Raw genomic sequence first — 55,693 nt, 5'->3', positions numbered from 1 at the left:
AAGGCCATGCCGACGAACGCGGTACGCGTGAATATAACCTTGCTCTCGGCCAGCGCCGTGCAGCTGCCACCCGCGACTTCCTCGCTTCGCGTGGCGTCCCGACCAACCGTATGCGCACCATCTCCTACGGTAACGAACGTCCGGTCGCAGTTTGCGATGCCGACTCGTGCTGGTCGCAGAACCGTCGCGCCGTCACCGTTCTCAACGGTGCAGGCAGCTAATCTGCGGGCACCTGACAGTGTTACGGAAAAGCGGCTTTCGAGCCGCTTTTTTCGTTTTTGACCGCCTGTTTGGTCGTTTCGACAAACTTTGGCCGAAGTCGCACTTGTCATAGTGAGCGTCAAAAGGCCTTCGCTTTTCGCATTATCCGACGCAAAACCGCTTCGCACTTTTGCGGGAAATGCTCTAAAAGCGGAGCTGATCGTGCGGCAATCATGTTCAGCGTCTGTTCAGGCGCGACACTCGATCATCGTGTTCGCCCCGAATTGGATGGGTGAATCGGATGGATGAATTAGCAGGGGCAAAAGGGAATGAGGAAACCAATGAGGAAAGTGACGCTGGCAATTGCCATGCTGCCGCTTTTGGTGAGTGCTCCGGTTCTGGCGGCATCTGTTTCTTCGCAAGGGGGGATTCAGCTCGCGCAGGCAGGTGCTCCCGGCGGCGATCAGTTTTCGCAGCAGGTCTGCAATCTGGCACATCAAAACGCCCAGTCCTATGCGCGCATCTTGCAGCTTCGCGACAAGATGCTGAAAATCCAGCGCGACAACGAAGCGCGTTTTCAGGCCTTGGAGAAGGGCCGTGGCGGCGCCCAGAATCATGTCAGCATCGGTTCGACAGCAATTCTCGATGACGCCATGCGTGATAATGGCAGCGGCGGCGGTCAGGGCGGCGGCTATCAAAGTCCCGGCCTGCAGCAGGAACTGGTGCGCAACCTGACCGGAAAGGTCGAGGACGTGGACGCCCAGATTTCTTTCACCGACAATCAGCTGCAAAAGACGCAGGAAGACAATGAATTCCGGTTTGAAGAACTGGAAAAGAAGAACGGCGTAACCTCGCCTGCTTCCAGTGGTGCAGCTCAAGCGGCTCCCGCGGCAGCATCGCCGGGCGCCGATCTCTGCGTGCAGGGCATGGGCAACCCCGCTGCGATAGCAGATGCGCTGGGTGCGCGTGCGGAAGCCATGAACTTCCAGATCCTCGAAATGCAGGATCAGATGCAGAAGATGCAGGAAGCAAACGAAGGCCGTTTCCAGTTTCTGGAAACCGGCAAACGCGCCGATGCGGAAGTGCAGCAGGCTGGCGGCGACACGTCGCTCGCCGATGCTGGTTCCAGCCAAGGGACCAGTCAGGGCAATAACGGAAACCTCGTTGGCGGGGTTTCCGGAAGCGCCCCGCAGAACGGTGGATACCACGCTTCTTCGCAGACTGCGGCCAACCAGTCTTCTGGCGCCGATTCCATGGCTATTGGTTCGAACGCACCCGCACAGGGTGGACCGGAACGTGGCGAGCCGCCGCAGTCGCTGGGTTCCATCCGGTTCGACGCCAATGGCAATGTAATCGGCGAAACGCTTGATGCCACACCGCGCACGGCACAGCCGGGTGCGGCACCCGGCGCCACCTCGGGAGGAAATGCTGCAGGCGATACGGTTGCATCCCTTCCGACGGACGATAATCCCAGTTCGCTCTATCAGGCTTCCTATCAGTATCTGATGTCGGGCGATTACAAGGCAGCCGAAACCGGCTTCCGCGAGCATGTGAAGCGTTATCCGGCTGATCCCAATACGGCGGAAGCACGCTTCTGGCTCGGAGAATCGCTTTACGGTCAGGGCCGTTATCCGGAAGCGGCGACGGTATTCATTGATACGCAGCGCGATTATCCCGATTCGAAACGCGCGCCGGAAAACATGTTCAAGCTCGGCATGACGCTTGAAAAGATGGACAATCGCGATGTCGCCTGCGCCACCTTCGCGCAGATTCCAGAACGTTACCCCAAGGCAGCGCCCGCGATATTGAAGCGCGTTGCCGATGAGCGCAGCCGCGCAAAGTGCTGATTGCGGAGTTATTTCGTGGGGCTTAGCCCAAGCAATATTTCCAAATTATTCGAGCCATTCGGATTTGAGCAGGCCAAGGCCGTCATAGCCGCCGTTTCGGGCGGCAGCGATTCTCTCGGCCTGCTTTTCCTCCTCCGGGATTATATGGCCATGCTCCAGAACCCACCCCGGCTGATCGCTGTGACGGTGGATCATCAACTGCGCGCCGAATCGAAGGCCGAAGCCGAAGATGTCGGGCTGCTTTGCCGGCAATACGGGATTGAACACCGCATTCTCGTCTGGGACGAGGCCAAGCCTACAAGCGGGCTTGCCGCTGCTGCGCGGACGGCGCGCTATCGGCTGCTGGTGCAGGCCGCGCGGGATGTTGGCGGAGCCTTCATTGTCACCGGCCATACGCAGGACGACCAGATCGAGACCTTTCTGATGCGCAAGGAGCGTAGCGCCCACGCCGAGGCGCGCGGGCTTGCGGCCATGTCGTTGCGCTCGTTGCTGGACGGTCTTGGGCTCGAAGGCTCGGTTGAACTTGATCGTCCTCTGCTTTCCGTTTCCCGGCAGACACTGCGCGATGAATTGCGGGGCAGGGGTATCAATTGGGTGGATGATCCCAGCAATGCCAACACCGAATATGAACGACCGAGAATTCGTCATGGCATTGCCGCCGAGGCTGACAGGCAGACGGTTCTCGACCAGATCGCCGAGGCTGGTGCTGCGCGCGAGCGGGACAATGCCGCCTTGATTGCTGAGCTGGGCAACCCGGCGAGCCTGCGCGCTGATGCGAACGGTGCCTTGCTCGTCGATCCGCAGCTTTACGCCGCGCTTCCCGGCAATGCGAGGCGGTTGTTCTCAGGATTGCTTGCGGCCATCGCTGGCGGACGCCGTTTCCTGCCGGGCGATAGCGAGCGGTCGCGTATTGAACGGGTTCTGTCTGGAGATGATGACACTCATCGCCTGACCGTATTCGGCGCCCTCATCGAGCGCGGCGACAGTGGCTCACCGCATCGGTTTCTTCGTGAAAAACGCAATCTGCCAAAGCTCCATCTGGAGCCGGGCAAGCCAATTGTCTGGGACGGGCGATTCCGTTTCTTGAACGAAGGCATGATGGATTTTGAGCTCGCTGCACCGGGACGGCAGGAACTTGCCGACTTCCTGAAGTCGCAGAATATCGAAATCGAATCTCGAAAACGTGAGGCCTTGCTGGTTTCACCTGCTCTTTATAGGGAAGGCAGGCTGTTCGCCTTGCTGTTTCTGCAGGATGGAGAATTTCAGCAAGACATTCATATCGAACGGCATTTTGCGATCTTCGATCACGTGTTGCCGGGGCATGATTTCGATCTTGCAAGGGCTGTGGAAGCCCGCATCGGACGTATCTGCGCGGAAATGTCCTAATTTTTGTAAACCAGAGTGAGAAGAATCGAGGATGCGGGGTCGAACGCGCCTTGGCAAGGCCATCCTTCGATCCTATGTTAGACCGAAACATCGTTCCGTGCCCGCGGAATGGCCGTGGTATCGATTGGACCCGATATGAATCCGAACTATCGCAACTTCGCCCTTTGGGCGATCATTGCTCTTCTTTTGATCGCGCTGTTCAACCTGTTCCAAAGCCCAGGTCAGCGCTCCAATTCCCGTGAAGTTTCCTATTCGCAGTTTATTGACGACGTTTCCAACGGTCGCGTGAAATCGGTCACGATTACCGGCCAGCGGATCAGCGGTACGTTTGCTGATAATGGCTCGACCTTCCAGACCTATTCGCCGGGCGATACAGGTCTTGTTTCGCGCCTTGAAAGCAAGGATGTCGCGATTACTGCGCGCCCTGAAACCGACGGTTCCAGCTCGCTGATCGGCATTCTCCTGTCGTGGCTTCCGATGATCCTGATCCTCGGCGTATGGATTTTCTTCATGCGCCAGATGCAGGGTGGCTCGCGCGGTGCGATGGGCTTCGGCAAGTCCAAGGCCAAGCTTCTGACGGAAGCGCATGGCCGCGTGACTTTCCAGGATGTGGCTGGCGTTGACGAAGCCAAGCAGGATCTTGAAGAAATCGTCGAATTCCTGCGCGATCCGCAGAAGTTCCAGCGTCTCGGCGGCAAGATTCCGCGTGGCGTGCTGCTCGTGGGCCCTCCCGGCACCGGTAAGACGCTTCTGGCGCGCTCCGTAGCAGGCGAAGCCAATGTGCCGTTCTTCACCATTTCCGGTTCGGACTTCGTTGAAATGTTCGTCGGCGTCGGCGCAAGCCGTGTCCGCGACATGTTCGAACAGGCCAAGAAGAATGCGCCTTGCATCATCTTCATCGACGAAATCGATGCCGTCGGTCGTCATCGCGGCGCGGGTCTTGGCGGCGGCAATGATGAACGCGAACAGACCCTCAACCAGCTTCTGGTGGAGATGGACGGTTTTGAAGCCAACGAATCGATCATCCTGATCGCGGCGACCAACCGTCCCGACGTTCTCGATCCCGCGCTCTTGCGTCCGGGTCGTTTCGACCGTCAGGTTGTGGTTCCGAACCCGGATATCGTCGGTCGCGAACAGATTCTCAAAGTGCATGTGCGCAATGTACCGCTTGCACCCAATGTCGATCTCAGGGTTGTCGCACGTGGCACGCCGGGCTTCTCCGGCGCCGATCTCGCCAACCTCGTCAACGAAGCTGCCCTCATGGCTGCGCGCCGCAACAAGCGTCTTGTGACCATGCAGGAATTCGAAGACGCCAAGGACAAGATCATGATGGGTGCGGAACGCCGCTCCGCCATGACGCAGGAAGAAAAGGCCAATACGGCCTATCATGAAGCCGGTCATGCCATCGTTGCGATCAACGTGCCGAAGGCTGATCCGGTCCACAAGGCAACGATCATTCCGCGCGGTCGTGCGCTCGGCATGGTGATGCAGCTTCCGGAAGGCGACCGTTATTCGGCCACCTATACCTGGATGGTATCGCGTCTTGCCATCATGATGGGCGGTCGTGTGGCCGAAGAGCTGAAGTTCGGCAAGGAAAACATCACTTCCGGTGCTTCCTCCGATATTCAGCAGGCCACCAAGCTTGCCCGCTCGATGGTGACCCAGTGGGGCTATTCCGACAAGCTTGGCCGTGTGGCCTATGGCGACAATCAGGAAGAAGTCTTCCTTGGCCATTCGGTGTCCCGCACGCAGAATATTTCGGAAGAAACCGCGCAGATCATCGATGCCGAAGTGCGTCGCCTGATCGACGAGGCGTATGCCGAGGCGACCCGCATCCTGACCAAGAAGAAGAAGGACTGGATCGCGCTTGCCGAGGGTCTGCTCGAATATGAAACGCTGTCCGGCGACGAGATCAAGGAACTGATTGCGGGCAATAAGCCGTCGCGCGATCAGGGCAACGATACGCCGTCGCGTGGTTCGGGTGTGCCGAAGGCTGGAAGCCCGCGCAAGCGCAAGGGCAGCGAGCCTGGCAACGAACCGGGTATGGAGCCGCAGCCGCAATAAGCTGTCTGAAAGCGAAATCAAGAAAGCCGGGCTTGTCCCGGCTTTCTTGTTATCTGGCTTTGTTTGGGCTTACCGCAAAGGCTCATTAAGGATTTCGGCGCATCATATTGCGTCAGATTACGACTTAGGACGTGGGAACGTTAAACCTGCCGCAAAAGGCGAAATTGCATTTGTGGGTGTTTTCGCGTTAAGAACAGCGAAAATCTGCTGTCCGGCAACCGGCAGCCATTGCTCGCCGATCAATTCAGGCGGCATATATTTGAAGACATAGAGAGCGGTTCATGGCTCAGCGCAAGGCGAAACAGATGACACGGAAATATTTTGGAACCGATGGCATTCGCGGACAGGCAAACAGCTTCCCGATGACACCGGAAGTTGCCATGAAAGTCGGTATGGCTGTCGGTCACATCTTCCGCCGCAAGGGCCAGACTTCGCGCGTTGTGATCGGCAAGGATACGCGCCGTTCGGGCTATATGCTCGAAAACGCGCTGGTGGCCGGTTTTACCGCTGCCGGTATGGATGTTTTCCTGCTTGGCCCGATCCCGACGCCTGCCGTTGCAATGCTCTGCCGCTCGCTGCGTGCCGATATTGGCGTCATGATTTCCGCATCACACAATCCATTCTATGACAATGGCATCAAGCTTTTTGGTCCGGATGGATTCAAGCTTTCTGACGAGATCGAGCTGAAGATCGAGGCGATGATCGATGGTGATCTGACCCCTTATCTGGCCAGCCACGGTGATGTTGGCCGCGCCAAGCGCGTCGATGGGGACATCTATCGCTATATCGAATTCGCGAAGCGTACACTGCCGCGCAATATCGACCTGAACGGCCTGCGCATTGTTGTCGATTGTGCGAATGGCGCTGGTTACAAGGTTGCCCCTGCTGCCCTGTGGGAGCTGGGTGCGGAAGTCATCACCATCAACAACGAGCCAAACGGCATCAACATCAACGAGGATTGCGGTTCGACGCATCCGATCGGCCTGATGAAGAAGGTTCATGAAGTGCGCGCCGATGTCGGCATCGCGCTGGACGGCGATGCGGACCGTGTGCTGTTGGTCGATGAAAACGGTACCGTCATCGATGGCGACCAGCTGATGGCCGTGATCGCTGAAAGCTGGGCTGCAAGCGATCGTCTCGAAGGCGGCGGCATCGTGGCAACCGTCATGTCCAACCTTGGACTGGAGCGCTTCCTTGCCGACCGTCATCTGACGCTGGCCCGCACCAAGGTGGGCGACCGCTATGTGGTCGAACATATGCGCGAACATGGCTTCAATGTCGGTGGCGAGCAGTCCGGCCATATTGTTCTGTCCGATTATGCGACGACGGGCGATGGTCTCATCTCGGCATTGCAGATCCTTGCCGTCGCGCAGGAGCAGGGCAAGCCGATCAGCGAAATCTGCCGCAAGTTTGATCCTGTGCCGCAGCTTTTGAAGAACGTTCGTACCTCGGGCGGCAAGCCGCTGGAGAACAAGCGCGTGAAGAGCGCAATTGACGAAGCTACCGAGCGTCTTGGCGTTCAGGGCCGTCTGGTTATCCGCCCATCCGGCACGGAGCCACTTATCCGCGTCATGGCAGAAGGTGATGATCGTGGTCTGGTGGAAAAGGTCGTCAACGATATCATCGACGTGATCTCGTCCGAGGGCAGCGCTGCGGCCTGACGACTTTAAAGATAATGCGAGCAAAGGCGCGGGTTTTGTCCCGCGCCTTTTGCGTTTGGAATGCATTTTGTACATTAGTGAGTGTTAATGAACTTGGTAAAAAAACAAGGTTAAGTTGTATTTAACTTTTGCCGAATAGTCTCCCCTCAAACATCCGTACCCGTCGCTTTCAGCGGCGCGATTCTCCGATGGGGCAGACATATGAAAAGTTTTACGAAAGCTCTTTTTGCCGGTGTGGCGGCATCGGTTGCCCTGATGGCTGCGGCGCCTGTCGCACTTGCTGCGGACATTCTGGAACCAGTTCCAGAAGTTCCGGAAGTCGTTGTCGCTCCGCCCGCCGTTGGTGGCTGGTATTTGCGCGGCGATATCGGTTACTCCAAGGCCAAGTTCAAGGACGCTGATTACGCGACCATCGATAATTGCGCGACCTGCGGCGGCGGCTCGCCGACCTTCGGCAGCAACACGCTTTATGGCGATCTCAAGGGGTCGTTCCTCGTGGGCGGCGGTGTCGGTTATCAGGTGACGGATTATTTCCGTACCGATCTGACGGTCGACTACATGACCCGCGCCAAGTTTGATGGCCACACTTATGGTTCGGCCTGTAACGGTGACATCAACTGCGCTTCCGACGAACGCGGTCGCTTCTCGGCTCTCTCCATTCTGGCCAATGCCTATGTCGATCTCGGCAATTTTGCCGGCTTCACGCCTTATGTCGGCGCTGGCATTGGTGGCACGCGGGTGAAGTGGGGCGATCTCGACGATGTTCGCTATGGTGGTACGCAGGAAGGCGCTGCCAACTGGCGCTTTACCTACGCGCTCATGGCCGGTGCGTCGGTCGATCTCACACAGAACCTCAAGCTCGATGCGGGCTATCGCTATCGCCATATCAATGGCGGCAAGATGTTTGAAGGCAATCAGTGGATCGGTGACGGTTACGACAACGGCATGAATGTGCATGATGTGCGCGTTGGCTTGCGCTATATGTTCGGCGGTGCAGGCCCGGCCTATGCTCCGCAGCAGGTTTCGACCATCGTAGACGGTCCCGTTTACAAGTAATTGCAAATCGTGCGATGAAAATAAGGCCCGGTCATCCGGGCCTTATTTGTTTAGAAGTACAGTAAACATATCCCTATATTTATGTGATCTTAACCATGTTCATTCATACATGATGATACATTCATAAGCGGGGATATCATCATGTCTATGCAATGGCGTGCTTTCTGTTCGTCGGCTGCTTTGCTGGCCGGATTATGCGTCGCATCGCAGTCTTTTGCCGCCGATCTCGATATGATCAGCTACGAACCGGGCGCTCCGGTGCAGCAGCCGGTCGAGGTCGGGTCCGGTTGGTATCTGCGCGGCGATATCGGCTACAATCTCTCCTCCAAGGTCAAGGTTCAGACAGAGACATCTTTCTGGAGCGCATCGCAAAGCTATGATCTGGACAAGAATGTCGTGCCGTCCGTCGGTGTCGGTTATCAGTTCACGGATAATCTGCGCGGCGACGTGACGCTTGGCTATTCCAAGCAGAGCTTCGACGACCTGGACGTCGATGTTCGTAGCTGGGACATGATGGCCAACGCCTATGTCGATCTCGGCAATTATTACGGCTTCACACCTTATCTCGGTGCAGGCCTTGGCTTCGCCAATGTGCGCTATTCCATTGATACGGCCTATGGTAACTACAAGACCGACGATGATTATCGTCTCGCCTGGGCGCTGATGGCGGGTGTGGGCATCGACGTGGCATCCAACATCAAGCTTGATATCGGCTATCGTTATGGGGTCATCGAGGGTGCTGATATTGCAAGTGCTGCAGGCCTCACGCTCAGCGATAAGGATATTCAGTCCCATCAGCTGCGCGCCGGTGTGCGCTTCACGACCTGGTAGTTGCAGCGGGCCTTTCGGCCCGCTTTGCAGTTCATTGTTTTAGCTGTATCGAATTTTTCGTTTTCATATGCGGCCCGAATCCTTACAGGTGAAAGAATACGCCGAGCGCGTTTCCTGAAAAGGGGAGGGTTATGAAAGCAATTGCAGCATTTTCAGATTTCGTAGGCCGGACATTCGCTGTCTGGGTCATTGTCTTTGCCATTCTGGGCTTTGTTCTGCCGTCTACGTTTAGCGTATTTGCGCCATGGATTGTGGTTCTGCTCGGCATCATCATGTTCGGGATGGGCCTGACCATTTCCGGCAAGGATTTTGCCGAAGTCGCCAAACGACCTTTCGAGGTCGCCATCGGTGTGCTGGCCCAGTTCATCATCATGCCGCTTCTCGCCGTGTTGCTGACGCGCATCATCCCGATGTCACCGGAAGTGGCTGCAGGCGTTATTCTGGTCGGTTGCTGCCCCGGTGGAACGGCCAGCAACGTCATGACCTATCTGTCGAAGGGCGACGTGGCATTAAGTGTTGCCTGCACGAGCGTCACGACCTTGCTGGCGCCTCTCGTGACGCCTTTCCTGGTCTGGTTCTTCGCCAGCCAATATCTGCCGGTCGATGCGATGAGCATGTTCATCAGCATCGTGAAGGTGATTCTCCTGCCTCTGGCGCTGGGTTTCATCCTGCAAAAGCTGGTGCCGGGTTTGGTCAAGGCGGCTGTGCCCATGTTGCCGCTCGTGTCAGTCATCGGCATTGTGCTCATCGTTTCCGCCGTCGTGGCTGTCAACAAGGCCGCTATCGCCCAGTCCGGCCTGCTGATCTTCGCGGTTGTCGTTCTGCATAACAGCTTCGGTCTGGTTCTCGGCTATTTCGCAGCGCGCTTCGCGGGTCTGTCGCTTGCCAAGCGCAAGGCGATCAGCATCGAGGTCGGGATGCAGAACAGCGGCCTTGGCGCGGCGCTCGCCAATGCGCATTTCTCGCCGCTGGCGGCTGTGCCGAGCGCCGTTTTCAGTGTCTGGCACAATATCTCCGGTGCGCTGATTGCGAGCTATTATGCGCGCATGGAAGACGAGCCGTCTGAAACGAAGACAGCGACACGATAACGAAATTCTACTCGCCCGAAGCAATTCGGGCGGGTTGGGTAAAAATATTCCCAGAAAGGCGTATTGATGAAAAATGCGCTTTCAGCTATCCCAGTAAGTGGGCCACGTCTCCCCAACGAGACGCGTGCTATCTGAGAGGATAGAAACAACATGACGACGATTGCGAAGCCGGCAGTTCGCCCGGCTAATCCTAATTTTTCATCCGGTCCCTGTGCAAAACGTCCCGGCTGGTCGCTGAATGCGCTGGTCGATGCGGCGCTTGGCCGTTCGCACCGTGCGAAAATCGGCAAGACAAAGCTCAAAGAGGCCATCGATCTTACCCGCGAAGTGCTGCAGGTGCCTGCCGATTACCGTATCGGGATCGTGCCGGCTTCCGACACCGGCGCTGTCGAGATGGCGCTGTGGTCCATGCTTGGCGCACGCGGCGTCGATATGGTCGCGTGGGAAAGCTTCGGTTCGGGCTGGGTCACGGATGTGACCAAACAGCTCAAGCTCGAAGATGTTCGCACCTTCGAAGCGCCTTATGGTGAGATTGTCGATTTTTCGCAGGTCGATTTCGACCGCGATGTGGTCTTCACCTGGAACGGCACCACGTCCGGTGCGCGCGTCCCGAATGGCGATTTCATTCCGGCAGACCGCAAGGGCCTGACCTTCTGCGATGCAACATCTGCCGCTTTCGCGCAACGCCTCGATTTTCCGAAACTCGACGTCGTGACCTTCTCCTGGCAGAAGGTTCTGGGTGGCGAGGGTGCACATGGCATCCTGATCCTCAGCCCGCGTGCTGTCGAACGTCTGGAAAGCTACAAGCCTGCTTGGCCATTGCCGAAGATTTTCCGCATGACCAAGGGCGGCAAGCTGATCGAAGGCATCTTCGTCGGCGAAACCATCAACACGCCGTCCATGCTCTGCGTGGAAGACTACCTCGATGCGCTGAAATGGGCGAAATCGCTCGGTGGTCTCGATGCGCTGGTTGCGCGCGCCGATGCGAATTTTGCAGTTCTCGACGGCTTTGTCGCAAAGACGCCGTGGATTGCCAATCTGGCCGTGAAGCCGGAAACGCGTTCGAACACTTCCGTCTGCCTTACGATTGTCGATCCGGAAGTAACGGCCTTGTCTGCCGACGAGCAGGCCGCTTTTGCCAAGGGCATCGTCACTGCGCTCGACAAGGAGGGCGTTGCCTATGACATTGGCGCTTATCGCGATGCACCTTCGGGTCTGCGCATCTGGGCCGGTGCCACGGTGGAAACTTCCGATCTGGAAGCGCTGACGCATTGGCTGGATTGGGCTTTTGCAACGCAGAAGGCTGCGCTGAAAGCTGCTGCCTGAGCATTTCGTGCATGACGCCGTGGTCCGCGTTGGGGCGGCCACGGTCCGCATCCCCCATTATTCATAGCATTTCCTGAAGCAGATCGGTCTGTGTTTACAGGAAATGTTTGGTCTGAAAATGTTTGAAGGAGGCCTCCATGGCACCTCGCGTTCTCGTATCCGATAAGCTTTCGCCCACTGCCGTCCAGATTTTCAAGGATCGCGGCGTGGAAGTCGATTACCTGCCTGATCTCGGCAAGGACAAGGAAAAGCTTCTCGAAGTCATCGGCGATTATGATGGTCTGGCGATCCGTTCGGCCACCAAGGTCACGGAAAAGCTGATTGCAGCTGCCAAGAAGCTCAAGGTCGTTGGTCGCGCCGGTATCGGCGTGGACAATGTCGATATTCCGGCGGCTTCGCGCCGCGGTATCATTGTCATGAATACGCCGTTCGGCAACTCGATCACCACTGCCGAACATGCCATTGCGCTGATGTTCGCCGTGGCGCGGCAATTGCCGGAGGCAGACACCTCCACCCGCGCAGGCAAGTGGGAAAAGAACCGCTTCATGGGCGTGGAAATCACCGGCAAGACGCTCGGTGTCGTCGGCTGCGGCAATATCGGTTCGATTGTCGCCTCGCGCGCTATCGGCCTGAAGATGCATGTGGTGGCTTTCGATCCATTCCTGTCCGAATCCCGTGCTCTGGAACTGGGCGTTGAAAAGGTCGAGCTTGACGAACTGCTTGCCCGCGCCGATTTCATCACGCTGCACACGCCATTGACCGACAAGACCCGCAATATCATCAATGCGGAAAACCTGGCCAAGACAAAGCCGGGTGTGCGTATAGTCAATTGCGCCCGCGGTGGCCTGATCGTGGAAAAGGATCTGGTGGCAGCGCTGAAATCCGGCCATGTGGCCGGTGCCGGTATAGACGTTTACGAAACGGAACCGGCGACGGAAAACGAACTTTTCTCGCTGCCCAATGTCGTCTGCACGCCGCATCTCGGTGCATCGACCTCGGAAGCGCAGGAAAATGTTGCGCTTCAGGTAGCCGAGCAGATGTCGGACTATCTCGTGAAGGGCGCCGTTTCCAACGCGATCAACATGCCGTCGATCACGGCGGAAGAAGCGCCGCGCCTCAAGCCGTTCGTAAAACTTGCCGATGTGCTTGGCGCTTTCGTCGGTCAGGTCACGGATGAGCCGATCCAGGAAGTGGAAGTGCTGTTCGACGGTTCCACCGCCACGATGAACACACGCGCATTGTTGAGTGCGGCTCTGGCCGGTCTCATCCGTCCGCAGGTTGCCGACGTCAACATGGTTTCCGCACCGATCATGGTGAAGGAACGCGGCATCATCGTTTCGGAAGTCAAGCGCGACAAGTCCGGTATCTTCGACGGCTATATCAAGCTGACGGTAAAGACCACCTTGCGTGAGCGCTCCATCGCCGGAACCTGCTTCTCGGACGGCAAGGCGCGTTTCATCCAGATCAAGGGAATCAATCTCGATGCCGAGGTTGGCCCGCACATGCTTTACGTCACCAACAAGGACGTTCCGGGCATGATCGGCCTGCTTGGCACGATCTGCGGCAAGCATAATATCAACATCGCAAACTTCTCGCTCGGACGTGACCATCCGGGTGGCGATGCGATCGCCATGCTCTATGTGGATGAACAGATTCCACAGGCAGCACTTGACGAACTGACGGCTCAAGAGGCAATCAAGGCGGCAACACCGCTTGAGTTCAACGTCGGAGAAGTTTGAGAAAATGGTTGAAGAGATGGTACAGCCGGAATGGCGGCCCATGCACGAGCAGGATATTGCGGGCGTGACTGCGGTTGCTAATGTTGTCCATCTCGACTTCTTTGAAGATGAGGCGGTCTTCCGGGACCGCTTCAAACTCTATCCGGCGGGCTGCTTCGTGCTCGCCCGTGATACCGAAATCCTTGGTTATGGCATCAGCCATCCGTGGAAGCTCGATACGGTTCCGGCTCTCAACGCCGTTCTGGGCGAACTGCCGGATGATACCAACACCTACTATATCCACGATATCGCGCTTCTGCCCGACGCCCGTTCCAGCGGCGCTGCCACACGTGTCGTGGAACTGATGGCCACGCAAGCCGAACGCGACGGCTTCGTCACCATGTCGCTCGTTGCAGTCAACGGCTCGCAAGGCTTCTGGGAAAAGAAGGGCTTTGTCGTCCGCGATCTTCCGGCACTTGAGGAAAAGCTCAAGAGCTATTCGGATGATGCGCTCTATATGGTCCGCGCCGGCTAGGTTCGGTGATATTCAGTCTCTGGCGGTCTGCAAATGGCGCTCTTTTGCGCTTCCGGTGCTCACGTACTCATAGTACGTTGCGCGCCGGTTCTCAAAGATCACCATTTTCGCCTCCCCAGAGACTGAATCTCTACCGACCTAGTTCCGCGCACTAAAAATCGCGAATTTATTGCACGAAAGAGTCGCGCAATCCCGTTTCAATCTGTATAGAGACGAGGGATCAGCACCCTGTAGCCTCAACTGGCGATGACCGGGCCGCTTCGATCCTTGGATTTTCAAATAGAAGCCAAGGAGTTTCTTCAATGGCAAATGTGGTTGTCGTCGGATCGCAATGGGGCGATGAGGGCAAGGGTAAGATCGTTGACTGGCTGTCCGAACGCGCCGATGTCATCGTGCGCTACCAGGGTGGTCATAACGCAGGTCATACGCTTGTTATCGATGGCGTCAGCTACAAGCTTTCGCTGCTGCCATCCGGCCTCGTGCGCGGCAAGCTGAGCGTCATTGGCAACGGTGTCGTTGTCGATCCGCATCATTTCGTTGCTGAAACCGAGAAACTGCGTGCGCAGGGTATCGACATCAACCCGGATGTGCTGCGTATTGCTGAAAATGCTCCGCTCATCCTTTCCATCCATCGCGATCTCGACGCCATGCGCGAAGGCTCCAATTCGGGTCTCAAGATCGGCACGACCAAGCGCGGCATCGGCCCAGCCTACGAAGACAAGGTTGGCCGTCGCGCCATCCGCGTCATCGATCTGGCCGAGCCGGAGACGCTGCAGCCGAAAGTCGAACGCCTGCTCGCCCACCACAATCTGCTGCGTCGCGGCATGGGCCTTGAGGAAATCGCGGTTGAAACCATTTTGACCGAACTGACCTCGGTTGCCGATCAGATTCTGCCCTATATCGATCAGGTCTGGCGCGTTCTCGACGAACGTCGCAAGGCGGGCGATCGCATCCTGTTCGAAGGCGCGCAGGGCGCACTGCTCGACAACGACCACGGCACGTATCCGTTCGTGACGTCCTCCAACACGGTTGCCGGTCAGGCTGCCGCCGGTTCGGGCCTCGGCCCGACGGCCATCGGTTATGTGCTTGGCATCACCAAGGCCTATACGACCCGCGTTGGCGAAGGTCCGTTCCCGACCGAACTGAACGACGAGATCGGCGAATTCCTCGGCACCAAGGGCCATGAATTCGGCGTGGTGACGGGTCGCAAGCGCCGCTGCGGCTGGTTCGATGCCGTCATTGTGCGCCAGACGGTTCGTACTTCCGGCATCACCGGCATTGCGCTCACCAAGCTCGATGTTCTCGATGGTCTGGACGAAATCAAGATCTGCGTCGCCTATGAACTCGACGGCAAGCGCATCGACTATCTGCCGTCCTCCATGGGCGCGCAGGCACGCGTCAAGCCGATCTATGAAACGCTGCCGGGCTGGTCTGAAACGACCGCCGGTGCGCGTTCGTGGAATGATCTTCCGGCGCAGGCTGTCAAATATGTCCGTCACATCGAAGAACTGATCGGCGCGCCGGTGGCGATGCTCTCCACCAGCCCGGAACGCGAGGACACGATCCTCGTCACTGATCCGTTCCACGACTGATTGTTTGCAGTCAATGAGCGATATGTTCGGAGCAGCTTTTCCAGAAGCTGCTCCGATTTTTTTTCGACCGTTGTACAAAGAACGCAATCGGCCGTACAAAGCTTCGCATCAGGGTGAATTTTGCCACTATTTCACCGCATCGTTTTGAAAGTCTTCGCTAAATCGTAGCCAGAGACTTTGCTTTCCCTTGATTATTGTGATTATTGGGACATTTATTGCATCCTGTGCTTATTGTTCATCTGGACGGGCGGAAACCGGGTAAGACGGAATGGCGGATTTTGTAGCGGTACTGAAAAAGACGATCGATGCGCAGGCGGACAAGTCGCCCGAATTGCGCCAGCGCGTTTACGCGAAAGCGCGCGCAACGATCGAGCAAAAGCTTGTTACGGCAAATGCCTCGCAGGCTGTCGCTGTCCGCCAGCGTAATATTCTCGAAGATGCCATTGCCGAGGTCGAAGCTTTTTATGCACCGCCAGCCGCTACCGCGCCGGAAGAGCCGGTCGATGATGCGCTGGAAGATTTCCTGCAGGAGGCGAATCAGGACGCAGCAGAGCGCGTACCGTCGCATGAAGATGATGACGAACCCGCATTCTCCAGTGCACCGCGCGATGAGCGTCGCGACAATTTCTCCAGTGAAGATGATGACGCACCGGCCTTTGCAGCCGAGCGCAGCGACGACTGGAAACTGGACCGCGCCAAGGAAAAGGCGCAGGCCCGCCGCAGCGAATATATCGAACGCACCTCCAAGAAGGAGCAGCGTTCCTATAAGGGGCTGATTGCAGCTCTGGTCGCCGTTCTGGTTCTCGGCGGTGCTGGCTATGCGGTCTGGGCCAACAAGGACAAGATTCAGGAACTGGCGTCGAGCCTTGGACGCAGCGATGCGCCTGCGACCGGTTCCGATACCGGGACGCATCCCGAAGATTCGACGACTCCGCCAGCCGACACCAACACGGCGACGACGGATGGCGAGCAGACGCCGGAGCAGCCGCAGCAGCCTGCAGGCGAACCTAAAATGACGCAGCGGCTGATGCCTGATGGCAGCGAAACCGATAGTGGATCTGCCGGTGCTGCAAACGGTATTGGCGAGGGTACGTCGACCGCTGCTTCCACGCCTGCACCTGCTGAAACCAATACACAGACCGGTGCGCAGCCCGGACAGAACCAGACCGTTGCCGTCGGCCAGCAGGCGCTTCTTTATGAAGAACGCGGTGGCGCCGGTTCGGATTCGGTCGAGCGTGGCAATGTGGTCTGGTCGACGATCGAGGAAAGCCCGGAAGACGGTCAACCCGCTGAACCGGCAGTCCGCGCGACCGTTACAATGCCGACCAGCAAGGTCGAGCTGAAAATGACCATCCGCAAGAATACGGATCAGTCCATCCCGGCGAGCCATCTGATCGAGCTGGTATTCACCGTGCCAGAAGGGTTTACCGGTGGCGTCGTGGACAATGTACAGCGCATTACCTTCAAGGACACGGAACAGGCGGCAGGCAATCCGCTGATTGCCGTGCCGTCGAAGATCGGCGATAACTTCTTTATCGTGTGGCTGAACGACGCCCGCACGGCGCAGGACACCAATCTTTCACTGATGCGCCGCCTGCAGTGGATCGATATTCCGATCTCCTATCGCAACGGTCGCCGCGCCCTTATCAGCCTTGAAAAGGGCGTGCCGGGCGAGAAGGCGTTCAACGACGTGCTCGGCACGAACTAGTCTTACATATCGAAACAGAAAAAGGCCGCTTTAAGCGGCCTTTTTTATTTTGACGCGAGCCGGGATAGTGCCGGTTACTTCTTTTCTGCGAAAGCCTTGATGGCCTTGGCGATTTCGTTTCGGGCTGCTTCGGCGCTGTCGAAGCCGCCCAGTTCAACGACCTTACGGCCTTCCGGCAACTGCTTGTAGACGCGGAAGAAAGCTTCGAGACGCTGCTGTTCGATCTTCGGCAGATCGGTGATTTCCTTGATGTTGTCATAGGTCGGATCGATGTCCTTGGTCGGGACGGCGACGATCTTGTCGTCCTGGTCGCCACCATCGATCATCTTCAGGACGCCGATGGGACGAACCTTGATGATCGCGCCGGGAACAATCGGTTCACGCGTATAGATGAGCGCGTCGAGCGGATCGCCGTCGCCAGCAAGCGTGCTGGTGATCGAGCCGTAATTGGCCGGATAAATCACAGGCATGGACTGGTAGCGATCGACGACGATGTGACCGGTCTTGTCATCGATTTCGTATTTGGTGAAGCTGCCTTGCGGGATTTCGATGGCTGTGAAGAACTCCGTCCCGTCCTGTTCCTTCTGCGGATAATCGAGGAAGGAGACATATTCGGAAGCAGATGCGGCGGTGGCAGCGGTAAGCGCAAGAGCTGCGGCGAGCAGGAGCTTTTTCATGGGATGACCTTCGGGCTAGAGCATGTCTCCCGAAAGTGGGAACCGGTTTCGGGACAAGACATGCGTAAAAACAAAAGGCTGGAGCGGTTCCGACGAAGCCATTTCAACTGGCCCGCTCCAGGGTGAAACACGCCCTCGTCCCTAAAGCCAATCCATTACAGTTGTTTGACGGTTTTATATTGCTTGGATGACAGTTTCCGCGAGGAACCGCCTGCGATATTCCGCCGGACTGATCCCGATCTTCTGACGGAAATGATGGCGAAGCGTGTGCGCGCTTCCAAAGCCGACTGAAGCAGCAACATCGTCAATGCTCGCCTGTCCCTGAGAGAGCAATTCCCTGGCAGCCGCAATACGCTCCATGGTGAGCCAGTCGCCGGGCGTGGCGCCGGTTGCCTCAGTAAAGCGCCGCAGGAATGTGCGTGGGCTCATCCGGCACGCAGCCGCCATGCGCTCGATTGTCCATTCCGCGGCAAGATCGGCACGCATCCTGTCCAGAACCGGGCTGATTGTGGTGCCTTCGCGCCTTGTGACCGGACGTTCGAGAAACTGTGCCTGTCCACCCGTGCGGTGAGCGGGCATGACCAGCCGCCGGGCAACGGAATTTGCGGCGGCGGCTCCGAAATCCTGTCGAACGATTTCGATGAGGAGGTCTATTCCGGCTGCGCTGCCGGCCGAAGTGAAGATGCGATCATGTTCGCGATAGAGCGACGCATCATCGACATCTATTGCGGGGTGTTTGTTACGCAGCGCGTCGGCATAGCGCCAGTGCGTGGTGGCGGTGCCACCGTCGAGCAGTCCCGTCGCAGCCAGGACGAAAGCCCCTGAACAGATGGAGGCGAGGCGCGCTCCGCGCTGGTGTGCGTGTCGCAGCCTTTCGCTGATGGCTTCCGGCACCGGAATGTCCGCACCTTTCCAGCCTGGGACAATGATGATGTCGGCCTCATCAATGAGATCGGAGCTGCCATCGGGCGTGATGACAAAGCCGCCATGCGCACGTAATGGGCCATCCTCAATCGGGCAACTGGCGAAGCGATACCATCCCGTTCCCATTTCCGGGCGGGGCAGGCCAAAGATTTCGGCGACTATACCGAACTCAAAGGTGCAAAGCCGGTCATAGAGAAGCGCTACGACGAGTGGGCCTTTAAGGTCTGGTATCTGGTTTGTCATTATCTTTACGTATATTGTCAATCACGCCAATTGCAAGTGAATTGGAAAATGGGCGACAATCTTTCCGAAGACAAAGGAGATCGCCCATGGATAGTGTGACAAAGACCGACAGGAAATCAGCCGTAACTGCCATCCCGCCAGCGCCAAGCGCATTGGCGCGGGATCATTTCGCAACCGAATTCACATTCGAGACGGATTGTTGGGACGTGCACGATGCCTTGTCCAAAGGAGCCGATTTCGTGCTTCTCGACGTGCGTAGCCCTGTGCATTTTGCAGAGGCGCATATTCCGGGCGCAATCAATCTGCCGCACGGTAAGATTATCGAGTCCAAGATGGCGGAATGGTCGCAGGAAACGATTTTCGTCACCTATTGTGCAGGACCGCATTGCAATGGCGCGGCGCGTGGCGCCTTGCGGCTTGCTAATCTCGACCGGCCGGTCAAGATCATGGCGGGCGGGCTGACAGGCTGGATAGATGAAGGATTTGAGCTCGCCAAAGGCGAGGGGGCTCAGTAACGCCCAAATAATTCTGCCGCAGAACGGTTGTCCGTCTGCGGCAGAAAGAACTTGTCAGCGTCGGTTTGGTGCCTTGTGACTTTAGGCGTGCGCTTCCTCGACATGGTTCAGCGCCTTCTGCTGCTTGTAGGCAGCGGCCTTCACCGCAGCCTGCACCTTTTCAAACGCACGCACTTCGATCTGGCGCACGCGTTCGCGGCTGATACCGAACTCGCTGGAAAGGTCTTCCAGCGTCATCGGGTCGTCCGAGAGGCGGCGCGCCTCGAAAATGCGGCGTTCACGGTCATTCAGCGTATCCATCGCCTGTTCGAGCATGGAGCGGCGGTTTTCCAGCTCGTCCTGCTCGATCAGAACCTGCTCCTGGCTGCTGCTGTCATCGACCAGCCAGTCCTGCCATTCGCCGGATTCGCCTTCCGAAGCGCGCAGGGGCGCATTCAGCGACGCGTCACCGGACAGACGGCGGTTCATGGAAACCACTTCGTCTTCGCTGACCTTGAGCTTGGTTGCGATCTGCTTGACCTGATCCGGGTTAAGATCGCCATCATCGAGCGCCTGAATCTTGCTCTTCATCTTGCGCAGATTGAAGAACAGGCGCTTCTGATTGGCGGTCGTTCCCATCTTCACAAGGCTCCAAGAACGCAGGATATATTCCTGGATCGAGGCCTTGATCCACCACATGGCATAGGTGGCAAGACGGAAACCGCGTTCAGGTTCGAAACGCTTCACGGCCTGCATGAGGCCGACATTGCCTTCGGAAATTACTTCACCAATCGGCAGGCCGTAGCCGCGATAGCCCATGGCGATCTTGGCCACGAGACGCAGGTGGCTTGTCACCAGCCTGTGGGCGGCCTTGGGATCGGTATGTTCGTGGTAGCGCTTGGCCAGCATGTATTCTTCCTGCGGCTCAAGCATGGGAAAGCGACGAATTTCTTCCAGATAACGGGTAAGGCCACCGTCACCGGACGTGATGCTTGGGAGATTCATCTGGGCCATAGAGCACCCTCCTTTATAATTTCAGGTTCCCGTTTGGCGAACCTGTCGCGGGGGCTGCCTCCTGCACTTCCCTCTCGCGAGCCCTCATATATAGGCATGATTTTGGCGAAAACACGATCCTTTAACTCATGAAACAATCTGTCACTACAATGTGAACGCTGCTCAAGGCCAAAGGTTGCGTGGCTGGAGCATCTTCTGCATTTCCCGAAACACAGAAAATACCCTGTCTTTTTATTTTGCGCGCATCTTGTCGCGAAAACCGGTTCCCACTTTTCGGGATGCGCTTTGGTCTGAAATGAATTGTTTTTTGCGGCAAGAGAGCGGCTTTCACTGCAGCCGCGCCCCAGATTTTGATGATGGAAACAGCCTGTTGTTTATCAGCTATCCATCCTTTCGGCCAACCACGATAGTTGCCAGTATTATATAGAATGCTTCCGGAAATTTTCCAGAAGGTGCTCCATATCTTCCGGCACCGGCGCTTCGAAACGCATCAGTTCCTCCGTGGCCGGATGGGTGAAGGCGAGCAGCCAGGCATGCAGTGCCTGCCGGTGGAAACCGCGCACGGCCTCTTTCAACGGTTCCGGCAGCTTGTTGGCCTTGGTCTTGTAGGCGCTGCCATAGTCCATGTCGCCGACAAGCGGATGGCCGATATGCGCCATGTGCACGCGGATCTGGTGGGTGCGACCGGTCTCAAGGCGGCATTCGACGAGCGAGGCCAGTGCGGTTGCATCTTCAAGGGGGGCGAATTTTTCGACCGTCACATAATGGGTGATGGCGTGTCGGGCATCCTCGCGCTCTTCATTGACCACGGCCTGCTTGGTGCGGTCGCGATGCGAGCGTCCAAGATGCGCATCGATGAAGCCCTGCGGGCGCTCTGTCATGCCCCAGACGAGTGCGAGATAAGCGCGTTCCAGATCGCCGGTGCGGCCATGGTCGGCAAATTGTTCGCTCAAATGCCGATGCGAACGGTCATTCTTGGCCACGACCATGACGCCGCTCGTGTCCTTGTCGAGACGATGAACGATGCCGGGGCGGCGAATTCCACCGATGCCCGACAAGCTATCGCCACAATGATATATAAGGGCATTGACGAGTGTTCCCGTCCAGTTGCCGTTGCCTGGGTGAACGACAAGCCCGGCGGGTTTGTTGATCACGATGAGATCATCATCCTCGTAAAGAATATCGAGCGGTATGTTCTCGGCAATCGGTTCGGCTGGTTCCGGCTCAGGCAGCACGATGGCGATTGTCATGCCTTCGCGCAGCTTTTGCTTGGCTTCACGGGCGGGCGCGCCGTCGATGGTCACATGGCCATCGGCAATAAGGGATTGAACGCGGCTGCGCGAGAGTTCCGGCCCCAATGCTGCGGCCAGCCACTGGTCGAGACGCTTGCCTGTGGCATCGGAGTCGGTCGTAAGCTCTTTCACTCGTGTCTTTCCTTTAAGAGAATGGGCCTCTATGAGAGCGGGCGTGTTTTAACGAAATCGTCAGAACAGCTCTATCTCTTGGTTTTACCGCATTTATGCGACGTCAAATGTTTCCATTTGGCTGCAAAATGCTCTATCACGCGCCACACGCCATAACATGGCGAAGTTCGAACCGGAGTCGTTGAATGCAGGATCCACACTATCCGAGATACCAGAATCATCAGGATTCAGGCTATCAGGACTATCAGCAGGGCTATTACCCGGATGAACAGGCCGAGCCCCAGCTTGATCCAGCCATGGAACGTGTGCGCCGCAAAATGATCCGGCTTCTGGCCGTCTCCATCGGTGTCATGCTGATCGGTCTTATGGCCGTGCTTGTCGCTGTTGTCTACAAGATCAATCGCGCGCCGGAAACCCCGCCAGCGGAAGAAGCCCGTTCGGATATCCCCGGACAGGCTGCGTCCGCTCCGGCAAAGCCGGAACCGCCGAAGCTGATCGAATCGCAGATCAACCTGACGCCGGGCACCCGTCTTCTCTCGCAAAGCCTTTCCGGCAACGAACTTTCGCTGGAAACGCTGCTGCCGGATGGCGGTACGGAACTCATCATCTATGACTATCGCGAATCGCGCATCATCGGGCGCATCAAGCTCGGCAATGTCGAGTAATACCAGGTCGCGTTGAGTTTGACTCACCGAGACTTGGTTAAGCCCGTGCGGCGACTGAGCATTTTCAGGGCGTGGATAGCGTTAGCATCTCAGCGCCCTGCTATGAAGCGGATAGAGGCTGATCAGGGCGGCATAATTGCCGCCTTGTTTGTTTCTCCCTTCGAGGATTGCACTTTTTCTCTTTGGCGATTATATCAGCGACATGGCTTAAGCGCCCATCGTCTAGCGGTCAGGACGGCGCCCTCTCACGGCGCAAACAGGGGTTCGATTCCCCTTGGGCGTACCATCACTTCTTCCGGAGACAGTATTTTACACTTTCGCGGATGCGCGTTAGGGTCGATCCCGACAAGAGATCAACCAGGCGCGGAGGAACGATGAGCGTTTCAATCAAGACCGGATCGGCGAACCTCATCTGTGATGGTATCGATAAAGGTGCGGTGGAATATAGCGTCGCTATTCCCGATGACGGCGTGGACCTCACAAAGCGCGGCAAGTTCTGGGGCAGCAAGGATGCAATATCCGACGCGATGGGGGCATCGGCGGTCGGCCTCCGATCACATGAAGGCGACATCTATCCGGTGGCAGTCGAAGAGCTGGATCGCGACGGAGCAGCGCTCTTTACCGTGCTTGCTCCAGCCGATTGATAATCGCTGGCAATGGCTTTGGATAAAGCGGGTACGCACCGATTAGTGCGCAAGCGGGACTGGTGCTTTTCTGCTGTGGTGTCGCTGGCTTTTGGTGCTGCGACGGCACTCATATTCTTCTATATCGTGCTTTTTGGCGTCGGCGATGATGGATATCTTGTCATATTCAGCATCTATACTGCGCCTGTGGCGATAGTCTTCGGCCTTTGGGGTCTGTTTTATCGGCGCAGTTTTGTTGCGTTCATCGCCCTCTTCCTCTGTCTGTCTCCGCTCATCTATCTGAGCATTTTCTGATTTTTCCATGCCCTTCATTCGTGGATTTGGGAGAAGAGTTCCGCCGTTGCGGAACTCTAAACAAGGGATCACTTCTTGACGGGAGGCGGATCAAATTTAGTACATGCGTAATAGCCATTTCGGCATTTCTTGCAGATGCCCATGTCGCATTGGCTTACGCAGTCAGTACCCGTGGCGTAATAGCATTGGCCAGACTGTCCGGGAACTATCAGCAGACTTGCGGTCTTGTATGGCGTCGGTAGTTTTGTTTGGTTTGGCGCTATATTGCCGTTGGACTGGGCCATCGCACCGAAAGACGTGAGAGCTGCAATTGCCATTCCAAAGAATAAGATTTTTGCTTTCATGAATTTCTCCGTAGTTACCGGATAAGCGTATTTCACAATCCGATACAGCGCATTCGCAATAGAACGGGAGACAAAAAGTAGCGCTAGATCACAGATGATTACATGAGCGTTTTGGCGGCGAAGTCTGGACGTTATATTCGGAAAATCTGCAATTATCCCGTGTTCGCGGGATATGAATGTTGCGCGTACTGGTGGTAAAGTTAATGCATGTGGAAAAATGGATCGAATATTTATCCTCAAATCCATAATGCTGTCCGGGTGAAAGGTATTCTTTCCGAACCTTTCTCGCCTAGAGATGTGCGCCGGGTTGCTCCAGGCTGGCCTTATTCCAGATACTTCTCGTTCCTTGCCGAAAACTGCACAGACAACCAACCGGAAGGCAACGCGCTTTTCGTGCGGGTGGGCAGGGGACAATACCATCTGAACGACAAGGCTGTCGGGTTCGATTTCGAACGCTTAGTGGATCTTAGTCACTAAAGTACATTCACAGGAATGGGTTGGGGAGATTGGGGTTGGTCCAGTTGCAAAAATTTGCAACTGGCGGTGCGACGGTGCATAATCGGGGCATGAGTGAATCATACAAGAAACCCGATTATGAACAGGAACTGCGTCAGGCAGGTGTCCGCATCACGCGGCCGCGCCGGATCATCCTGAACATATTGACCGAGACGGAAGATCATCCCGACGCGCTGGAGATTTTTCGCCGCGCGGTCGAGATCGACAGCAGCATCTCGCTTTCGACCGTTTATCGCACGATGAAGCTTCTCGAAGAACGCGGTGCCATCCACCGGCACGCCTTTGCCGGAGGGCCTTCGCGGTTCGAACAGGCAAGCGGCGCGCATCATGATCACATCATTGATATGGATTCCGGCGATGTGGTGGAATTCCGCTCCGACAAGATCGAAAAACTGCAGGAAGAGATCGCCCGATCGCTCGGTTACGAGATTGTGCATCACCGGCTGGAACTTTATTGCAAAAAAATACGAAACTGACGGAACCAAGTTTCTTCTGCGGCGTTAAGCGCGCATGAAGGTCGTGACCCCGCCCCCACAACGCGGCCTTCAGAGTTCGCCTCAACCTCCCCGCACGAGGCGAGCGGCGAGAATGCCGCGCTAACCGTCAAACGTTATGCAGCTGGCGTTCCGCAAATTCAGAGCAAGCCGCCGTGGTTCAGGCCCAGGTCTGACCATGGCGGCTTTTTTTGTGGCTGTTGAGGAGTTATCGCCTGGTCAGGCGTCGAACTGTTCGGTCGGGATGACGAGCGAATAAACGGCCCCGGTTCCGTCGATACGATAATCGGCATGACCATTGACGGAGGCGGGGACGATGCGTTGCAGCACGGCGCTGCCGAAGCGCGGATCGTGCTCGAAAACTTCGGGCATAGCCGGATTGGTTTCTTCCCAGCGGAATTCCAGCCTGTCATCGCCGCTGGCGACATGGATGACCTTCGCCGAAATCTTTACCCGGCCATAAGGGATCGAAAGACCGCCGAAGGAGGTCGCATTGACCACCAGCTCGTGCAGCGCAAGGCCGACATGCAGTGCGGCACCGGGGAAAAGATAGGGATTGTCGCCATCGATGCTCAGGCGTTCGTCGCTGACGTCGATATATTTTTCGACCTGTGAATGCACGAGATCGCGAAACAGTGCGCCGCGCCAGTTCGAATCGGTCACCAGATCCTGTGAATAGGATAGGGACTGGATGCGTCCGCGGAACTTCAACAGAAAGTCGTCGATGGAATCGGTGAAGCGTGCCGTCTGGCTGGCAATGCTTTGCACGATGGCCAGAAGGTTCTTGGAGCGATGGCTGACTTCACGCAAGAGGGTCTTCAGCACCTGCTCGCGTCGCTTCAGTTCGCTGATTTCAATAGCCGTGGTGACAAGGCCTAGTATATTGCCGTTATCATCACGATCGCAGTCGATGTGAAATTCGATCCAGCGCAGCTTGTCGCCATCATTGATGGCGATCTCCACATTCTGCGCTTCGCCGGTATCCAGTGCCGCGCGCTTCGCGCCGTCGAGTTTGTGCAAGGTGACGGAGAAAATGAAATCGCAGTCACTTCCACCGATTTTCCACTTTTCCTGCCAGTAGAGCGGAATGTTCTCCCCCCAGGAATAGATCAGATCGGGTGTCTGGTAGAGAACGCAGACATTGCTGTTGCGCACGGCCCTCAGCAAGGCTCGCAGCCGGGCTGCGTCAGGTTCCGTTTCTTGCAGGGTAACTTTTGCGCCAGCGGTCATGTCTGCCCCGATTATCCCGCAACCGAATTCAAAGCATTTCCAGCAAAAGTGCGAAGCGGTTTTGCGTAGGAGAATGCGACGAAACAAATATTTGGGTCGCGCATTGGCAAAGCGGCAAAAGCTCCGGAAAAGTTATGCGGAAATTTGCGTGCCATGGCATCCATTTCATCGACTGGTCGGCGGGTCTCGATCGAGTGATCGTCTTGTGATCCTTGAACTGGCCCGAATTCTGGAACCGATAAACCGCCGCATGACGTGATGCGGCGGCGAATTTCATTAAGAAGCAATATAGGCTGGTGAGTCAGAAGGTCAAAAACAGCCTTTGATTTTATATCTGTTACGCCTTGCGGATCGCCGAAGCGATGAGCGAAATAACGAGCAGAGCAAGGAACACGAAGAACAGAATCTGCGCTATACCGGCTGACGCACCAGCGATGCCGCCGAAACCGAGCGCACCTGCTACGAGTGCCACCACAAGAAATACGAGCGCATAATAAAGCATGTCCGGTCTCCTTTTTATTGTGTGAAGGAGAAACGACATCCAGGCCAGGTTGGTTCCGTGCTTCCGGGTAAATTAAGGCGCTCACAACTCTAAATACTCATGTCAGGACCTAAGGCGGTGTGATTTGGCGGTGTATTGAAGCGCCAACATTAAACTCCCGAAAGCTGCCGCCTTTCGGGAGTTTATGACCTTTGGATTTAAGCTGCGACCTGCGAGGCTTCTTCGAAGAAGAGTGCCTGGCTGATCAGCGCCTTCACCATATCCGGATTGAACGGCTTGGTGACGAGGAAGGTCGGTTCCGGGCGCTCGCCCGTCAGCAGACGTTCCGGGAAAGCGGTGATGAAAATGACCGGGATCGTGTCGTTCTGCAGGATTTCATTCACTGCATCGATGCCCGAGCTTCCATCGGCCAGCTGGATATCAGCCAGAACCATACGCGGCTTTTCCTGTTTGTAGAGCGCCAGGGCCTCATCCTTGGTGCGCGCAATGCCGACGACTTCATGGCCGAGACTTTCTACCATCTGCTCGATATCCATCGCGATCAGCGGTTCGTCCTCGATAATCATGATGCGCGTTGCCACCTGACGCGAAATCTCGGTCGATGCAGCCGAGAGAACACGGCTCAGTTCAACATCGTCCAGTTCGAGAATTTCGGCGGCTTCCTTGTCGGAAAAACCTTCCACCGCCACAAGCAGGAATGCCTGTCGCGGAAGGGGCGCGATATGCGAAAGATTTCTTGCAGCCTGCTGTTCCCATGCAAATTCCGATGCTGGTTCCGGTACGCGAACCGAGGCCGTCTTATAAAGATCGCAGAAAAGGCGATAGAGGCCGATCCGGTCGGACGAGGCGTCCGGAAAAATGCTCACATCGGCAATCAGGGCTTCAAGGGCAGCCGCAACATAAGCGTCGCCGGAAGCCTGGGAGCCGGTAAGAGCACGAGAAAAACGACGGAGATAGGGAAGGTGCGGCGCGATACGCGTCGATAACGTCATGGTATTGGAACTCCTCAACTGCCGCTTTCGTTCATTGAATGCACATTGGCGGACACGGTTCTAGACCCCTCCCGCCCATGCTTTGAGCGCAGCATTATGGTACTCTAAACGGGGCGCTTTGAAAAAAGTTCCGAGATTGGGAGATATATTAGGGAACTTTTTGGTAAGCCGCGCATTTCCCGGACAAGCAGGGGCTTAGATTAATAGGGTAGGGCATTTAGCCCGGAACGATCAAGATATGGCAGAAAAAGAGAACCTTCACATGAACGGAGCCGGGGTCAGGTCGTCCCGTCGCGTTCAGAAGGATATACTAGGACCAAATTGTGAAGTCGGATTGAAACTAAAGGCACTGTACACCTCGATACAGGATGAGACGATCCCGGATCGCTTCCTCGATCTTCTCCAAAAACTCGATCAGGCTGAACAGGAGAGTATGCGTGAACACAGCACCCGGTCCGTCGGTTGAGAGTAATGCACAGTTCAAGCGAGAGCTTCTGTCATCGCTGCCGAGCCTGCGCGCCTTTGCGGTGTCGCTGATTGGACAGCACGACAAGGCAGATGATCTCGTACAAGATACGATCATGAAAGCATGGGCCAAGCAGGAGTCCTTTGAAATGGGGACCAATATGAAGGCCTGGCTTTTCACCATCCTGCGCAATGAATTCTACACGCAGATGCGCAAGCGTGGCCGCGAAGTGCAGGACACGGATGGCGTGTTCAGCGAACAGCTCGCCGTGCATCCTTCGCAATATGGTACGCTTGATCTGCAGGATTTCCGCGCAGCATTAGAGCAATTGCCCGACGATCAGCGCGAAGCGATCATTCTGATCGGCGCTTCGGGCTTTGCCTATGAGGAAGCTGCGGAAATCTGCGGCTGTGCTGTCGGCACGATCAAGAGCCGTGTCAGCCGTGCTCGCACGCGCTTGCAGGAAATCCTCAAGATCGAAGGCGAAGGCGACTACGGTCCGGATGCCGATTCATCGCGGGCGACCTTGAGAAGCTTTGCATAACGCATGATCAATTGCCCCTCTTTCCCATGAAAGGGGGGCTTATCGCGCTAAAACCTCAAACCTTCGCCTGTTTTCGCCCACAACGATTGCTTTTTATCCTGCCACTTGTAGGTTAGCAGCTGCTGATATTTCCTGTCGGCAAAGTGATCGTTTGTTTGTGGGTTGCGTTCTTGCCATCAGCCTTGTTGCAAAAACTGCTTCAATCGTCATCGAAGCCGGTTGCGGTTATCGTTTCGCTCGGCCTTGTGCTGCTGTCGGCCATCATGACGTTGTTTCTGTCGTCCGGGGTCAATCATCAGGTCGTCGATATTTCCCGCAATTATGCCTTGCGCCAGCAGGTCGACAAGGTTGCGCGCCTTGCCAGCAATATCGAGATGAGCCGTCGCGGCTATCTTCTGACGCTGGATGAGACTTATCTCGATCTGTATCGCAACACGATTCTGAGCGTCGACAAGACGCTTGCTGACCTCGAAGCCCTGACAGATCAGAGCCCGCTGCAGGATGCGCGGGTTCAGCAGATCCGCGCGCTGGTCGAACGCGAACAGGAAGATGTGCGCGAGACGGTCAATCTTGCCCAGTCGGGTGATGTGGCGGCAGCGGTTGAAAAGGTGCGCGGCGATGAGGGCAAGGTGCTGATGGATCAGCTTGCCAATACAGTTACGCAATTCATCGATGCGGAAGAACAACAGCTTCTTGAACGCAACAAGCGGATCAACCGCATGCGCTACTGGATGACGGCGACGTCTATCGTGGCGCTGGCTTCCGCTGCCATGCTGGCGCTTCTGCTGTTCAGCCGGGTTCAGCGTTATGCGCGGTCGATGTTCGAGGGGCAAACGGCGCTGCGTTCGGAAAAGCAATTGCTGGAACAGCGTGTGCAGGAACGGACCGCCGAGCTTGAGCACGAGCGCCGCATCGCCGAGCGGGAGCGCCAGCGGGTCGAGCTTCTGCTGCAGGACACCAATCATCGCATCGGCAATTCATTGGCCACCGTTTCATCCCTGCTTGGCCTTCAGATGCGGCAGACGCGCAGCGAGGATGCTCGCGCGGCTCTCGCCGCCGCTCGCGATCGCGTCCAGACGGTATCGACAGCGCACCGGCGCTTGCGTCTCGGCGAGGATATGGAATCGGCCCGCGTCGACGATTTTCTCGGAACCGTCATCAACGATATCCGAACCGCTATCGGTCAGGATCGCAAGATCGAATTTTCGACCGATTTCGCGCCACTTGATCTGAAGGCGCGCGATGTGACGACAATTGGCATCATTCTGGGCGAGCTTGTCACCAACGCGATCAAGCATGCTTTCAAGGGACGTCCGGAAGGGCATATCCGGATCAGCCTGAAGCCGGGTGAAGATGCTATCCCGGTGCTGGTCGTGGAAGATGACGGTGTGGGCTTCGACAAGGACCAGCAGAAATCCGGCGAGAAGAACGGTCTCGGTACGCTGGTGATCGAACAGCTTTGCATGCAGTTCGGCGAAAAGCCCGTCTACTGCAAGACCGATGATGGTGTCGGAACCAGAGTGATTGTCCGCTTGTCGTCGCTAGTGGATTGAATTTGACGTTTGATACCCGTCCGATACCAATCTCGTTTCAAACGTCAAATTCGAAAAATCCACTAGATTCATGAGAGTACTAGCCGAAGAAGGCGAAATGCCGGTTGGCAAATAAAGCTGGCGGTGAAGGCGGAAAACAAAACGCCGGCTTGAAGCCGGCGTTTTTGCGTTTGCGTGAAGCTATCAGCTCTGCGGCGGGCGCTTTTTCTTGTCAGAAAGCAGCGAGACCAGAGCAATGCCTGCAAGCGGCAGGGCGGCGGCGAGTATGGGTCGTTTGAGGATGGCAGGCACGGTCGCGATTGCTGCGGCTGCAACCATCGCCGATTTGTCCGCTTCCATTTTCTGCTTGCGCTTTTTGGCCTCGGACGCAGCCTGAATTTTCAGGACTGCGAGAATGAGAAGCGCCACGATCAGCGACAATGCAGCCAGAATGAGAGCCGCCAGCGGCCCGCCATAGTTCTGCGCCAGTGCCAGAAAGGCGGCGACGCAGAAAAAGGTGATCGCGATGATTGCGAAGACGGCGATGGCCGCACCGAAAATCGCTGCACGTTTCGTTTGACCCGCGACGAATTTCAGTTCTTCGCCTGCCATCGCAGACAATAGGGGCATGAGAGCTTTCAGCATGATCCGCCTCAGCGGCGCGAGAGCAGGGCCAGCAGATAGCCGACGCCGAGTGCAGTGGCGAGCGCGGCAATCGGGCGTTCGCGCACCGTTGCCGTCAGCTGGGCTTCAACATCCTGCGCCTTGTTGCGCAGATCATCGATGGCGTCCTCGCCCTGAATATAAGCGCTCTTGTAGGTTTCCTTCGCGCTGCGTTTTGCGTCGCGGACGGTCTGCGAACCGAGATTGGCAAGTGTTGCCGCAATGGCAGCGATATCTTCCTTCAGCTGCTCGACCTGGGCCTGCAGGTCTTCCGTGCTGGCATCGGTCAGCGCTTCCTCGATCTTTTCTTCGATCTTGCTCGTTTTCGCGGATGCACGCGCCATATCAGCTCTCCTGTTCAGTCTCTGGTTATCGTTTGGATAACGTGCGGCTGGCTTAATGGTTGCATGCCAAGCCATCAGCGGCAACAAGACCAGCCGGTTGTTGCAAGTCATGGTAAATGGCAGGGTAAATGGCGGGAAAGTGCGGGAGCACTACAGATAATGCCTCCGCAAATATCGTGAAGCCTTACTCCGCTTCGCCATGAAGGATCGTGCCTTCCGGGTCCTTCTTGTAGGCTTCGTCCGAATAGGCGGACTGTGCCTGCAACTGTTCCTTGGTGAACTGCGTGAAGACGTTCAGCTTGTCGTCCTTGCCGGTCGCAACGTCGAGATTGGCGATGGAAACGGCCACCGGCTTGGAATTGATGCCAAGGAAACCGCCCACGTCGACAACGAATGCCTCTGTCTGCCCGTCGGCGGTCATCAGGACATCGCCGACCGTTCCGATCTTCGTTTCATCCGCACCGAAAACCGTGGCTCCGATGAGCTTGTCCGCACTTAGTCCCTCGGAGGGAACCGGCTTCATGCCATCAGGCATGATCCTGTCCGCCTTCTGCGTGGTAATGGTCTTTTCGGCGGCTGGCGGTTCGGCGCGCGGTACGCCATCTGCTTCGAAAGCTGCGCTGCGGTCGAATGCCGGCGCCTTTTCGAGCTGTTCCTTGGTGGCGTCCACGATCAGCCAGCGCTTGCCGTCTTCACGAACCACCCATGACACGTGATCGAAGCCAATTGCGACATTCTTCTCCCCGACACCGAGAAAGCCGCCGACCCCGATCACCACCGCCTGCGGGCTGCCATCGGCACCGAGGATCATGTCATTGACCGTCCCGATATTCGCGGCATCGTTGGATGGGCCGTTATAGACCGCCTGTCCGATGAAGCCTGACACCAGAAGCTGGCCGGGGGATGCCACGAAATATCCGTTCTCGCTGGCAATCGGCTTTTCCTGTTTCTCGTCGGAGAAGATCGGTGAACCACCCTGCGCGAAGGCGGGCAAGGCAATCAGCGCGGCAAGAGCCGTCGAGGCGAGAAGTCTTTTCATGGAAACTCCTGTCGGTAATTAAGGCAAACCGAAGGCGAGAGGCAATCTCGCCGTCTACAGGAGAAAAAACGAGGGGAAACGGTTTCCGTTCCGCTCAAAATCTGTGTTATTCAAACGTCAAAATTGTGAAACCCACGTCTTTTCCGTGGCAAAAATGGGGCAAAAAACGCTTTTGAGTTGAAGATTTCTGGCTCAAGCCAGCATCGGGCCAGTATCAGGCCAGTATCAGGTAAGCCGCACCGGCCAGCATGATAAAGGCCAGTCCCACATGTGATGGCTTCAGCGAACGCTGTTGTACCGGCAGCGGATCATCATTTCCTGCCATGGCAGTACGGGCCGCATGTTCAAGTGTCTGGATATCCTTGAGCATCATAGGCATGTCCTCCGGATTCCGGCTTGGCCGGAATTGCATTTCCTCCCGAGCACCCGGAATTTGTTCTTAAATCCAATCCTCAAGCGCTGCGGTTAACCATATCAGGTCTGATTTGGCACGAATGTGCAACTGGCAAAAAGCCGAGAGGCGAAAAATGTTCGCTAATCCTTGGATTGCAAGACGAAAATGCCCTTAAAATGAAAACATGACTTGCGCCATCATGTTATTGGGAGTTAAGAAGAGGCCCAACAAGCGGCGCGACGGCCTGCATGAGGGTTTAGTCATGTGCTCGCGGATTTGAACAATCAAAAGGCGATCAAAATGACTGGTTTCTGGCGAAAAGGCTTCATGGCTGCGGCGATGGGCATCGGCTTGCTGGGTGCGGCTTCTGCATTGGCCCAGGACGTAACCCCATCGACGAATGCCCCGGCCGCCCCCGCCGCAGAGGCGCCTTCCAGTTCCGCACCAGCCAATACAGCGCCTGTCGCTGCTCCGGCGCCTGCGAACGAACCGGGAGCGTCTGCCCCGGCAGCAACCACACCGGCTACGGCACCTTCGCCTGAACTGATCCAGTCCCAGACAGCTGCGCCTGCTGCTGCACCTGTCGAAAGCGAGAACGGTTTGATCCTCCCGCACGATCTTTCGCCATGGGGCATGTTCATGGCTGCCGACTGGGTCGTGAAGGCCGTGATGATTGGTCTCGCGATCGCTTCGCTTGCCACATGGACGGTCTGGGTCGCCAAGACGCTTGAACTGGCCGGTGCGCGCCGCCGTGCTACCAAGGCATTGAAAGTTATCGGTCATTCGGCAACGCTTGCCGAAGCAGTCCACGCGTTGGACGGTGCAAAGGGACCGGGTGCAGTTCTGGTCCGTGCTGCAGAAGATGAGGTGCGCTTGTCGGGTCCTGCGCTGGCGCGCGCCGGTGGCGAAGGCCTCAAGGAGCGTGTTTCCTCGCGCCTGTCGCGTATCGAGGCCAAGGCCGGACGCCGTCTTTCCAAGGGCACTGGCATTCTTGCGACCATCGGTTCGGTTGCGCCGTTTGTTGGTCTGTTCGGCACGGTCTGGGGCATCATGAATTCGTTCATCAATATCAGCCAGGCGCAGACGACGAACCTCGCCGTCGTGGCGCCGGGTATTGCCGAAGCCTTGCTTGCAACTGCCATCGGTCTCGTCGCAGCTATCCCTGCTGTGGTTATCTACAATGTGTTCGCCCGTTCCATCACCGGCTACCGGTCGCTGCTGGCCGATGCTTCGGCAGGGGTCGAGCGCCTTGTCAGCCGCGATCTGGATTTCAGAACGGCCGGCGTGCGTGAAGGCACGCTGCACGCAGCGGAGTAGGCACCATGGCTGGTAAAGTTCGCGAAGGCGGCGGTGACGATCTCGAGCTGAACCACGAGATCAATGTGACGCCATTCATCGATGTCATGTTGGTTCTGCTCATCATTTTCATGGTGGCAGCGCCTCTGGCGACTGTGGATGTGAAGGTGGATCTGCCTGCCTCGACGGCAGCGCCTGCACCCCGTCCCGACAAGCCGCTTTATGTGACCCTGAAGGACGATCTCAGCATCAGTGTCGGCAATGACACCGTTGCCCGCGAGCGCCTCGGTGTGGCGCTGGACGGTCTGTCCGAAAAAAACAAGGAAGCGCGTATCTTCCTGCGCGCCGACAAGAATGTCGGCTATGGCGAATTGATGCGTGTGATGAATCTTCTGCGTGAAGCCGGTTATCTGAAGATTGCGCTGGTCGGTCTTGAAACCGTCGGCGCCGACCAGAGCGGAGCCGCACCCACCGGTGTGCCTGCGCAACCGGCCCCCGCCTCGCAAACTCCCGCAGCGCAGGGAGCCGCGCAATGAACGCACTTCCGCCCGACCATCCTCCTGTAAAGGTGGCTTCGGCTGACACTCATCATCATTCCTTCTGGCATGATGCGGGGCGCTGGCTCGGTGCGGGTATTCTTGTTCTGACCGTTCATGCTGCCGGTGCCTATGCCATCCATATGGCGCAGGAGCAGGATCAGCCTGACGGTTCGCAGGTTGCCGCCATGGTGGTGGAACTTGCGCTGGAGCCGGAAGCGCCGATGGAAGAACAGGTTGCGGAAGAAGCCCAGCCGGAAACGGCTGAAGCGCCGCAGGAACAGGCAGAGCCGGAACCGGCCCCGCAGCCAGAACCGGTGCAGGAAGAACCGACACCACCTGAACCGGAAGAGGTGAAACCGCCCGAGCCTGAGCCGGAACCACAGGCCGTTCAGGAACCGGAAGAAGTCATTCCGGATGTGGTCGAGGCAGAAAAGCCCGAAGTGGCTGTTCCGTTGCCGGTCGAAAAGCCGGAAGTGAAACCGGAACCCAAGCCGGAGCCGAAGCCAGAACCGAAAAAGGTTGAGAAGCCGAAACCGGAAAAGCCGAAGCAACCCAAGGTCGAGAAGCCCAAGCCCAAGAAGGCCGAGAAGGCGCCAGAAACCCGTCAGGCTGCTGCGCCGCGCATGGATGCAGATGCGGGCGAGAAGGCTGCTGCGAACCGTCGTGGCGAGAATTCTGCGTCGGCGGGCGTCGCCTCCAACAAATGGCAGGCGAAGATGAATGCGCATATGGCGCGTAACACGCGTTTCATGCAGCGCAAGGCACGCAACGCCAAAGGACGCGTGGTCATCAACTTTGTGATTGATCCGTCTGGCAACGTGCTTTCGGTCAAGCTGGCCGGTTCGTCCGGTAATTCGGAGGTCGATCAGCTTGCACTGGAAGCAGCGCGTCGAGCTTCGCCTGTGCCTGCCCCGCCGGCAGCCATTGCCAAGGCGCGTATGCCAATCACCTTGCCGCTGCTGTTCAAGTAAGCAATGCAGAATGCATTATCTGAAAGGCCGGTCTGATCTCCAGACCGGCCTTTTCATTTTCTGCCGATTCAACATTACTCCACAAACCCGAAGATCGGGCCGTAACCGCCGTGCCACGAGACATCATTCCGTCCCAGCGCTGGAACGTAAATGCCAGCACCGCCGCCGCCGTCAAGAAACAGGGCGTTGGGGCATTGGAGATGGTCTCGAAACAATTTTGCGAAATCGTGGAAATTGACCGCGTCTTCGCTGACTGCGAATCGGATAGCACCGCCACTGCAAATGCCGATACCGCTGCGCCGGGTCTTGTCGGTTGAGCCGACGATGAAAATCGGATTGATCCGGTTGCGGATAACCAGCATCGGCCCGGACTGGGTGGCCAGTTGCGGCTTGATCTTTTGTTTCAGGAAACGGTCTGTCGGCAGGATTTCGGCACCCTTGTCGCCGAGGTAGAAGATGCCGTTCGGCTTCTTGTAAAAGTTCGGTACGGGCCCGGACCCACGAACAGGTGTCGTCTTGCTTGCCGGGCGAAGCTCACGGCCATTTTCGACGTAGAGACCCATCGGCGAAAAATCAGGCTGATACATTCCGGCATTGAGCGCGAAAACCAGTGTCTCACCGCGGCTTGCGGCAGCGTCGGCTATTTTCGAAAAATTGCGATAGGGCTCATCGTCGGAATTTTTCCAGAACAGATGCAAGCCTGTGCCGTCCGTCTTTGCATCGCAGATGATGTAGTTTGTACTTTCAAAGGTTTGGCGGTTGCAGGTCTCCGTGCGGCCGGGCTGCGCCAGCGCAACTGTAGCAGCAAGCGCTATGGCTGCGACGGAGAGGCCTCGCTTCAGGAGAATCATCGCTGCACTGCCTTCCAATCACTGTTTTTCTATTCAGAAGACAGTGCCACAGCCGGGAGCAGGCGAGAAGCCTTGCGCGCAGGCAGGAAACCGAAGATCAGGCCAGTGGCGAAAGCACAGGCGAAGGCCAGCAGGACGGGTCCCAAGCTGTAGCCGACTGAAAGCCCGGCCCAGCCTGCGACGGCAGCAGCGCCCAGCCCGATCACGACTCCAAATGCACCGCCAATTGCCGAGACGGTCAGCGCTTCGGTGATGAACTGCAGTAGAATATCGCGCCGCCTTGCGCCGGTCGCCATCCGCACGCCGATCTCGCGGGTGCGCTCCGTCACGCTCACCAGCATGATGTTCATGACGCCGATGCCGCCGACCAGAAGCGAGATTGCTGCGACCGATCCCAGAAACAGCGTCATCGTATTGCCCATCGCCGTCGCATCCTCGCGGATGGAGGACATGTTGGTTATCATCGTGTCCTGCTTCTTGTGGCGCTGGTCGAGCAGGTCCTGAATCTGTTCCTGCGTCGTGTTGATAAGGTCGGAATCCTTCACCTGCACCGTGATGGTGCGCACGTATTTCTGGCCGAACAGCCGCAGATTGCCGGTGGAAAGCGGCACTATCACCACGTCGTCCTGATCCGAGCCGCCAAAGCCTGCACCCTTTGGCTCCAGGGTTCCGATCACCTGAAATGGAATCTTCTGAATCAGAATATATTGGCCGATGGGATTACTGCCGTCGGGGAACAGGGTGTTGACGACCGTTTTGCCCAGCACTGCGACCGGCGCATAGTTGTCCAGATCGCTCTGGCTGATGAAGTCGCCGGTGGCAACCTTCCACGATTTGGCTTCGGAAAAGGCAGGGACAGTGCCGTTTGCCTGTGACTGATAGTCGACATTGCCACGCCGCAGCGTCACGGTGCCGGTGACTTCGGGGACCGCGGTTCTGATGTTCGGCAGTTCCAGAATGGCGGTGGCATCTTCGGGAACCAGTGTCGCTATCGAGCCTGTTCCCCGGAAGCCCGCCATGGACGGGCGTACCAGAATGAGATCGGTGCCCATCGCATTGATGCGGTCGAGAATCGAGTTTTGCGCGCCGGTACCGATGGCGAGCATCGTCACAACGGAACTGACGCCGATGATGATGCCGAGGAGAGTAAGGATCGTTCGGAAGATGTTGGCCCGCAAGGCGCGCATCGCCATCTTCACCGCTTCCGAAATATCGGCGATGCGGGCTGAATTGCCTTCAAGGCTCTCCTGCAACCGGAATGGCGCCTGCGTATCGGGAATGGCGCGCTTCACTGTATCGGAGAGTATCTGGCCGTCGCGGATTTCGATCAGCCGATCGGCGCGTTCGGCCACTTCGCGGGCATGCGTGATGACGATGACGGTATGACCCTGTGCGTGCATGGAGCGCAGCAATTCCATCACATCCTCGCCGCTCTGGCTGTCGAGTGCGCCGGTCGGCTCGTCGGCAAGGATGATGCGCCCGCCGTTCATGAGCGCGCGCGCGATGGAAACACGCTGCTGCTGGCCGCCGGAAAGCTGGTTCGGGCGATGATCGAGGCGGTCGCCGAGCTTCAGCGAATTAAGCAGTTCGGCGGCACGCGCATGGCGCTCCGATGCGGGCAGGCCCGCATAGATCGCAGGTACTTCGACGTTTTCCTGCGCGGTCGAGGTCGAGATGAGGTTGTAGCTCTGGAAGACGAAGCCAAAGGTTCGGCGACGCAATGCTGCCAGCGCATCGGCATCCAGTGTCGAGACGTCCTCGCCGTCGAGCAGATATTGTCCGCCGCTCGGGCTGTCGAGACAGCCCAGAATGTTCATCAGCGTCGATTTGCCGGAGCCCGACGCGCCCATGATCGCGACGAACTCTCCAGCCTGAATATCGAGTGTGATGCCGTGCAGCACCTCAACGGCAAGGTCGCCATTGTGATAGGTCTTGCGGATATCATCCAGTCTGATGAGCGGCGTGTTGGTCATGGGATGGCTCATCAGAACAGGCGCATGCCGGGCCTGCGGCCACGCTGTCCTGCGGCGGCTTCAGCTCCGCTGGACGCGCTGGTGACGACGACCTTGTCACCTTCCTCGAGGCCGCTCTTGATCTCGGTCTGCACGCGATTGCGTACGCCGATCTGAACCTGACGTTCGGTGATCGAGCCGTTGTCGCTAACGACCTTGACCGAAATCTGCGGCTTGCCTCTCTGGTTCTGGGGGCCTTCGCGCTTGTAGTTCAGCGCGGAGGAGGGGACGATCAACACGTCCTTCGCCTCATCGAGAATGAAATAGACCTGTGTGCTCATGTTGATCATCAGCTCGCCGGTCGGGTTCGGAACGTCGAACAATGCATAATAGAGCACGACATTGTTCTCGGTCGCAGGCGTCGGCTTGATCTGGCGCAGCGTGCCGGTAAAACGCTTCTCCGGCTGGCCAAGCAAGGTGAAATAGACCGGCATTCCGGGCTTCAGCCTGCCGATATCGGCTTCCGAAACCTGCGCTTCCACCGTCATGACCTTAAGATCGGCCACGGTAACAATGGTCGGCGCGCTTTGCACGGCATTCAGCGTTTCGCCTTCCTTGGCGGCCTGATCGACGACTGTGCCTTCCATGGGGCTGTAAATCTTGGTGTAGCCGAGATCGACCTTGTCGCTGGCAAGCTGGGCTTCCTGCTGGCGGATTTGCGCGCCGAGCGCCTTCACATCCGCATCGGCCATGGCGAGGTCGGCATCAGCCTGATCGACGGTGGATTGCGATACGCCGCGTGTGGCCAGAAGCGAGCGCTGGCGTGCCGCATTGGCCTTTTTCAGGGTAAGCTGAGCTTGCTTGCTGAGAAGCTGTGCCTTGAGATTGTCGAGCTGGGCGCTTGATATCTCCACCTTTTTCTCAAAGGGCGATGGATCGATTTCGGCGATAAGCTCGCCCTGCTTGACCTGATCGCCGACTTCGACTTTCACGCTTTTAAGCTGGCCCGAAACCTGCGCGCCGACATTGATGCTGCGCAGCGCGCTGAGTGTGCCGACGGCGGTAATCGCGTTTTCGATATCGCCGCGCGTGACCGTTTCGGCGAGATAGCTCGTCTTCTGGCCTCCAGCTTCACCGGAGCCGTAAAAATACCAGCCCGCGCCGGCCACGATTGCCGCGACGGGAAGCCAGAGCCACCAGCGGCGCGCCATGCTGCGCGCGCGCTTCTGCGAAGGTGCTGTTCGCTGCCCGGTTTTGGAAGAATCGGAAGATGTAAGCACCGTCAAACCCTCTAACTTTCAGAACCTCCGATCTCCGGAGATTTATCAATATGTCCCGCCAATTCTCTGTCGCATACAACCAAAGCGAGACAATACTTGCCCACTATGGATTGCTAACGGGATATCTATGCTTCTCCGCTCAGGATTTCATCTTAATTATTTGTCATGCAATAATTGTCGGTGACACAAAGGGATGGATGCCTCTGGTTCCTTCCGGTCATGGTGCGAAAGCAAACGATGAAGAGAACCAAGTTGGCGCCAATATACAACTTGCAGTTATTCTTTTGGAAATCGCAAAATAAAACCGGATTCTTAAAGTAATTAAGTGTTCTTAAATTATCTCCTGATTAAATAAGATCGGGAAATTACATCTGAAAGTAGATAGAAGAATTTAAAACGTGACCTGTCCGCAAAGGCGGATGGTCGGCGCATGCATGATGCATGATGCTTCGAATTGACATGGGAATAAGGTTTCAATGCTCTTTGACGGGAGGGCAAATGGCTTACCTTATTATGGGGCGAAAAAGGTTTTCATTCATATCGGACAGGTTTTCAAACGTGCATCGAAGAATACCTTCATTGTTATTTTTCAAGCGAAATAAAAGCGGCACGGCGGCGGTCGAATTCGCAATATTGGCGCCGGTTTTTCTTCTGATCCTGATGGGTATGATCGCCTTCGGTCTTTATCTGGGCGTGGCGAATGCCGTCCAGCAGCTTGCGGCAGATGCCACGCGGACGGCGCTGGCGGGTATCGATCCCCCGGAGCGGTTGACGCTGGCGACAACCTACATCCAGAAAAACGCGGCAAAATATTCACTGATCGATCCATCGAAGATGCAGGTGAGTGTCGACAATGCCCAGTCCGATCCGAACCAGTTCACGGTGACGATCCGCTACAATGCGCAAAACCTGCCGATCTGGAACCTGATGACGGGGCTGCCGCTTCCAGACACGACCATTACAAGGGCATCGACAATAAGGCTTGGCGGAATCTGACACAGGGTGGGGGCATTCGATATGCGGGGTCTGGTATCGCGTTTCCTGCGTGCACGGGGCGGCAATCTGGCGACAATGGCGGCGCTGGTATCCCCCATATTTCTGGCGGTGGCGGCTTTCAGCGTGGACACAAGTTCGCTGTTTCTGGAGCGGCGCCAGCTGCAGAGCATGGCGGATTTTGCCGCCGTTGCCGGTGCGGCTTCCCTTTCGCAGGCCAATGATGCGGTACTGCGGCAATTGCGGGCGAACGGTCTTGATCCGGTGCTGATGACCGGCGCTTACGATCCTTCTGTCGTCAACGGAAAGACCGACAACAAGACGCGTGTCTGGGTGGAGAAGGGCAATTATTTTCCCGATAAAAGTCGTGCGGTTGAGAATCGTTTTGTCGCCGGCGGCACCAGTCCCGATGCGGTTCGCGTCCGGCTGGCACGTCCGGGCAATCTCTATTTTGGTCAGGCATTCATCAATCGCCCCGCACTTGGCGCGACCGGCATGGCGGCGGCAAAGGCGGAGGCGGCATTTTCGATCGGTTCGCGACTGTTGAGCCTGAATACCGATCAGAGTGCGTTGAATGGACTTCTGGGTGGTCTGTTGGGTACCACTCTTAATCTGAAGCTTGTCGACTATAACGCTCTGGCTGCGACCGATATCAACCTGCTCGGCTTTCTGGACAAGCTGGCTCCTAAGGTGGGATTGACGGCCGGGACCTATAACCAGTTGCTGAACACGGATGTTTCAGTCGGGATGCTGGCAAGCGTTATGGCGGAGGTCACAACGAGTAATCCGGCAGCAAAGACTGCTCTGACCCTTCTCGGGAAGAACGCCGGTGCGCTTAACACGAAGCTACCGGTTGGAAAATTGCTAGGCCTTGGATCAATAGCCGACGCATCGCTCGGATCATCTAATAACTACAATATCACCGCTAACGTGCTGCAGATGATAACTGCAGCGGCAATGTTGGGGGGAAACAATCAAATCAAGCTTGGTCCTGGGCTAAATTTGCCTGGTGTACTTACGCTTAAACTGGACATTGCCGTTGGAGAGCCAGCACAAAAGACCCCGTTCTTCACTGTTGGAGGGGTAGGTGCTTTGGTCCGCACTGCTCAGATACGAATACTTCTGACGCTTGAAGTCGGTAATGACGGCTTGGTTTCATATCTGGCCAATGTTCACGTGCCTATCTTTATTGATGTAGCGAGCGGCGAGGCTGAACTGAAAAGTATAAGCTGCCCGCAGGGACCCGGAAGTGCCACAGTGAAACTCGGCGTCAAGCCCGGTGTAGCCGGCGTGTATCTCGGTGATACCGATGTCGACTTGATGAAGAATTTCAGTAAGGCACCGGTGGTCAAGAAGACGACCATTGCTGAAGTAAAGGTGCTTTTTCTGAAAGTCGCGGAGCTTCGCGGGCGCGTTGAACTTCCCCTTGGCAACCCGAAGCAGGAAATCAAAACCTTCACTCCTGCGGATATTGCAGCCAAACGGGTGCAGACGGCTGATACGAACAAACTTGTTGGGTCTTTGTTCGGTGGGTTGATAACCGGCCTTGATCTCGAAGTCGTGCTGATCGGCGTTCTGCCGTTACCTTTGGGAGGGCTTGCTCAGCTTTTAGGGATATTGCTCACGCCCTTGGGCCCGGCAGTAGATGGCCTGCTTTTCGGGTTGCTGGATATGCTGGGTGTCAAGATTGGACAAGCCGACGTTCAGGTCACGGGTGTTCTTTGTCAGCGTGCGACGCTGACGCAATAAGAAATCGGCAATAAAAAAGCCCGGCGAACCGGGCTTTTTCGTGCGATTTGTTCGCTTATGCCGTGCCGGTCGAACCGAAGCCGCCTGCGCCGCGCGCCGTCTCGGTTACTTGGGCGCGCTCTTCAATCTTCGGCTGGACGACTGGTGCGAAAACAGCCTGTGCAATACGCATACCGCGTTCGATGCGGAAATCGTCATCGCCCAGATTGATGAGAAGAACCTTCACCTCGCCACGATAATCGGAATCGATGGTGCCGGGCGTATTGAGGCAGGTGATACCGTTCTTGAAGGCAAGGCCCGAGCGCGGACGAATCTGCACTTCAAAACCTTCGGGAATTTCGAAGATCAGCCCTGTCGGCACCAGCGTGCGACGTCCGGGCAGGAGAACGATCTGGCGATCTTCGGCAACGGCTGCCCGCAGGTCCATGCCAGCCGAACCCGTTGTCTCATAGGCCGGGAGTTCGAGGCCTTTCGCATGTTCGAGGCGGATGATGCCGAGCGTTGGCGCTTGTGCGGATGCTACGGTCATGAGGGGGCCTTTCTTGCGGAACATTGTTTCATCGCGCATCTTTACTGAAAACCGTTTCACACTTTTCAGGATGCGCTCCAAATTGGCGACGCTCATACGTGAAAACCAATGAAAGGTGTACCGTCTATTTGCTGTTTTGCAATGATAGTGCAGCACAGGATCATGCTTTTACACGATGAGTTGCCCTCCGCGAGGGATTTAATCCCGTTCCAACGGGACGGCAGTCGTTTCCTTGATCTCTTCCATGACGAATGAAGCCGAAACATCTGACAGGGGAACGCTGGCGATCAGCCGCTGGTAAAGACGGTCATAGGCCTTGACGTCGGAAACGCGCGCCTTCAGCACATAGTCCAGATCGCCGGTCATGCGATAAACCCCGACGATCTCTGGAAAGCGCCCCATGGCACCGCGAAATTTGCCCAGCCAATCGGGGTCGTGGCTTGATGTGCGAACCAGAATAAAGACGGACAGACCGCAACCGGCCATCTCGGCATCGACAAGAGCGACACGCGCCTTGATGATCCCTTCATCCTCCATGCGCTTGACCCGGCGCCAGCAGGCATTGCGCGATAAGTGTACCCGCTCAGAGAGAGAATCAACGGACAGGGTCCCGTCGATTTGCAGTTGATCCAGGATTTTACGGTCAATTTCGTCGAGAACTGGTTTCATAGTGGGATGATTGTCCCAATAAATAGTAATTATCAAGGATATTTTGAGATTTCATCTCAGATGCATTTGCTAGAATGATTTTCCAGAAAGGCGCGATATGCGCCGCATAACGGGAACAACTTACTCATTGACGGGAGTATTTCCAATGACCACTCGCATCACGCGCCTCTTCACCGAACACCCTCAATCGGTTGACGAGACCTATTTCGAACATATGGCCTTTGCCGGACGTTTTTCGTTCAAGCTTTTTTGTGCGGCCTTTGCGGCACTGATCCATGCAATTTTGCCATTTTTGTTCGAGAAGACGGCGAGCACAATCGTTCGCCAGCTTTATGAGCGGACGCATAACCGGGGCCGGTAAACACCGGATCGCAAATGTGTCGTTGGGCCGCCTATCTCGGACCTGAAACCTATCTGGAAGACATCATATCGTCTCCCTGCCATTCGCTCGTGGCGCAAAGCCACGATGCGCATGAAGCCAAAACACGTACCAATGGCGACGGCTTCGGCGTTGCCTGGTATGGCAATCGCGATGAACCGGGCCTTTATCGGGATATTCTGCCCGCATGGTCCGACCAGAATCTTCGCAGCCTTGCGCGGCAAATTCAGTCGCGCCTTTTCCTTGCGCATGTGCGGGCCTCGACCGGCGGGCTGACCAGCCGTTCCAACTGCCATCCCTTCGTTTCCGGACGCTGGAGCTTCATGCATAACGGCCAGATCGGTCATTTCGACCGGCTGCGTCGCAGGCTGGAAAGCCATTTGAGCGACGACGTCTATGGCCAGAAACATGGCGCAACCGATTCGGAACTGATCTTTCTTCTGATGCTGGAATTCGGTCTCGACACTGATCCAGTGCTGGCCATGAAGCGCATGGTGGCAGCGGTTGTCGAGGAAGCAGTTCGCGGCGGTGTGCCGCCATTTCTGCGGCTGACTGCGGCGTTTTCCGACGGGAATCAGCTTTACGCGATCCGCTATGCGACCGATGCTTTCGCGCCGACGCTTTATACGGCGACACTTGGCGGATCGTCCGGCATATGCGTGGTGTCGGAGCCGCTGGACGGTGAAGCCGCCAACTGGATGGCGGTGCCGGCAAACAGTTTTGTCACCGTTTCCCGGCAAGGCCGCATTGCGATCGAGAGCTTTGAGGAACCGATTTCCCGGCCGCAGGATGCTGTGACGGTTTAGGCGTTCCCGATCAATATACCTGCCGCCAGCACGAGGCCACCGCCCAGAACCACCTGAAGCACAGAGCGGAGGAACGGTGTTTCCATATAGCGGTTCTGGATGAAGGCGATGGCCCAGAGTTCGAAGAAGACCAGAATCGCTGCGATGCTTGTGGCGGTCCAGAAATCCTTGATCAGGTAGGGCAGGGTATGGCCAAGGCCGCCCAGCGTCGTCATGATACCGCAGGACAGGCCGCGCTTGATCGGCGAGCCTCGGCCCGAGAGCTTGCCGTCATCGTGGATGGCTTCGGTGAAGCCCATCGAAATACCGGCGCCGACCGAGGCGGACAGGCCGACCAGAAAGGTCTGCCAGGTATCCTGGGTCGCAAAGGCGGCGGCGAAGATCGGGGCAAGCGTTGAAACTGATCCGTCCATCAGGCCAGCAAGCCCGGGTTGGACATAGGTGAGGATGAACTGCTTGCGCTCGGCGGCGCGCTCCTCATCCTGCACATCGTCCGGCGTCAGTGTGTGTTCTAGCGACTCGGCCTTGGCTTCATGCTGCTTTTCCTGCTGGGCAAGGTCGCCCAGCAATTTGCGGGTGTCTGCATCGCTGACGCGTTTGGCAGCCTCGACATAGAAGCGGTAGGCCTGTTCCTCCATTTCCGATGCAGCTTCACGCACCTTGTCGATGCCAAGCGGACGCACCAGCCAGTCCGGCTTGCGATCGTAATAGCCGCTGACATGCTCGCGGCGGATCAGCGGAATCCGGTCGCCAAAGCGGGCTTTGTGGCGTTCGATCAGCGCATCGCGATGTCCGTGTTCTTCTGCCGCCATCTGTTCGAAGATTTTCGCCGATTGCGGAAACTCGTCACGCAAGCCGTCGGCATAGGCGAGATAGATGCGGGCGTCGTCTTCTTCGGAGGATATGGCAAGCGCCAGAATTTCCTGTTCGGAAAGCGAATCGAAAGGGCGACGGTCGTTGCGGAAGAATCGGCTGAGCATTTCAGGAATCCAAAGTTTAGAATAGTTCTAAAATATGCTTCGACATCTGGAAGTCAAGCCTTGCAGTGCATGCACAATTGGCGCATTAAAACCCACCCGAAAAGATCGGCCCCACTGCGTAAACCACCAGAAAAGAATCGAATCGATGGCATCGACGAATCTCCACGCAAGCAACAGTCCCCGTCCGCTTAACCGGCAGGATTTCCGCACGCTCGGCCTTTCGGCCCTTGGCGGTGCGCTGGAGTTTTATGATTTCATCATTTTCGTGTTCTTTGCGAGCGTCATAGGCCATCTGTTTTTTCCGCCTGACATGCCCGACTGGCTGGTGCTGATCCAGACGTTCGGTATTTTCGCAGCCGGTTATCTGGTGCGCCCGATTGGCGGCATCGTGCTGGCGCATTTCGGTGACAAGTTCGGCCGCAAGCGCGTCTTCGCCTTCTCGGTGTTTCTGATGTCGATTTCGACACTGGCCATGGCCTGCCTGCCGACCTATGCGACGCTGGGCGTTGGCGCGCCGATCCTGCTGATCGTCTTCCGCATGTTGCAGGGTGCCGCCATTGGCGGTGAAGTTCCGGGCGCATGGACCTTCGTGGCCGAGCATGTGCCTGCCAATCGTGTCGGCATGGCGTGCGGTTTCCTGTGCTCTGGCCTCACGCTTGGCATCATGATCGGCTCGCTTATTGCGACCGCCATCAACTGGATATTCACGCCGGAAGAACTGGCTGCTTATGCATGGCGTATTCCATTCTTCATCGGCGGTATCTTCGGCCTGTTTGCCGTTTATCTGCGCCGCTGGCTGGCTGAAACGCCGATCTTCACCGAGATGAAGAACAGCCATCTGCTCAAAGATAAGCTGCCGCTCGGCACTGTTCTGCGCAACCACATGCATGGCGTTATCATTTCGGTGCTGCTGACATGGATATTGTCGGCAGGCATCGTTGTCACCACGCTGATGACCGCAACTTTCCTGCAGAAACTTTATGGCTACACGCCTTTGCAGTCGCTTGCCGCCACAAGCTTCGGCACACTGTTCCTGATGTTTGGAACTGTGAGCGCAGGTGCCATTGTCGACCGCATTGGCAGCGGGCGTTTCTTTGCTGTTGCAGGCATTTTCTTCGGTGTCGCGACCTTTGTTTTCTACACCTATGCGGCGGTTTCGCTGCCGGTTCTGTTCGCGCTTTATGCAGTGATGGGGCTTTCGGTCGGCATGGTTGGCGCGGTGCCTTATGTGATGGTACGCGCATTCCCGGCACCGGTTCGCTTCTCCGGCTTGTCGTTTTCCTACAATGTTTCCTATGCAGTCTTTGGCGGTCTGACGCCGGTGATCGTGACGTCGCTTCTGGCGGTCAATCCGATGGCCCATGCCTGGTATCTGGTGTTCATCGCCGTTCTGACATCTGTGCTCGGCCTTTATTTGATGGCTCGCAGCGATCAGGTTGAAGGTGAGATCGGTCTGACGGAGCTTTCGACCGGGACTGCGGTTTCACAGCCGAACTAATAAAAAGGGCCGCGAAAGCGGCCCTTTTTCAATCAGAGAATTTTCTGCATGAAGGTAAGATTGAGCCAGCGCCCGAATTTCTGGCCGACCTGTTTCAGTGTGCCGCAATCCTCAAAGCCCTGCGATTTATGCAGCGCGATGGAAGCGGCATTGCCTGCTTCGATACCGGCAATCAGTACATGCACCTTTCGCTCGCGCGCTTCCTCCACAAGCTCGGTCAGGAGAGCGCGTCCGATGCCGCCACCGCGTGCGTCGCTCGCCACATAGATCGAAAGTTCGGAGGAATGGCGGAAACCCTCGAACGGGCGAAACGGGCCATAGCTCGCATAGCCGACGACCTGCCCCTCACGCTCGGCCACCAGCACCGGAAAGCCGTCACGATTGCGGGCTTTGAGCCATTCACGACGGTTTTCCAGATCGACGAGCGTTTCATTCCAGATGGCGAGCGTGTTCTCTACCGCATCATTATAGATGGCGAGCAGGGCAGGGAGATCGGTTTCCGTCGCGTGGCGGATGAGGAGGGTCATTTCAGAACCTTATTGAACAAGAAAACGGCGGGATTTCTCCCGCCGTATCCGATCATTTGCAAGTGAAAAGAATCACCCTTGAGCTTTCAGTTCCAGACGGCGGCGATGCAGGACTGGTTCGGTGTAGCCGTTCGGCTGCTCGCGGCCCTTGAAGACCAGATCGCAGGCGGCCTGGAAGGCAATCGACTTGTCGAAGTCAGCGGCCATCGGGCGATAGAGGGCATCGCCTTCGTTCTGCTTGTCGACGACGGCTGCCATGCGCTTCATGGTTTCCATCACTTGGGCTTCCGAAACGACGCCATGATAGAGCCAGTTGGCGATGTGCTGTGCGGAGATGCGCAGCGTTGCGCGGTCTTCCATCAGGCCGACATTGTTGATGTCTGGAACCTTCGAGCAGCCAACGCCCTGATCGACCCAGCGCACGACGTAGCCCAGAATGCCTTGCGCGTTATTGTCGATCTCGTGCTGGATGTCTTCCGGCGTCCAGTTCGGGCGGGTTGCAACCGGCACCGACAGAATGTCGTCAAGCTTGGCGCGCGGGCGGCTCTTCAGCTTTGCCTGAACGGCAGCAACATCCACCTGATGATAGTGGGTCGCGTGGAGGGTGGCAGCGGTCGGCGACGGCACCCATGCGGTATTCGCTCCGGCCTTCGGATGGGCGATTTTCTGTTCCAGCATGGCTGCCATCAGGTCCGGCATGGCCCACATGCCCTTGCCAATCTGCGCATGGCCGGAAAGGCCGCATTCGAGACCGATATCGACATTCCACTGTTCGTAAGCGCCGATCCATGCGGCCTGCTTCATATCGCCCTTGCGGATCATCGGGCCTGCTTCCATCGAGGTATGGATCTCGTCGCCGGTGCGGTCAAGGAAGCCGGTATTGATGAAGACGACACGTTCCTTGGCGGCGCGGATCGCTTCCTTGAGGTTAACCGTGGTGCGGCGTTCCTCGTCCATGATGCCGATTTTGAGCGTGTTCGGCTTCATGCCGAGCATTTCTTCGGTACGGGTGAAGATTTCGTTGGCGAAAGCCACTTCTTCCGGGCCGTGCATCTTCGGCTTTACGATATAGACCGAGCCTTCGCGCGAATTCATGTGGCGACCATTGGGGCCGATATCGTGCAGCGCGATCAGGCTGGTGAAGGCTGCATCCATGATACCTTCCGGCACTTCATGGCCGTCGGCATCAATGATTGCCGGATTGGTCATGAGGTGGCCGACATTGCGCACCAGCATCAGGGAGCGGCCCTTGAGCGACAGCGTGGAACCGTCCGCAGCCTTGTAGCTGCGGTCGCCATTGAGGCGGCGGGTCATCTGCTTGCCGTTCTTCTCGAACGTGTCTTCCAGCTTGCCGTTCATCAGGCCGAGCCAGTTGCGATAAACCGCAACCTTGTCTTCGGCATCGACGGCAGCAATCGAATCTTCGCAATCTTGAATCGTGCTGACGGCAGATTCCAGAACCACATCGGCAATATGGGCCGGATCGGTCTTGCCGATCGGATGGTCCGCATTGACGACGATATCGACATGCATGTTGTTCTTCGCCAGCAGTACATTGGTCGGGGCGGCTGCGTCGCCATTATAACCCTTGAACTGGTTGGCATCCTTCAGCGCCGCTGCCGAACCGTCGGTCAGCTTGATTTCAAGTTTACCGTCCTTGACGGCGAGACCGGCGACATTGGCCCAGTTGCCGGTGGCAAGCGGTGCGCTTTCATCGAGGAAATTTTTCGCCCAGGCGATGACCTTTTCGCCACGCTTCGGATTGTAGCCCTTGCCCTTTTCCGCACCGTCGGCATCGGAAATCGCGTCGGTGCCGTAGAGCGCATCATAGAGCGAACCCCAGCGCGCATTAGCGGCGTTGAGCGCGTAGCGGGCATTCATCACCGGAACGACAAGCTGCGGGCCAGCGATATGGGTGATTTCCGGATCGACATTGGTGGTCGAAACCGAGAACTCACCGCCTTCCGGCAGGAGATAGCCGATGTCCTTGAGGAACTGCTGGTAATCGGCCTGGCTGTAGCCCTTGTCGCGGTTCTGCTTGTACCAGGCATCGATCTTGGCCTGCAGGTCGTCACGCTTGGCAAGGAGGGCGCGGTTCTTCGGTGCGAGATCGTGGATGATGGCGGCAAAGCCCTTCCAGAACTTTTCCGGCTCCACACCGGTTCCGGGAGCAGCTTCCTTGGCCAGAAATTCCACCAGTTCAGGGGCAACGCGCAAGCCTTCTATCTCAACGTAATTACCGGCTTTCTGAGAAACCATGGCTATGCCTCCTTCAAAATAAACAAATCTACCGCCGGCACTCTTCAGTGCCAGCTATCATGTTGCCTTTGAACCGCTTTGGTGTGCTTTCGTCAATCGGTGCGTGGGCACATCATCTGTGACGCTGCGGCGAAAATAGCTTTTATAGGGACAACTTGGCGCGAATATCGTCGGGCGTAAAGCCTTGTTCGCGCAATGATGCGAGCGCTGTATCCTGGCGGCTTTTCGACAGTTTCATCCCGTCGTCGCCCAGCACCAGATCGTGATGGTGATAAAGAGGCTCGGGCAGGCCGAGCAGCTTCTGCAGCAGCCGGTGCACGGATGTCGCGTGAAACAGATCGTGCCCGCGCACAACGTGGGTGATGCCCTGCAAGGCATCGTCCACGACAACGGAGAGGTGATAGCTGGTTGGCGTGTCCTTGCGGGCAATCACCACGTCGCCCCATTGCGCTGGATCGGCGTTCACGCGTCCGGTCTCGCCATCCGGCCCCGCGCCGCTTTCGTTCCAGAACAATGATTCACCTGCGGCGACAAGCGCCCCAAGCGCTTTCTCCATATTGAGCCGCCAGGCATAGGACATGCCCGAGGCGATACGCTCCATTTGTTCCTTTTCGGTCAGATCGCGCTCGCTTTGCGGATAGAGCGGTGTTCCATCCGGGTCGGAAGGCCAGTCCTTGCCCTTGGCGAAAGCTTCGCCGATCCGCTCGCGAACTTCGCCCCGGCTGAGGAAGGCCGGATAGACAAGGCCCTTGTCGGCAAGTTTGGTCAGGGCGTTGCGATATTCGCCGAAATGTTCCGACTGGCGGCGCACAGGGGTTTCCCATGTCAGGCCAAGCCAGCGGAGATCGTCGTAAATGCCTTGTTCCAGCGCAGGCGTACAGCGTGCTGTGTCGATATCTTCCATGCGCAGCAGGAAGCGCCCGTTGCTCTTTTTGGCCATATCTGCGTTCAGAAGAGCGGAATAGGCATGGCCAAGGTGAAGCTGGCCATTGGGACTCGGAGCAAAGCGGAACACAGGTGCGGTCATGGTGTTTTCAATGTCAGTTGCCGGTGTCAGTTGAATGTCATCTGATTCCATTGGTACGTTGTGCGCCGAGAGAATGAAAGGCTGTGCGATGCGGCGGATCGATACATTGAGCGATATTGAGGCGGGGCTGGAGGCTCTGGTTCTCGCCGATATTCGGCTGGCCGATATTCGCAGCCGGTCCCATGCGGTGCCGCTGCGCCGGTCCGAACCCGGATTTGAAAGTCTGGCATCCATCATTGTCGCACAACAGGTTTCGACGGCCAGTGCCGCCGCGATCTGGGCCCGGCTGAAACAGGCCATCGATCCGCTGACGCCCGAAACCTACATTGCGGGCGGGGAGGAGGCTTGGCGTTTTGCTGGTCTCTCGCGTCCCAAGCAGAGAACGCTGTTTGCCTTGAGTGAAGCTTTGGCAGAAGGGGCAATCGACCTGCATGGGCTTTGCGATCTGCCTGCCGAAGAAGCGATCGCGGCACTGACGGCCATCAAAGGCATCGGCCCGTGGACGGCGGAGGTCTATCTTCTGTTTGCTGCCGGTCATCCGGACGTGTTTCCGGCTGGCGATGTGGCCTTGCAGACGGCTGTTGGCCACGCCTTTGCCCATGAGATCCGGCCTGATGCTGTTGCCCTTCGCAAGCTGGCGGAAGACTGGGCGCCATGGCGCGGCGTGGCGGCGCGATTGTTCTGGGCTTATTATGCGGCGATCAAGGGGCGTGAAGCGGCGCCACTTTTATAGATGCTGCTGTAAAACTTGCGTGTTTCCCGAAGCATAAATGCGTTTCCGCTTCACAATCCTGTCACGTCGGGCTTACATTATCCGCATCGGCTGATGACGGAATTTCGATTCGCGGAAGCTTGATTTTCTGCTGATTGCAGTCCCGTCCTTAGAGCGCCGTGCGCCCTATGGGGCGCACAAAGGTGCTCTAATTATTTGAGAATACGCATCGGGCTTTTCAAAAATCGATTTCGATTTTTGGACCGATGCGTGGAAGGTTGGAGCGTCGTTGTTGCGCCCAAATGGACGCGCGGCGCTTCGATGAAAGCGCAATTCCGCATGGAGAGCCATTTCGCCCTTTTTCGGAGTTGCTCTGAAGGAGGTGCGCCCTTGACTGTTGCCGTCTCGCCCAGAACCGTCTCGACCAGTGGCTTGCCCGCGCTGGTTCTGAACGCTGATTACCGTCCGCTCAGCTATTATCCCCTGTCGCTCTGGTCCTGGCAGGATGCGATCAAGGCGGTGTTTCTCGAACGCGTGAACATTGTGGCGGAATACGATCACATCGTTTCCTCACCATCGTTCTCCATGCGCGTTCCGAGCGTGATTTGCCTGAAGGATTATGTGAAGCCGCCGCGCTATCCTGCGTTCACGCGCTTCAACGTCTTTTTGCGTGATCGTTTCGAGTGCCAGTATTGCGGCTCGCCGCATGACCTGACTTTCGATCACGTTACCCCGCGTTGCCATGGCGGCGAGACGACGTGGGAAAATGTGGTCGCCGCCTGTTCACCATGCAATCTGCGCAAGGGCGGCATGATGCCTGCCGTCGCGCATATGTGGCCGCGCCAGAAGCCAGCCATGCCGTCTGTGCAGGACCTGCACAATAATGGCCGCCTTTTCCCACCCAACCATCTGCACGATAGCTGGCTCGATTTTCTGTACTGGGATGTCGAACTGGAGCCCTGATCCCTATAGTTTCCCGCTTTTACTTCCCACTTTTCGCAAAAGCGCCGTAGTAGCCGATAGCTGCAAAGAGCAGGCTTGCGACGACGTTCCATCCGGCAAAGGACAGGCCGAGGAAGTGGCCCGGCGCGCTGTCGCATGCGGGCGGACGCGTCGAATTGAGGTCGCTCAGGAGATTGCCTGCATCCAGCGTGACTTTCATTGTCGCGGCACTGCAATCAACCGGTCCCGGCCAGTATTTCAGTTCAACGCCGGTATGATAGATGGCAAGCGCCAGCCCGAAGGTCATCAAGAGTGCACCGATCAGGATAAGACCGCGCGTCAGGATCGGGGGCCATTTCAGGCCGTAGGAGACCCAAGCTGCAGCCAGAACCGGAACGCCGATATAGTAAGGCGTGCGCTGTTCGAGACAGAGCTTGCAGGGCATGAAGCCAGCCAGATGCTCGAAGCCCAGTGCCGTGCCGACAGTTGCGGCGAGGCCGATGGTCATGATGCCTGCGGTCCATGCCTGTGTTTTGCCGACCGGATTATTGAGTGCAAACGCCATATGGGATTCCCTGAAAAGGCTCTCTTATTCTTAAGGCAAACTGCTTGCTTGTCTCCAAGCAATTTATTTTGACCGAGTTTGGGCGAACCGCTCAGGCGTGAAGATATTTCACAGCAAAGAAGAGCGCGATCAGGACGACAGCCACGAGACTTGCGATCAGGCCAAGACGCTTTTCGATGAAATCGCGGATCGGTTCGCCATAACGGCGCAGCAGCCAGGCGAGGAAATAGAAACGCGCACCGCGCGCAACGATCGCCGATGCGATGAAGAGCCAGATATTGATGCCAGCTGCACCGGACAGGATCGTCACCACCTTGATCGGCGGCAGATGTGCAAGGCCGGAGGTGATCAGCATCAATAGAATGGTGTCGGCGCTGGTTGTACCGCGCAATTGCTCGAACGTGTCGAGCTTGCCGTACATCTCGAGTACCGGTTTGGCGATCTGCTCGTAGGCATGATAGCCGAGATACCAGCCCGCAATGCCGCCAAGGACGGAAGCCACTGTTGCGATGAAGGCATAACGCCAGGCGCGTTCGGGGCGGGCAAGCGCCATGGGCAGAAACAGGACGTCGGCGGGGACAAGAAAGACCGAGCTTTCTACAAAGGCGATGATGGCGAGCCACCATTCGGCGGATTTTCTTGCGGCAAGCGAAATCGTCCAGTCGTAAAGGCGGCGCAGCATATATTTTCCGGATTATCTTTGGCGGAAGCCATATTAGTAGTTGCACCGTCTATAAATAAAAAAGATGGCGCGAACAATGCGCGCCATCTTTTTTGACACTGCTTTCCAGGGAACGGTATGGAAAACAGCGGTTTTTAACGCTTGTAGGCGCTGCAGATATATTTGGTCTCGAGATATTCCTCGATGCCGTATTTGGAGCCTTCACGACCGAGACCTGACTGCTTCACGCCGCCAAAGGGCGCGACTTCGTTGGAAATGAGCCCGGTATTGTGACCAACCATGCCGTATTCCAGTCCTTCGCTGACGCGGATCGCGCGGCTGAAATTCTCCGTATAGAAATAAGCCGCCAGACCGAAGATCGTATCATTGGCCATGGCGATGACTTCTTCTTCCGTGTCGAAGGCGAAGAGTGGGGCCAGTGGGCCGAAGGTTTCTTCCTTGGCAACGATCATGTCGGGGGTTACGCCCGTCAGCACGCCCGGTTCGAAGAACAGGCCGCCCAGTTCTTTACCGCCGGTGATGAGCTTCGCGCCCTTTGATACGGCATCGTCAATATGTGCCTTGACCTTGGTGATGGCCTTCGGTTCGATCATTGGGCCGATGACGACACCCGGTTCTGTGCCATTGCCGACCTTGAGTTCCTTGACCTTGGCCGCGAGCTTCTCGGCGAACTTGTCGTAGATCCCGCGCTGCACATAGATGCGGTTGGCGCAGACACAGGTCTGGCCCGCATTGCGGTATTTGGAAATCATGGCGCCGTCGACGGCTGCGTCCAAATCGGCATCATCGAACACGATGAACGGCGCATTGCCGCCAAGTTCCAGCGAGATGCGCTTGATGGTTGGGGCGCACTGCGCCATCAACAGGCGACCGACTTCCGTCGAGCCGGTGAAGGAGAGCTTGCGTACAATATCATTGCTTGTCAGTTCGGCGCCAATTTCACGCGCCTTGCCGGTAACGATCTGGAGAACGCCAGCCGGAATGCCTGCCTTTTCGGCAAGAACGCCAAGCGCCAGTGCCGTCAGCGGCGTGAGGTCGGCGGGGCGCACGATCATGGTGCAACCGGCCGCAAGGGCAGGGGCTGCCTTGCGGGTAATCATCGCCGCCGGGAAGTTCCAAGGGGTGATTGCGGCAGTGACGCCGACCGGCTGGCGGATGACCGTCAGGCGCTGCCCGGCCTGCGGGGCAGGGATAGTGTCTCCATAAACGCGTTTTGCTTCTTCAGCGAACCATTCGATGAATGATGCCGCATAAAGAACTTCGCCGCGTGCCTCGGCAAGCGGCTTGCCCTGTTCCGATGTCATGATAAGAGCAATATCATCGGCATTGGCAACGATGAGATCGAACCATTTACGCAGGACCGCTGTGCGCTCCTTGGCGGTCTTGGCGGCCCATGCCGGGAAAGCCTTTGCGGAAGCGTCGATAGCTTCCTTGATGGTCGCGACAGAAAGAGAGGGAACTGTGCCGATGACCGAACCGTCTGCCGGATTGGTCACGTCGATCTTGGTGCCGTCCGTGGCGTCGATCCAGTGCCCGTCAACAAGGCATTGCGATTTGAGCAGTGAGGGGTCTTTCAAAGCGAGCATATTGATGTTCCATCCCAGTCTTGCAGAGAAAGCTCGTTCAGTATATTGAACAGCTTACGATATTTTGAATTAAACAGCCCGTAATAACCAAAGTCAAACGGTTAATCAGGCGGTCGATCAGGTGAACGCAAAGCTATGACGAAAACGGTGAGCGACGAAGAGAGTTCCCAGAAACTGGTGCCGGCAGTTATGCGTGCGGCACAAATTCTGGATCAGATCGCGAAATCCACGCGGGAAGGCGGCAAGGGGTCTGCGGACGGGCTCAAGCTTTCCGATCTGGCCCGTCGGACTGGCTTGCCGAAGAGCAGTGTGCACGGTCTTTGCCAGACACTGGTTCATCTCAAGCTGCTGAAGCTCAACGGTGACGGAAGCTTCAGCATGGGATCGCAATCAGTGCGCTGGGCCAATGTGTTCATGGCTGGCAGCGACATTGTCGATGCATTTCATGA

Annotated in this window: 58 protein-coding genes and 1 tRNA gene (2 of these 59 running past the window's edge); 35 read left to right on the top strand and 24 right to left on the bottom strand. The window is 56.9% G+C overall.

Annotation, left to right across the window (positions count from 1 at the left end):
• The 13 genes from pal to OHI65_RS20260 form a co-directional block, all read left to right on the top strand.
• Nucleotides 1-221: the end of a peptidoglycan-associated lipoprotein Pal gene (gene pal, locus OHI65_RS20320; protein WP_010661371.1), read on the top strand. It extends 286 nt beyond the left edge of the window; the window shows 221 of its 507 coding nt (coding positions 287-507); its start codon lies beyond the left edge, outside the window; the stop codon is at nt 219-221.
• Between the two features lie 309 nt (nt 222-530).
• Nucleotides 531-2,048 (top strand): tol-pal system protein YbgF, encoded by a 1,518-nt coding sequence (ybgF, locus tag OHI65_RS20315; RefSeq protein ID WP_125300916.1) that lies wholly within the window; start codon nt 531-533, stop codon nt 2,046-2,048.
• A gap of 15 nt (nt 2,049-2,063) precedes the next feature.
• On the top strand, nt 2,064-3,434 hold the full coding sequence (gene tilS, locus OHI65_RS20310) for a tRNA lysidine(34) synthetase TilS (protein ID WP_125300917.1): 1,371 nt from the start codon (nt 2,064-2,066) through the stop codon (nt 3,432-3,434).
• A 135-nt stretch (nt 3,435-3,569) separates the two neighbouring features.
• On the top strand, nt 3,570-5,498 hold the full coding sequence (gene ftsH / locus OHI65_RS20305; protein ID WP_010661368.1) for an ATP-dependent zinc metalloprotease FtsH: 1,929 nt from the start codon (nt 3,570-3,572) through the stop codon (nt 5,496-5,498).
• 305 nt (nt 5,499-5,803) lie between these two features.
• Nucleotides 5,804-7,159 carry a phosphoglucosamine mutase gene (gene glmM / locus OHI65_RS20300; protein ID WP_010661367.1) on the top strand — a complete coding sequence of 452 codons (1,356 nt, stop codon included), beginning with the start codon at nt 5,804-5,806 and terminating at the stop codon, nt 7,157-7,159.
• A gap of 201 nt (nt 7,160-7,360) precedes the next feature.
• Complete coding sequence (locus OHI65_RS20295; RefSeq protein WP_012091343.1) at nt 7,361-8,215, top strand: outer membrane protein; 855 nt, start codon at nt 7,361-7,363, stop codon at nt 8,213-8,215.
• A gap of 141 nt (nt 8,216-8,356) precedes the next feature.
• Nucleotides 8,357-9,046: an outer membrane protein gene (locus OHI65_RS20290; protein ID WP_029929554.1), complete on the top strand. Its 690-nt coding sequence runs from the start codon at nt 8,357-8,359 to the stop codon at nt 9,044-9,046.
• Nucleotides 9,047-9,177: 131 nt separating this feature from the next.
• Nucleotides 9,178-10,134, top strand: a complete 957-nt coding sequence (locus tag OHI65_RS20285) for a bile acid:sodium symporter family protein (RefSeq protein WP_264358781.1) — start codon at nt 9,178-9,180, stop codon at nt 10,132-10,134.
• Nucleotides 10,135-10,284: 150 nt separating this feature from the next.
• Nucleotides 10,285-11,460 carry a phosphoserine transaminase gene (locus tag OHI65_RS20280; protein WP_012091346.1) on the top strand — a complete coding sequence of 392 codons (1,176 nt, stop codon included), beginning with the start codon at nt 10,285-10,287 and terminating at the stop codon, nt 11,458-11,460.
• A gap of 137 nt (nt 11,461-11,597) precedes the next feature.
• The gene (gene serA, locus OHI65_RS20275) at nt 11,598-13,199 is read left to right on the top strand and encodes a phosphoglycerate dehydrogenase (RefSeq protein WP_125300930.1); all 1,602 of its coding nucleotides are present in this window, start codon (nt 11,598-11,600) and stop codon (nt 13,197-13,199) included.
• Nucleotides 13,200-13,203: 4 nt separating this feature from the next.
• Nucleotides 13,204-13,713, top strand: a complete 510-nt coding sequence (locus tag OHI65_RS20270) for a GNAT family N-acetyltransferase (RefSeq protein WP_125300931.1) — start codon at nt 13,204-13,206, stop codon at nt 13,711-13,713.
• Nucleotides 13,714-14,015: 302 nt separating this feature from the next.
• Nucleotides 14,016-15,305: an adenylosuccinate synthase gene (locus tag OHI65_RS20265; protein WP_010661360.1), complete on the top strand. Its 1,290-nt coding sequence runs from the start codon at nt 14,016-14,018 to the stop codon at nt 15,303-15,305.
• Between the two features lie 268 nt (nt 15,306-15,573).
• On the top strand, nt 15,574-17,013 hold the full coding sequence (locus OHI65_RS20260; RefSeq protein WP_125300932.1) for a transcriptional regulator: 1,440 nt from the start codon (nt 15,574-15,576) through the stop codon (nt 17,011-17,013).
• A gap of 74 nt (nt 17,014-17,087) precedes the next feature.
• Here the strand turns inward: OHI65_RS20260 and OHI65_RS20255 are convergent, their stop codons facing one another.
• Both OHI65_RS20255 and ftrA read right to left on the bottom strand, forming a co-directional pair.
• Nucleotides 17,088-17,690, bottom strand: a complete 603-nt coding sequence (locus OHI65_RS20255) for an inorganic diphosphatase (RefSeq protein WP_012091348.1) — start codon at nt 17,688-17,690, stop codon at nt 17,088-17,090.
• Between the two features lie 174 nt (nt 17,691-17,864).
• On the bottom strand, nt 17,865-18,857 hold the full coding sequence (gene ftrA, locus OHI65_RS20250; protein ID WP_264358780.1) for a transcriptional regulator FtrA: 993 nt from the start codon (nt 18,855-18,857) through the stop codon (nt 17,865-17,867).
• An 86-nt stretch (nt 18,858-18,943) separates the two neighbouring features.
• Between ftrA and OHI65_RS20245 the strand changes: the two genes are divergently transcribed.
• A complete protein-coding gene (locus OHI65_RS20245; RefSeq protein WP_125300934.1) occupies nt 18,944-19,372 on the top strand; it encodes a rhodanese-like domain-containing protein in 429 nt (142 codons plus the stop codon).
• A gap of 81 nt (nt 19,373-19,453) precedes the next feature.
• Here the strand turns inward: OHI65_RS20245 and rpoH are convergent, their stop codons facing one another.
• Both rpoH and OHI65_RS20235 read right to left on the bottom strand, forming a co-directional pair.
• Nucleotides 19,454-20,365, bottom strand: coding sequence for an RNA polymerase sigma factor RpoH (gene rpoH / locus OHI65_RS20240; protein ID WP_010661355.1), 912 nt, complete (start codon nt 20,363-20,365; stop codon nt 19,454-19,456).
• Between the two features lie 419 nt (nt 20,366-20,784).
• Nucleotides 20,785-21,789, bottom strand: a complete 1,005-nt coding sequence (locus tag OHI65_RS20235; protein WP_036596404.1) for an RluA family pseudouridine synthase — start codon at nt 21,787-21,789, stop codon at nt 20,785-20,787.
• A 185-nt stretch (nt 21,790-21,974) separates the two neighbouring features.
• Here OHI65_RS20235 and OHI65_RS20230 point away from each other — a divergent pair, with 185 nt between their 5' ends.
• From OHI65_RS20230 to OHI65_RS20215, 4 genes are all read left to right on the top strand, one after another.
• Entirely contained in the window at nt 21,975-22,454 is a 480-nt protein-coding gene (locus tag OHI65_RS20230; protein WP_125300935.1) for a hypothetical protein, read from the top strand.
• Nucleotides 22,455-22,665: 211 nt separating this feature from the next.
• Nucleotides 22,666-22,740: transfer RNA gene (locus OHI65_RS20225), tRNA-Glu, on the top strand.
• Nucleotides 22,741-22,828: 88 nt separating this feature from the next.
• Entirely contained in the window at nt 22,829-23,098 is a 270-nt protein-coding gene (locus tag OHI65_RS20220) for a hypothetical protein (RefSeq protein WP_167387106.1), read from the top strand.
• 12 nt (nt 23,099-23,110) lie between these two features.
• Nucleotides 23,111-23,392: a hypothetical protein gene (locus tag OHI65_RS20215; RefSeq protein ID WP_094514172.1), complete on the top strand. Its 282-nt coding sequence runs from the start codon at nt 23,111-23,113 to the stop codon at nt 23,390-23,392.
• Between the two features lie 68 nt (nt 23,393-23,460).
• Here the strand turns inward: OHI65_RS20215 and OHI65_RS20210 are convergent, their stop codons facing one another.
• Nucleotides 23,461-23,736: a hypothetical protein gene (locus OHI65_RS20210; protein ID WP_012091355.1), complete on the bottom strand. Its 276-nt coding sequence runs from the start codon at nt 23,734-23,736 to the stop codon at nt 23,461-23,463.
• A 207-nt stretch (nt 23,737-23,943) separates the two neighbouring features.
• On the opposite strand from OHI65_RS20210, the gene OHI65_RS20205 reads away from it, so the two are divergent.
• Nucleotides 23,944-24,213, top strand: coding sequence for a hypothetical protein (locus tag OHI65_RS20205; protein WP_071634167.1), 270 nt, complete (start codon nt 23,944-23,946; stop codon nt 24,211-24,213).
• 89 nt (nt 24,214-24,302) lie between these two features.
• Nucleotides 24,303-24,728, top strand: coding sequence for a transcriptional repressor (locus tag OHI65_RS20200; RefSeq protein WP_010661349.1), 426 nt, complete (start codon nt 24,303-24,305; stop codon nt 24,726-24,728).
• Between the two features lie 237 nt (nt 24,729-24,965).
• Here the strand turns inward: OHI65_RS20200 and OHI65_RS20195 are convergent, their stop codons facing one another.
• The 3 genes from OHI65_RS20195 to OHI65_RS20185 all read right to left on the bottom strand — a co-directional run bounded on the left by OHI65_RS20195 (nt 24,966) and on the right by OHI65_RS20185 (nt 27,470).
• Nucleotides 24,966-25,976 (bottom strand): sensor histidine kinase, encoded by a 1,011-nt coding sequence (locus tag OHI65_RS20195; protein ID WP_012091357.1) that lies wholly within the window; start codon nt 25,974-25,976, stop codon nt 24,966-24,968.
• 337 nt (nt 25,977-26,313) lie between these two features.
• A complete protein-coding gene (locus tag OHI65_RS20190; RefSeq protein WP_006473348.1) occupies nt 26,314-26,478 on the bottom strand; it encodes a DUF1328 domain-containing protein in 165 nt (54 codons plus the stop codon).
• Between the two features lie 197 nt (nt 26,479-26,675).
• A complete protein-coding gene (locus OHI65_RS20185) occupies nt 26,676-27,470 on the bottom strand; it encodes a response regulator (protein WP_010661347.1) in 795 nt (264 codons plus the stop codon).
• Nucleotides 27,471-27,708: 238 nt separating this feature from the next.
• Between OHI65_RS20185 and OHI65_RS20180 the strand changes: the two genes are divergently transcribed.
• The 3 genes from OHI65_RS20180 (at nt 27,709) to OHI65_RS20170 (ending at nt 30,033) form a co-directional block, all read left to right on the top strand.
• Complete coding sequence (locus OHI65_RS20180) at nt 27,709-27,936, top strand: NepR family anti-sigma factor (protein WP_012091358.1); 228 nt, start codon at nt 27,709-27,711, stop codon at nt 27,934-27,936.
• Nucleotides 27,908-28,480 carry an RNA polymerase sigma factor gene (locus OHI65_RS20175; RefSeq protein WP_010661345.1) on the top strand — a complete coding sequence of 191 codons (573 nt, stop codon included), beginning with the start codon at nt 27,908-27,910 and terminating at the stop codon, nt 28,478-28,480. The genes OHI65_RS20180 and OHI65_RS20175 overlap by 29 nt, the downstream gene beginning before the upstream one ends.
• 170 nt (nt 28,481-28,650) lie before the next feature.
• Nucleotides 28,651-30,033, top strand: coding sequence for a sensor histidine kinase (locus tag OHI65_RS20170; RefSeq protein ID WP_029376267.1), 1,383 nt, complete (start codon nt 28,651-28,653; stop codon nt 30,031-30,033).
• Between the two features lie 183 nt (nt 30,034-30,216).
• Here the strand turns inward: OHI65_RS20170 and OHI65_RS20165 are convergent, their stop codons facing one another.
• The 4 genes from OHI65_RS20165 to OHI65_RS20150 all read right to left on the bottom strand — a co-directional run bounded on the left by OHI65_RS20165 (nt 30,217) and on the right by OHI65_RS20150 (nt 32,431).
• Nucleotides 30,217-30,657 (bottom strand): phage holin family protein, encoded by a 441-nt coding sequence (locus OHI65_RS20165; protein ID WP_029929576.1) that lies wholly within the window; start codon nt 30,655-30,657, stop codon nt 30,217-30,219.
• 8 nt (nt 30,658-30,665) lie between these two features.
• Complete coding sequence (locus OHI65_RS20160) at nt 30,666-31,019, bottom strand: DUF883 family protein (protein WP_010661342.1); 354 nt, start codon at nt 31,017-31,019, stop codon at nt 30,666-30,668.
• 184 nt (nt 31,020-31,203) lie between these two features.
• Nucleotides 31,204-32,058: a PRC-barrel domain-containing protein gene (locus OHI65_RS20155; protein ID WP_010661341.1), complete on the bottom strand. Its 855-nt coding sequence runs from the start codon at nt 32,056-32,058 to the stop codon at nt 31,204-31,206.
• Between the two features lie 214 nt (nt 32,059-32,272).
• Nucleotides 32,273-32,431: a hypothetical protein gene (locus OHI65_RS20150; protein ID WP_167375580.1), complete on the bottom strand. Its 159-nt coding sequence runs from the start codon at nt 32,429-32,431 to the stop codon at nt 32,273-32,275.
• A gap of 321 nt (nt 32,432-32,752) precedes the next feature.
• On the opposite strand from OHI65_RS20150, the gene exbB reads away from it, so the two are divergent.
• From exbB to OHI65_RS20135, 3 genes are read left to right on the top strand one after another with little or no spacing between them, the layout of a single operon-like run.
• The gene (gene exbB / locus OHI65_RS20145; protein WP_012091362.1) at nt 32,753-33,769 is read left to right on the top strand and encodes a tonB-system energizer ExbB; all 1,017 of its coding nucleotides are present in this window, start codon (nt 32,753-32,755) and stop codon (nt 33,767-33,769) included.
• Nucleotides 33,770-33,774: 5 nt separating this feature from the next.
• On the top strand, nt 33,775-34,284 hold the full coding sequence (exbD, locus tag OHI65_RS20140; RefSeq protein WP_125300936.1) for a TonB system transport protein ExbD: 510 nt from the start codon (nt 33,775-33,777) through the stop codon (nt 34,282-34,284).
• Nucleotides 34,281-35,258: an energy transducer TonB gene (locus tag OHI65_RS20135; protein ID WP_012091364.1), complete on the top strand. Its 978-nt coding sequence runs from the start codon at nt 34,281-34,283 to the stop codon at nt 35,256-35,258. The genes exbD and OHI65_RS20135 overlap by 4 nt, the downstream gene beginning before the upstream one ends.
• A gap of 74 nt (nt 35,259-35,332) precedes the next feature.
• Here OHI65_RS20135 and OHI65_RS20130 read toward each other — a convergent pair whose 3' ends face one another.
• The 3 genes from OHI65_RS20130 to OHI65_RS20120 are packed head-to-tail and all read right to left on the bottom strand — an operon-like array spanning nt 35,333 to nt 39,341.
• Nucleotides 35,333-36,109: a phosphodiester glycosidase family protein gene (locus OHI65_RS20130; RefSeq protein ID WP_125300937.1), complete on the bottom strand. Its 777-nt coding sequence runs from the start codon at nt 36,107-36,109 to the stop codon at nt 35,333-35,335.
• A 29-nt stretch (nt 36,110-36,138) separates the two neighbouring features.
• A complete protein-coding gene (locus tag OHI65_RS20125; RefSeq protein WP_125300938.1) occupies nt 36,139-38,082 on the bottom strand; it encodes a MacB family efflux pump subunit in 1,944 nt (647 codons plus the stop codon).
• Nucleotides 38,083-38,093: 11 nt separating this feature from the next.
• Nucleotides 38,094-39,341, bottom strand: a complete 1,248-nt coding sequence (locus OHI65_RS20120) for an efflux RND transporter periplasmic adaptor subunit (protein WP_125300939.1) — start codon at nt 39,339-39,341, stop codon at nt 38,094-38,096.
• 50 nt (nt 39,342-39,391) lie between these two features.
• Between OHI65_RS20120 and OHI65_RS20115 the strand changes: the two genes are divergently transcribed.
• The 3 genes from OHI65_RS20115 to OHI65_RS20105 all read left to right on the top strand — a co-directional run bounded on the left by OHI65_RS20115 (nt 39,392) and on the right by OHI65_RS20105 (nt 42,083).
• A complete protein-coding gene (locus OHI65_RS20115) occupies nt 39,392-39,643 on the top strand; it encodes a hypothetical protein (protein ID WP_264358779.1) in 252 nt (83 codons plus the stop codon).
• A gap of 331 nt (nt 39,644-39,974) precedes the next feature.
• The gene (locus OHI65_RS20110; protein ID WP_319636891.1) at nt 39,975-40,337 is read left to right on the top strand and encodes a TadE/TadG family type IV pilus assembly protein; all 363 of its coding nucleotides are present in this window, start codon (nt 39,975-39,977) and stop codon (nt 40,335-40,337) included.
• 21 nt (nt 40,338-40,358) lie between these two features.
• Nucleotides 40,359-42,083, top strand: a complete 1,725-nt coding sequence (locus OHI65_RS20105) for a TadG family pilus assembly protein (RefSeq protein ID WP_125300942.1) — start codon at nt 40,359-40,361, stop codon at nt 42,081-42,083.
• Nucleotides 42,084-42,138: 55 nt separating this feature from the next.
• Here the strand turns inward: OHI65_RS20105 and dut are convergent, their stop codons facing one another.
• Complete coding sequence (dut, locus tag OHI65_RS20100; RefSeq protein WP_010661329.1) at nt 42,139-42,612, bottom strand: dUTP diphosphatase; 474 nt, start codon at nt 42,610-42,612, stop codon at nt 42,139-42,141.
• 198 nt (nt 42,613-42,810) lie between these two features.
• Nucleotides 42,811-43,281, bottom strand: coding sequence for an Lrp/AsnC family transcriptional regulator (locus OHI65_RS20095; protein ID WP_094514164.1), 471 nt, complete (start codon nt 43,279-43,281; stop codon nt 42,811-42,813).
• Nucleotides 43,282-43,426: 145 nt separating this feature from the next.
• On the opposite strand from OHI65_RS20095, the gene OHI65_RS20090 reads away from it, so the two are divergent.
• Together OHI65_RS20090 and OHI65_RS20085 are read left to right on the top strand one after the other, a co-directional pair.
• Nucleotides 43,427-43,642, top strand: a complete 216-nt coding sequence (locus OHI65_RS20090) for a DUF6356 family protein (protein ID WP_006473246.1) — start codon at nt 43,427-43,429, stop codon at nt 43,640-43,642.
• Between the two features lie 14 nt (nt 43,643-43,656).
• Nucleotides 43,657-44,466: a class II glutamine amidotransferase gene (locus tag OHI65_RS20085; RefSeq protein ID WP_125300943.1), complete on the top strand. Its 810-nt coding sequence runs from the start codon at nt 43,657-43,659 to the stop codon at nt 44,464-44,466.
• Here OHI65_RS20085 and mbfA read toward each other — a convergent pair.
• On the bottom strand, nt 44,463-45,446 hold the full coding sequence (mbfA, locus tag OHI65_RS20080; protein ID WP_010661326.1) for an iron exporter MbfA: 984 nt from the start codon (nt 45,444-45,446) through the stop codon (nt 44,463-44,465). The two genes, OHI65_RS20085 and mbfA, sit on opposite strands and share 4 nt — an antisense overlap.
• 145 nt (nt 45,447-45,591) lie before the next feature.
• Here mbfA and OHI65_RS20075 point away from each other — a divergent pair, with 145 nt between their 5' ends.
• The gene (locus OHI65_RS20075; protein ID WP_125300944.1) at nt 45,592-46,944 is read left to right on the top strand and encodes an MFS transporter; all 1,353 of its coding nucleotides are present in this window, start codon (nt 45,592-45,594) and stop codon (nt 46,942-46,944) included.
• A gap of 32 nt (nt 46,945-46,976) precedes the next feature.
• Here the strand turns inward: OHI65_RS20075 and OHI65_RS20070 are convergent, their stop codons facing one another.
• From OHI65_RS20070 to gluQRS, 3 genes are all read right to left on the bottom strand, one after another.
• Nucleotides 46,977-47,471: a GNAT family N-acetyltransferase gene (locus OHI65_RS20070; protein WP_125300945.1), complete on the bottom strand. Its 495-nt coding sequence runs from the start codon at nt 47,469-47,471 to the stop codon at nt 46,977-46,979.
• 72 nt (nt 47,472-47,543) lie between these two features.
• The gene (locus OHI65_RS20065; protein ID WP_125300946.1) at nt 47,544-49,730 is read right to left on the bottom strand and encodes a malate synthase G; all 2,187 of its coding nucleotides are present in this window, start codon (nt 49,728-49,730) and stop codon (nt 47,544-47,546) included.
• 142 nt (nt 49,731-49,872) lie between these two features.
• Nucleotides 49,873-50,757: a tRNA glutamyl-Q(34) synthetase GluQRS gene (gluQRS, locus tag OHI65_RS20060; protein WP_010661322.1), complete on the bottom strand. Its 885-nt coding sequence runs from the start codon at nt 50,755-50,757 to the stop codon at nt 49,873-49,875.
• Nucleotides 50,758-50,845: 88 nt separating this feature from the next.
• Here gluQRS and OHI65_RS20055 point away from each other — a divergent pair, with 88 nt between their 5' ends.
• On the top strand, nt 50,846-51,490 hold the full coding sequence (locus OHI65_RS20055; protein WP_029376263.1) for a DNA-3-methyladenine glycosylase family protein: 645 nt from the start codon (nt 50,846-50,848) through the stop codon (nt 51,488-51,490).
• Nucleotides 51,491-51,859: 369 nt separating this feature from the next.
• The gene (locus OHI65_RS20050; RefSeq protein WP_125300947.1) at nt 51,860-52,432 is read left to right on the top strand and encodes an HNH endonuclease; all 573 of its coding nucleotides are present in this window, start codon (nt 51,860-51,862) and stop codon (nt 52,430-52,432) included.
• A gap of 19 nt (nt 52,433-52,451) precedes the next feature.
• On the opposite strand, the gene OHI65_RS20045 is transcribed toward OHI65_RS20050, so the two are convergent.
• The 3 genes from OHI65_RS20045 to OHI65_RS20035 form a co-directional block, all read right to left on the bottom strand.
• Entirely contained in the window at nt 52,452-52,976 is a 525-nt protein-coding gene (locus tag OHI65_RS20045) for a disulfide bond formation protein B (RefSeq protein WP_012091378.1), read from the bottom strand.
• 91 nt (nt 52,977-53,067) lie between these two features.
• The gene (locus OHI65_RS20040) at nt 53,068-53,658 is read right to left on the bottom strand and encodes a YqaA family protein (protein WP_010661318.1); all 591 of its coding nucleotides are present in this window, start codon (nt 53,656-53,658) and stop codon (nt 53,068-53,070) included.
• A 134-nt stretch (nt 53,659-53,792) separates the two neighbouring features.
• Nucleotides 53,793-55,244 (bottom strand): NAD-dependent succinate-semialdehyde dehydrogenase, encoded by a 1,452-nt coding sequence (locus OHI65_RS20035; RefSeq protein WP_094514158.1) that lies wholly within the window; start codon nt 55,242-55,244, stop codon nt 53,793-53,795.
• Nucleotides 55,245-55,379: 135 nt separating this feature from the next.
• On the opposite strand from OHI65_RS20035, the gene OHI65_RS20030 reads away from it, so the two are divergent.
• On the top strand, nt 55,380-55,693 hold the 5' end (the start) of the coding sequence (locus tag OHI65_RS20030; RefSeq protein ID WP_125300948.1) for an IclR family transcriptional regulator. It continues 502 nt past the right edge of the window; 314 of the gene's 816 nt are visible here — the first part of the coding sequence; it begins with the start codon at nt 55,380-55,382; the stop codon falls past the right edge of the window.

The organism is Brucella sp. MAB-22 (genome assembly GCF_025908475.1).
Lineage (GTDB): Bacteria > Pseudomonadota > Alphaproteobacteria > Rhizobiales > Rhizobiaceae > Brucella > Brucella anthropi.
Note: the sequence above shows the minus strand (reverse complement) of the source record. Positions and strands in the feature narration are given on the sequence as shown.

Excerpts from the sequence above, each read along its gene's own strand:
- OHI65_RS20230 (WP_125300935.1), top strand. The coding sequence starts at position 21,975 with ATGCAGGATCCACACTATCCGAGATACCAGAATCATCAGGATTCAGGC.
- OHI65_RS20280 (WP_012091346.1), top strand. The coding sequence starts at position 10,285 with ATGACGACGATTGCGAAGCCGGCAGTTCGCCCGGCTAATCCTAATTTT.
- OHI65_RS20165 (WP_029929576.1), bottom strand. The coding sequence starts at position 30,657 with ATGCTGAAAGCTCTCATGCCCCTATTGTCTGCGATGGCAGGCGAAGAA.
- OHI65_RS20210 (WP_012091355.1), bottom strand. The coding sequence starts at position 23,736 with ATGAAAGCAAAAATCTTATTCTTTGGAATGGCAATTGCAGCTCTCACG.
- exbB (WP_012091362.1), top strand. The coding sequence starts at position 32,753 with ATGACTGGTTTCTGGCGAAAAGGCTTCATGGCTGCGGCGATGGGCATC.
- OHI65_RS20245 (WP_125300934.1), top strand. The coding sequence starts at position 18,944 with ATGGATAGTGTGACAAAGACCGACAGGAAATCAGCCGTAACTGCCATC.
- OHI65_RS20125 (WP_125300938.1), bottom strand. The coding sequence starts at position 38,082 with ATGACCAACACGCCGCTCATCAGACTGGATGATATCCGCAAGACCTAT.
- OHI65_RS20085 (WP_125300943.1), top strand. The coding sequence starts at position 43,657 with ATGTGTCGTTGGGCCGCCTATCTCGGACCTGAAACCTATCTGGAAGAC.
- OHI65_RS20045 (WP_012091378.1), bottom strand. The coding sequence starts at position 52,976 with ATGGCGTTTGCACTCAATAATCCGGTCGGCAAAACACAGGCATGGACC.
- OHI65_RS20260 (WP_125300932.1), top strand. The coding sequence starts at position 15,574 with ATGGCGGATTTTGTAGCGGTACTGAAAAAGACGATCGATGCGCAGGCG.
- OHI65_RS20265 (WP_010661360.1), top strand. The coding sequence starts at position 14,016 with ATGGCAAATGTGGTTGTCGTCGGATCGCAATGGGGCGATGAGGGCAAG.
- serA (WP_125300930.1), top strand. The coding sequence starts at position 11,598 with ATGGCACCTCGCGTTCTCGTATCCGATAAGCTTTCGCCCACTGCCGTC.
- OHI65_RS20295 (WP_012091343.1), top strand. The coding sequence starts at position 7,361 with ATGAAAAGTTTTACGAAAGCTCTTTTTGCCGGTGTGGCGGCATCGGTT.
- OHI65_RS20035 (WP_094514158.1), bottom strand. The coding sequence starts at position 55,244 with ATGCTCGCTTTGAAAGACCCCTCACTGCTCAAATCGCAATGCCTTGTT.
- OHI65_RS20215 (WP_094514172.1), top strand. The coding sequence starts at position 23,111 with ATGGCTTTGGATAAAGCGGGTACGCACCGATTAGTGCGCAAGCGGGAC.
- OHI65_RS20290 (WP_029929554.1), top strand. The coding sequence starts at position 8,357 with ATGTCTATGCAATGGCGTGCTTTCTGTTCGTCGGCTGCTTTGCTGGCC.
- OHI65_RS20135 (WP_012091364.1), top strand. The coding sequence starts at position 34,281 with ATGAACGCACTTCCGCCCGACCATCCTCCTGTAAAGGTGGCTTCGGCT.
- OHI65_RS20115 (WP_264358779.1), top strand. The coding sequence starts at position 39,392 with ATGTCCCGCCAATTCTCTGTCGCATACAACCAAAGCGAGACAATACTT.
- OHI65_RS20105 (WP_125300942.1), top strand. The coding sequence starts at position 40,359 with ATGCGGGGTCTGGTATCGCGTTTCCTGCGTGCACGGGGCGGCAATCTG.
- gluQRS (WP_010661322.1), bottom strand. The coding sequence starts at position 50,757 with ATGACCGCACCTGTGTTCCGCTTTGCTCCGAGTCCCAATGGCCAGCTT.
- OHI65_RS20065 (WP_125300946.1), bottom strand. The coding sequence starts at position 49,730 with ATGGTTTCTCAGAAAGCCGGTAATTACGTTGAGATAGAAGGCTTGCGC.
- OHI65_RS20150 (WP_167375580.1), bottom strand. The coding sequence starts at position 32,431 with ATGATGCTCAAGGATATCCAGACACTTGAACATGCGGCCCGTACTGCC.
- OHI65_RS20285 (WP_264358781.1), top strand. The coding sequence starts at position 9,178 with ATGAAAGCAATTGCAGCATTTTCAGATTTCGTAGGCCGGACATTCGCT.
- OHI65_RS20055 (WP_029376263.1), top strand. The coding sequence starts at position 50,846 with ATGCGGCGGATCGATACATTGAGCGATATTGAGGCGGGGCTGGAGGCT.
- OHI65_RS20090 (WP_006473246.1), top strand. The coding sequence starts at position 43,427 with ATGACCACTCGCATCACGCGCCTCTTCACCGAACACCCTCAATCGGTT.
- OHI65_RS20040 (WP_010661318.1), bottom strand. The coding sequence starts at position 53,658 with ATGCTGCGCCGCCTTTACGACTGGACGATTTCGCTTGCCGCAAGAAAA.
- OHI65_RS20185 (WP_010661347.1), bottom strand. The coding sequence starts at position 27,470 with ATGACGTTATCGACGCGTATCGCGCCGCACCTTCCCTATCTCCGTCGT.
- rpoH (WP_010661355.1), bottom strand. The coding sequence starts at position 20,365 with ATGGCCCAGATGAATCTCCCAAGCATCACGTCCGGTGACGGTGGCCTT.
- glmM (WP_010661367.1), top strand. The coding sequence starts at position 5,804 with ATGACACGGAAATATTTTGGAACCGATGGCATTCGCGGACAGGCAAAC.
- OHI65_RS20190 (WP_006473348.1), bottom strand. The coding sequence starts at position 26,478 with ATGCTTTATTATGCGCTCGTATTTCTTGTGGTGGCACTCGTAGCAGGT.
- OHI65_RS20070 (WP_125300945.1), bottom strand. The coding sequence starts at position 47,471 with ATGACCCTCCTCATCCGCCACGCGACGGAAACCGATCTCCCTGCCCTG.
- OHI65_RS20270 (WP_125300931.1), top strand. The coding sequence starts at position 13,204 with ATGGTTGAAGAGATGGTACAGCCGGAATGGCGGCCCATGCACGAGCAG.
- ftrA (WP_264358780.1), bottom strand. The coding sequence starts at position 18,857 with ATGACAAACCAGATACCAGACCTTAAAGGCCCACTCGTCGTAGCGCTT.
- exbD (WP_125300936.1), top strand. The coding sequence starts at position 33,775 with ATGGCTGGTAAAGTTCGCGAAGGCGGCGGTGACGATCTCGAGCTGAAC.
- OHI65_RS20195 (WP_012091357.1), bottom strand. The coding sequence starts at position 25,976 with ATGACCGCTGGCGCAAAAGTTACCCTGCAAGAAACGGAACCTGACGCA.
- OHI65_RS20160 (WP_010661342.1), bottom strand. The coding sequence starts at position 31,019 with ATGGCGCGTGCATCCGCGAAAACGAGCAAGATCGAAGAAAAGATCGAG.
- OHI65_RS20095 (WP_094514164.1), bottom strand. The coding sequence starts at position 43,281 with ATGAAACCAGTTCTCGACGAAATTGACCGTAAAATCCTGGATCAACTG.
- OHI65_RS20155 (WP_010661341.1), bottom strand. The coding sequence starts at position 32,058 with ATGAAAAGACTTCTCGCCTCGACGGCTCTTGCCGCGCTGATTGCCTTG.
- OHI65_RS20130 (WP_125300937.1), bottom strand. The coding sequence starts at position 36,109 with ATGATTCTCCTGAAGCGAGGCCTCTCCGTCGCAGCCATAGCGCTTGCT.
- ftsH (WP_010661368.1), top strand. The coding sequence starts at position 3,570 with ATGAATCCGAACTATCGCAACTTCGCCCTTTGGGCGATCATTGCTCTT.
- OHI65_RS20200 (WP_010661349.1), top strand. The coding sequence starts at position 24,303 with ATGAGTGAATCATACAAGAAACCCGATTATGAACAGGAACTGCGTCAG.
- OHI65_RS20220 (WP_167387106.1), top strand. The coding sequence starts at position 22,829 with ATGAGCGTTTCAATCAAGACCGGATCGGCGAACCTCATCTGTGATGGT.
- OHI65_RS20075 (WP_125300944.1), top strand. The coding sequence starts at position 45,592 with ATGGCATCGACGAATCTCCACGCAAGCAACAGTCCCCGTCCGCTTAAC.
- OHI65_RS20255 (WP_012091348.1), bottom strand. The coding sequence starts at position 17,690 with ATGAAAAAGCTCCTGCTCGCCGCAGCTCTTGCGCTTACCGCTGCCACC.
- mbfA (WP_010661326.1), bottom strand. The coding sequence starts at position 45,446 with ATGCTCAGCCGATTCTTCCGCAACGACCGTCGCCCTTTCGATTCGCTT.
- ybgF (WP_125300916.1), top strand. The coding sequence starts at position 531 with ATGAGGAAACCAATGAGGAAAGTGACGCTGGCAATTGCCATGCTGCCG.
- OHI65_RS20180 (WP_012091358.1), top strand. The coding sequence starts at position 27,709 with ATGGCAGAAAAAGAGAACCTTCACATGAACGGAGCCGGGGTCAGGTCG.
- dut (WP_010661329.1), bottom strand. The coding sequence starts at position 42,612 with ATGACCGTAGCATCCGCACAAGCGCCAACGCTCGGCATCATCCGCCTC.
- OHI65_RS20205 (WP_071634167.1), top strand. The coding sequence starts at position 23,944 with ATGTGGAAAAATGGATCGAATATTTATCCTCAAATCCATAATGCTGTC.